This window comes from Pseudonocardia sp. (assembly GCF_025465255.1).
Classification (GTDB): domain Bacteria; phylum Actinomycetota; class Actinomycetes; order Mycobacteriales; family Pseudonocardiaceae; genus Pseudonocardia.
On sequence record NZ_JAODNI010000121.1, the window covers coordinates 1 to 57,671 of the forward strand.

The window sequence follows — 57,671 nt, forward strand, 5'->3', positions numbered from 1 at the left end:
AGGAGGCGCGGACCGCCGGGACGCTGGAGTTCACCCCGATCCCGAAGGCCGGCAGCCGGATCGTCCAGTCCAACACCGTGCACTTCGACGACGTGCGGGTCCCGGCCCACCGCGTCGTCGGCGAGCCCGGCGCGGGCTTCGCAGTGCTGTGGGACATCCTCAACCCGGAACGGATCCTCGCCTCGGCCAGCGCGGTCGGCGCCGCGGACCTCGCGTTGCGGATCGCCGTGGACTACGCCCGCGAGCGCGTCGTCTTCGACCGGCCGATCGGCGCCAACCAGGCCGTCGCGTACCCGTTGGCGCAGGTCAAGGCCCAGACGGAGCTGGCCCGGCTGATGGCGCGCAAGGCGGCGTGGCTGTGGGACCGCGGGGAGCCGTCCGGGCACGAGGCCAACGTCGCGAAGCTGACGGCGGCCAACGCCGCGTGGGACGCGGCGGACCGGGCGTTCCAGACGTTCGGCGGAATGGCCTACTCGGAGGAGTACCCGGTGGCGCGGCTGCACCGGGACGCGCGGATCGGGAAGAACATCCCCGTGGCCGAGGAGCTGGTGCTCGCGCACATCGCAACGCAGGGACTGGGGCTCCCCCGCAGCTACTGATCAGCGGTCAGCGCCGTGCCCGCGGCGTCCGGACCACCGCGGCTCGACCCGTTCCCACTCCCGGGTCCAGCTCCGGTCGTTCACCGACGCGGTGCACCGGACCATCACGGCCCACAGCATCCGCAGCACGCCGAGCCCGCAGAGCATCGCCAGGATGCCGGCGGGCCACCCCCCCAGCGCCGCCTCGCCGACGCCCACCGGGCGTCCGGCCGGCTCGCCGTCCTCGCCGGTCCAGAGCTCCACGGCGCTCCCGGCGCGGGCGGCCTCCGGCGCGGGGACGACGCCGGTGTGCTCGCGCCCGCTCGCCTCGGTCCAGCGCGCGGGAGCCGGGGCGCGCGCCGCGCCGGCCGGGCGGTCCGCCGAGACCGGGGGCGGTACCCGGTCAGCACCGCGGAAACGACGCTGCGGTGCGCGGCCTCGTATTCGACGCGCTCGACGAGCGCGCCGTGCGTTCCGACCCCGAGCACGAGGGACGCCACCACGCCGGGGCAGGCGGGCACCCCCGGACGGGTCGCGGCCCTTCGACGGGTCGCGGCGGGGCGGCTCGGCCTGGGTCACAGTCCTTGACCGTCAAGGGCACCCCGGCGCCGTCAAGGCCCGGCGGCGGCCGGCCCGGCAGGTGCCCCGAACGGCCGAACGCCGGGGCACCCGAAGGGGTGTCCCGGCGTCCGGTCGGGCGCGGGCGGTCAGCCGGTGACGGGCAGGCTGTACTCGGTCACGGCCGGCTTCGGCGCCTCCGGGTGACCGGTGGCGGGCTCCGGGATCCGAGCGTGCTCGGTCTCCTCGTCGGCCGGGCCGCAGGTCGCGGAGCCGACGGTGAGCGACAGCACGGAGCCGCCGGTCGGCAGGAGCGCCGTCAGGTCCTCGACCGTCTTCGCGTCGGCCAGCTGCGGCAGGTGCAGCGCCCCGGCGAGGTCCGGGAGCGCGTCCTGGGTCTTCTCGTCGAGCGCGGCCTTCGGGTCCTTGCCCGCGGTGACCAGGTCCAGCGTCAGCCCGGTGTAGGTCGTCGTGCCGTCGCGGTGCTCGTCGCGCTGGTTCAGCGTGAGCTCCAGCAGCGGCGACGCGGGGATGACGAGGCTCGGCGCGGGCGTCTCCGGCAGCGCGACGCCGAGCACCGACCCGTCGACGATCTGCAGGCCGCCGTCCCCGTCGTCGCACCAGGTGCGCAGGAGCTTGGCCTTGAGCAGGCCGCCGACGTTCAGGTCCGCCACGGAGCTCTCCGCGGAGTGCTCGTCCGCCTCCGCGGTCACGAGCCGGACGGAGAACGGGGCGCCCTTGAGGCTCCCGTCGGTGCCGACCAGCTCGTCGGACGCCTTCTCACCGTCGTACTCGACGTACGGCACGGCGGGGAGGCTCGCGACGGGGCTGTCCACCTTGATCCCGAACGCGTTCGACGGCCGGGGGCCGTCCGCTGCCGAGGCCGTTGCGGTCCCCAGGAGCAGCACCGCCGCGGTGGTCGCCGCGCCGACCGCGGCCGCTCCCGCACCCGCCCACTTCGAGGTCTTCACGCGACTGGTCTCCTTCATGCTTCGTCGATCCGGACGAGGGTGCCGAGCGGCACGCTCGTGAGGGTGGTGAGGGCGTCGGCCGGAACCCGGATGCAGCCGTCGCTCGTGGCGGTGCCGAACACGTCGTCGGTCGGCCAGGTGTGGATGGCGACGGTGCCGGGGCCGCCGCCGAAGGTGTCGTGCGTGGGGCTGTGCGTGCCCAGCGGCAGGATCACCGGGGAGTACTTCTGCTTCGCGTCGCTGAACGCGCCGAGCAGGAAGGTGCGTCCGGTCGGCGTGGGGGCCGAGGCCTTGCCGATGCCGACCGTCCACCGGTCGACCCGCTGCCCGTTGCGCAGCAGCTCGAGGGTCATCGACCCGAGGTGCACGTCGATCACGTAGGGCGAGACGGCGGTCTCGAGGTCCGCGGCCGGCAGCCACCCCGTCGACGAGCTGGGCCGCGACGGGAGCAGGACCTGCACCCAGCCGCTCTGCTCACCGACGACCGGCAGCCAGGTGTCGCCGATCTGTGTCGCGGGCATGCGGGCGATCGGGGTGCCGCCCGGGGCGTCGTGGACCACGGTGTCCGTCACCGGGTGCACGACCCGGCCGTCCGTGGCCGCACGCGGGGACGGGTCCGCCGGGGCACCGTCGATCGTAGTGAAGGTGGTGCTCTCCGGTAGCGACGCGACGTCGACGGTGGCGGCCGTGCCCGCCGACGGGCTGCTCGCCGGCGCCGGCGCCGGCGTCCCCCCGCCGGTCAGCAGGCCTGCACCGAGGACGAGCGCGAGGACCGCGGCAACCCCCGCTGCGGCCCAGCCGACGAGTGCCGCCCGCCCCCGTCGCGGGCGGCCCTCTTCTGCGTCGTGCGGCGGGGCCGGCCGCACCGTGGAATGGCTCGCCATCTACCGGCCCCCCGTTCGGAGGTCACCGGTTCGCGTCCGGAGGAAGATCGTGTGCACGTTCGGTAGAACGACGACCTCACGAACAGGTGACGCCAGGTAGACGGATGATCGCACCGCGTTGCGACGGGCGGATCGTCCAGAGCGCCGGACGGCCGAATCCACCGTCCGGCGATCGGAGGTCGGTCCGAGGCAACCACCCAAGGTGAGTGGGCCGGCAGATCAGTCCCCGACGACCACCCAGCCGTGCGGGCCGAGCCCGGCCTTCCCCTCGTGCAGGCCGCCGGGTCCGGCCAGCACCTCGACCGCGCCCGGGACCGGGAGCTCGGCCGGCTGGTCGTCGAGGTTGAGGGCCAGGCGCAGCCGCCGGGTGCCGTCGGCGCTGCGGCTCTCGAGCACGGCGCGGGTGTTCTGCAGCTCGACGGCGGTGGTGCGGGCCGTGTGCAGCCACGGGTGGCGGCGGCGCAGCCCGATCAGCTCCTGGTGCACGTGGAAGACGGGCATGCCGAGCTCGGAGAGCGACTCCGGCCCGTCGGTCGGGAACTCGGGGCGGATCTGGTCGTCCCCGCCGGCGCGTTCCTCCTTGACGCCGCGGTAGGCCTGCTCGTCCCCGTAGTAGACGGCCGGGGTGCCGGCGACGGTGAACAGCACCGCCAGCGCGTGCGGCAGCAGCTGCTCGGGCAGCGCGCTCGCGAGGCGGGTGACGTCGTGGTTCCCGACGAACGTCATCGGCACGAAGGTCTCGAGGAACTCGTTGTGCCGTTTCAGGTTCCAGTCCAGCTCGAAGAGGTTCCCCTCGGCGAGCGCGTTCCGGATCGACTTCCACAGCTCGTACTGGGTGACGGCGTCGACGCCGCTCGCCTCCACGAAGCCCGGGTAGTCGCCGTGGATCACCTCGCCGACGACGTAGACGTCCGGGTGCCTATCCCGTACCCGCGGCAGCACCCGCGCCCAGAACGCCTCGGGCACCGCGTAGGCCGCGTCGAGCCGCCAGCCGTCGGCGCCCGCGTCGAGCCAGTGGTTCATGACCTCGACCACGTGGTCCACCACGGCCGGTGAGTCGTGGTTGAGCGCGACGAGCTCGGAGTGGCCCTCGAAGTCCCCGTAGCCCGGCTCCGTCCCCGGGCCCGCGCCGTCCGGCCAGGTGAGCCGGAACCAGTCCGCCTCGGGCGCCGACGGCCCCTGTTCCAGCACCCGCCTGAAGGCCGGGAACGCCCGCCCGACGTGGTTGAACACTCCGTCGAGCAGCACCCTCAGACCACGCCCGTGCGCCGCCTCGACCAGGCGGGCGAACGAGTCCGCGTCGCCGAGGCGCGGGTCGATGCGCAGGTGGTCGACGGTGTCGTAGCCGTGGGTCTGCGAGGCGAAGATCGGCCCGAGCGCGATCCCGGAGGCGCCGAGCTCGACGGCGTAGTCCAGCCACTCGACGAGCCGGTCCAGTCGCTGCCGCACGGGCCCGTCGGGGTCACCCTGCTGCTCGGCCCCGGTGAAGCCGAGCGGATAGACCTGCCACCAGATCGCGTGCTGCACCCACTCCTCGCTACTCACGACCGAAGTCTCGCAGTAGCTCGGCGTGACCGCCGGGTGGCGGCGCTCGTGGGAACCACGGCCGTGAGGCCGGTACGGACCACGGCCGCAGGCCCGCGACGTGAGCCGCACGCGTGAGGGCCACGGCTGCAGGGGCTCCGTCTCACACCGCGGAGGGCAGAGACCACCCGCGCGAGGCCGCGCACCTCGTGCCTACGGGTCCCGGCGGGCGGCTCATCGGGCGACTCGGGGTTCGTCGGCCGTGGGAGACCCGCATGCCGCACAGGTCTACCCGAACACGGCGGCGGTTACCTGCCGACGGCGTAGCCCTGCATCCCCCGGGGGTTGGCACCGGCCGACAGGATCCTCGTCTCCGGGTCCCGCGCGACCGCGCTGATCCGGCCCTCGGACCAGGGGTCGCCGACCGTGACGTCGTGCCCGCGGCGGGTCAGCTCGTCGATCACGGCCTCCCCGATCCGCGACTCGACGACGACGCTGCCCGCGCTCATCGCGCGCGGGTAGAACGAGCTGGGGAAGCTCTCCGTGTGCCAGTTCGGGGCGTCGATCGCGCCCTGCAGGTCCGGCCCGCCCCGCACCGGCTCGCGCAGGGCGACGGCGAGCAGGAAGTGCACGGTCCACTGGTCCTGCTGGTCCCCGCCGGGCGTCCCGAACGCCATCACCGGCTCGCCGTCGCGGAGCGCGAGCGAGGGGCTGAGCGTGGTCCGCGGGCGCTTTTCGGGTGCCAGCGAGTTCGGCAGGCCGGGTTCCAGCCAGGACATCTGCAGCCGGGTCCCGAGCGGGAAGCCCAGCTCGGGGACGACCGGGTTGGACTGCAGCCAGCCCCCGCTCGGCGTCGCGGAGATCATGTTTCCCCACCGGTCGACGACGTCGACGTGGCAGGTGTCGCCCCGGGTGGCGCCGTCGCGGGCGACGGTCGGCTCCCCCGCTCCGGCGCCGGGCGCCACGGTGACCGCCCCGCTCGCCGCGGCGAGGGCCTGTTTGCTCAGCCGCGGTTCCCGCCCGTCCGGGCTGCCGGGCCGCAGCTCGTACGAGGCGTGCTCACCGATCAGGGCGCGGCGCGCCGCGCTGTAGGCGGGATCGAGCAGTGCGTCCAGCGGGACGGGGGCGTCGTCGCCGTACCAGGCCTCGCGGTCCGCCATCGCGAGCTTCGCCCCCTCGACCAGCGTGTGCACGTACTCCGGGGTCCCGTACTCCAGCCCGCCGGGCAGGAGCGCGAGCTGCTGCAGGAACACCGGGCCCTGGCTCCAGAGCCCGGGCTTCGCGATCGTCCAGCCGTTCCAGGTGAAGGTCGCCGGCTCCTCGTAGGTGGCTTCGAACCCCGCCATGTCGTCGACCGTGAGGGTGCCCGCATGTCGTTCCCCCGAGGTGTCCATGGTCGGCCGGGCCGCGGCCGCGGCGAGGTGCTCGGCGACGAACCCCTCCCGCCAGACCCGCCGGGCCGCGTCGATCTCGGCTTCCCGGGTTCCCCCCGCGGACTCCGCGAGGAGCCGGCGCCAGGTGGCCGCGAGGGCCGGGTTGCGCAGCAGCGCACCGGGCCTCGGCGGTGCGCCGCCCGGCAGGTAGACGGCGGCGGAGGTGGTCCACTCCGTCTCGAACAGCTCCTGCACGGCGGACACCGCCGCCCCGACCCGATCGACGGCCGGATGCCCGTCCTCGGCGTACCCGACGGCGTACTTCAGGACCTCGGCCAGGGACTTCGTGCCGTGGTCCCGCAGCAGGACCAGCCACGCCTCGACGGCGCCGGGCACGGCCGCCGCGAGCGGCCCGGTCCCGGGGACGAGATCCAGGCCCAGGCCCGTGTAGTGCGCGATCGTCGCGCCGGCCGGCGCCGGGCCCTGCCCGCAGAGGACCTGCACCCGGCCCCCGGCCGGCGCCAGGATGATCGGCAGGTCCCCGCCCGGCCCGTTCAGATGCGGTTCGACGACCTGCAGCACGAACCCCGCGGCCACTGCGGCGTCGAACGCGTTGCCGCCGTCCTCGAGGACCGCCATGGCCGTCGAGGAGGCGAGCCAGTGCGTCGACGCGGCCATGCCGAAGATGCCCTGCAGGGTGGGCCGGGTCGTGAACACGGGAGCAGCTCCTCCGGTCGTGAGGGCGAGGACACCCGATGATCCCCCACGTCCAGGACGCCCGCCGGACGCGGGTAACCCGGTGTCAGGGCTTGGCCTTGCTCCCGTCGGGGGCCACGGCGAACCAGGTGCCGTCGGTGCCGTTGCCCGCCGTGGTCGTCAGCGAGCCGTCGTCGGCGGCGTTGCGGTAGAGCGGCCAGCCCTTCAGCGTGAGCTGCGCGGACCCGTCCGCGCGCGTCGCCGTGCCGACCGCGGAGTCGTCGACGCCCATCAGGCCGGGGGTCTGCCCTGCCGGCAGCAGGACCGGAACCCAGGAGGCCGTGCAGGCGTCCGTGCAGGTGGACGTCGGTGGGGTCGCGCTGTCCGAGTCCGAGCGGAGCAGGACGTGCCCGCCGCCGTCGGTGACGACGGTGCCGAGCAGCCCGGTCTGCACGGCCCAGAGCTCGACGGACCCGCTCCCGCCGCCGTGGTGCATGCCCTCCATCCCCTGCATGCCCTCCATCCCCTGCATGCCGGCCATGTCGTGGACGGTGGCGGCGGGGGCCGCAGCCGGGGCGACGGGCTCGTTCGCGCACGCCGACAGCACGGTCAGGCCCGCGGCGGCCAGCAGCGCCGCCGCCCACGACCGGTTCCTGCGCGTCATCTCCGGACCGCTCCTCGCCTCGACTGTGGTGCACGAGGACGGTAGGCGGGCGGGCCCCGGAACCCGGCCAACCTGAGCAACCCCGGCCGCGGGACCCGCCCAACCGCCGTTCGACGGCGGCGAACGGGCCCGCGTTGCTCCGTCCGGTCCAGGCTCGACGTCCGGAAGCCGCGCCCGGTCCACAGGAACGCCCAGGGCGGCCCGCGCCTACCCTGGGGAGTCCACCGATCCCGCCAGGAGTGCCCGTGCCGCAGCGCCCCGACCGCTCGTCCCCGAAGAACCGCGGCCCGTCGGATCCGTTCTCGGCAGCCGCCGCGGCCCTGCCGACCGCCGCGACCCGCCCGACGGTCATCGTCGTGCTGCTCGCGATCGCGGCCGTCGTCCAGGCCGGGCTGGCGGTCACGACCTTCGGCGCCGGACCGGTGCCGGCCGTCCTCGCCGCGGTGATCGCATTGGCCGAGGTCGCGCTGGCCGTCATGATCGCGCGCAGGCACAGCCCCGGGCTGGTGCTCGGCGCCGCGGTCGTGGGGATGCTCGGGATCGCCTGCTTCGTGCTGGTCGCGGTGCTGTCGGTGTCCGGATCGGTCGCGACCGAGGGCTGGGTGGGGCCGTGGGGCATCGGCGCGGCGCTGGCGGACTCGATGGTGGTCCGGATCGCCGCGGTCGTGCTCCGCCGCCCGTCCGCCGCGTCCGGGACGAGCGCGACGAAGCGGACGTAGCGTCTCAGATCCGCAGGTCAGGGACTACGACGGTTTGTCGAAGTCCTCCGGCGACGCCTGGTCCAGGAACTTCCGGAACGCCTCGACCTCGTCCGGGTCGACGACCGGCTCCCCGGACTCGTCGACGGCGATCTCGTGCTCCTCCTCCTGGTCGTCCTCGACGTTCACCACCGTGAGCTCGGTGGCCCCCGCCGCGAGGACGTCCTCCTCCACGAGGATCGGCAGCTCCAGGTGCAGCGCCAGCGTGACCGCGTCGGTGAGCCGCGAGGACACGGTGACGCCGCCGTCGAGCCGCAGCTCGGCGTGGTAGATCCCGTCCCGGAGCTCGGTGATCCGCACCCCCTCGATCCGGTGACCCAGCGCCTCGACGACGTTGCAGATCAACGCGTGGGTCTGCGGGCGTTCAGGCCGGGCGCCGCTGCGTTCCAGCTCGACGGCCTGCGCCTCGGGGATGCCGACGGCGATCGGCAGCACCCGGCCCGGTCCGTCGGTCTCCTGCAGGACGAGCAGCGGCCGTGACCCCTGCGGGTCGACGCCCAGTGCCATGACGCGTACCTCGGGCACCGCCCACCCCCTTCGCGTTTGATCGCGCGGAGTGCCGGGCACACCACGCCATGCTCGAGTCGACACCTGACCACGAGTCCGCGTCCGGCGCATCTCGCGACCCCGACCAGGATCCCGCACAGAGTGACCTGGAGGACACCGTCGACGAGATGGAAGAACGGGTCCTCGGCCACACGGTGGACCAGGTCCGGGACGAGGACGACGCCGAGACCCCCGCCGAGGAGCAGGATCTCGACCCGGACGACGGCGGAACGGGCGCCGGCCGGGGCCCGGGCGCCGAACCCGCCTGACGGCTCGTGCGCGGTGGGTGGTGCCGGGGCACGGCCCACCGCGCACGACCGACGTCAGCTGCTACCGGTGACCTGCAGATCCAGCTCCCCCTCCCGCACGTCGACGTGCACCGCGCCGCCGTTCTCGATCTCACCCGAGAGCATGAGCGAGGCCAGCCGGTTGTCCAGCTCGCGGCGGATCGTGCGGCGCAGCGGGCGGGCCCCGAACTCCGGCTGGTAGCCGCGCTCGGACAGCAGCGAGATCGCGTCCGGGGTGATGTCCAGCTCGATGTCCCGCTCGGCGAGCCGGGCGCGCACCTCGTCCAGCAGCAGCTCGGTGATCGTGCTCAGCTGCTCGGGCTCCAGGCGCCGGAAGACGATCGTCTCGTCGATCCGGTTGAGGAACTCGGGCCGGAACACGTCGCGCAGCCGCGGCAACAGGCGTTCCCGCAGCACCGCGTCCTCGCGGGAGCCCTCGTCGGACTGTCGCTCGGCCGTCGAGCCGAAGCCGAGCGTCGCGCCGCGGCTGGTGATCAGCTCGGACCCGACGTTGGACGTCATGATGATCACGGTGTTGCGGAAGTCCACGGTGCGGCCCTGGCCGTCGGTGAGCCGCCCGTCGTCGAGGACCTGCAGCAACGTGTTGAACACGTCCGGGTGGGCCTTCTCGATCTCATCGAGCAGCAGCACCGAGTACGGCCGGCGGCGGACGGCCTCGGTCAGCTCGCCGGACTCGCCGTAGCCGACGTAGCCGGGCGGGGACCCGACCATCCGCGCGACGGTGTGCCGCTCCCCGTACTCGCTCATGTCGAGGCGGACCATCCGGTCCTCCTCGCCGAACAGCGCCACGGCGAGCGCCTTGGCGAGCTCGGTCTTGCCGACGCCCGTCGGGCCGAGGAAGAGGAAGCTGCCGACGGGCCGGTCAGGATCCGCCAGCCCCGTCCGGGACAGCCGGATCGCCTCGGCGACGGCGTGCACCGCCTCGTCCTGCCCGACGATCCGCTTGTGCAGCTCGTCCTCCAGGCGCAGCAGGCGTTCGCGCTCGGTCTCGGTCAGCTGCGAGACGGGGATGCCGGTGGAGCGGGCCACGACGTCCGCGATCTCCTCGACACCCACCTCCGGCACGCTCCCGGGACCCCCGCGCGTCGCCGCCAGCTCGGCCCGGACCTGCGCGATCTCGTCCCGCAGCTCCACCGCGCGCTCGAACTGCTCGTCCGCGACCGCCTGGTCCTTGTCCCGGATCAGCTGTTCGAGGCGCTGTTCGAGGCCGCGGCGGTCCGTCGACGGCGTGCGCGTGCGCAGCCGCACCCGGGCCCCGGCCTGGTCGACGAGGTCGATGGCCTTGTCCGGCAGGAACCGCTCGGTGATGTACCGGTCGGACATCTCGGCCGCCGCCCGGAGGGCGTCCTCGGTGTAGCGGACCTGGTGGTGGGCCTCGTAGCGGTCGCGCAGGCCGCCGAGGATCGCGATCGTGTCCTCGACGCTCGGCTCCGGCACCAGGACGGGCTGGAAGCGACGGGCCAGCGCGGCGTCGGACTCGATGTGGCGGCGGTACTCGTCGAGCGTCGTGGCGCCGATGACGTGCAGCTCGCCGCGGGCGAGGGCGGGCTTGAGCATGTTGCCCGCGTCCATGCCACCGCCACCGCCACCGCCGTCGCCACCGCCGCCGCCGGCGCCGGCGCGGACCATGGTGTGCAGCTCGTCGATGAAGACGATGAGCTCCGCCGAGTGCGCGCGGACCTCCTCGATGACGGAGCGCATGCGCTCCTCGAAGTCGCCCCGGTACCGCGTTCCGGCGACGACACCGGAGAGGTCGAGCTGGACGACGCGACGGTCCTTGAGGGTGTCCGGCACCTCGCCGTCGGCGATGCGCTGGGCGATGCCCTCGACCACTGCGGTCTTGCCGACACCCGCCTCGCCGACCAGCACGGGGTTGTTCTTGGTGCGCCGGGACAGTACCTCGATCGTCTGCTCGATCTCGTCCTCGCGGCCGATGACGGGGTCGAGACTGCCGCCGCGGGCGGCGGCCGTGAGGTCCTGGCCGTACTGGTCCAGGGTCGGCGTGCTGCTCGGTCCCTGCTGTTCGGCGGCCTGCAGGGGCTGGCCCCGCGTGGCCGCCGCGGGGGTGAACCGCGCCTCGGCCAGCAGCCGTCCGGCCGCGGACTCGTCGTTCGAGGCCAGGGCGAGCAGCAGGTGCTCGGGGCCGATGTAGGTGGCGCCGAGCGAGCGCGAGATCTGGTGTCCGTCGAGCAGCGCGCGCTTCGCGGCGGGCGTCAGGACGGGGGGCCGGCCACGGGACCGGCCGCGCGGCAGGCCCTCCTCGAGGGCCTTGATCAGGGTGTCGGGGTCCGTCCCCGCCCTGGTCAGCCACTGCCGGGTGGGTTCGAGCCGGGCCGCGGCGAGCAGCATGTGCGTCGCGTCCAGATCGGCGTCACCGCGTTCTATCGCCTCGCGCGCGGCGGCCGCCATGATCTCGCGGGACCCCGCGCTCATCAGGCGGGTCAGGTCGATCCGGTGCGCCGGGCCGCGGGGGTCGCCGGGACCCATGTGCGGGAACTGGTCCCCGGGGTCCGGAGGGCCTCCCGGCCCGAAGAAGCCGGTCACGTGAGTACTCCTCTCACCTCGTGCGCGGGCACCGCCGCCGGGGCGACGGCGCCCGCGCACGAGGTTCAGCTCGTCGCGCCCTCGTCGTGCATCTCGTGCGTACCCTCGGCGAACTCCTCGACGACCTTCGCGCAGAACGCGGGCAGGTCGTCCGGGTTGCGGCTGGAGACGAGTCCCTTGTCGGTGACGACCTCCTCGTCCACCACGGTGCCGCCCGCGTTGCGGATGTCCGTGCGCAGGCTGGGGAACGACGTCAGGGTGCGCCCCCGAACGAGGTCCGCCTCCACGAGCGTCCACGGCCCGTGGCAGATGACGCCGACGGGCTTGCCCGCCGCGAACACGTCCTTGACGAAGGTGAGCACGTCCGCGTCCATGCGGAGCCGGTCCGCGTTGACGGTGCCGCCCGGCATGAGCAGCGCGTCGTAGTCGTCGGCCGAGACCTTCGACGCGACCTTGTCCACCGGGTAGGTGCCCGCGGGGACGATGTCGCTGTTCATGGCCTGGATCGCGTCGTCGGAGATGGACACGATCTCCGTCGTGGCGCCCGCGTCCTCCACCGCCTTCCGCGGCCGGGTCAGCTCGACCTCCTCGACACCGTCCGTCGCCAGGATCGCGACGCGCCTTCCGGTCAGCGTGCTCATGCGTTCTCCTCTCGTGGGTCGTGGGGGTGTACCCCGCTCAGCGCCCGCTACGCAGGCCGATCGCCGGCTCCTTGGCCTCGCCGAACTCCTCCCGCAGCGCGGGCAGCAGCTCGTCGCGGGCGAAGTCGCAGAACGCGGGCTGGGTCTCCCCACCCACCTGGGCGAGGGCGACGTGGGTGAACCCCGCGTCGACGAACGGCCGGACCGCCTCGACGTGCGCGGACACGTCCGGCCCACACGGGAACGCCTGCGCGACGTCCTCCCTCCGCACGAACGAGGTCGCGGCGGCGAACCCGGCGGTGCCCGGAAGCTCCGCGTTGACCTTCCAGCCGCCCGCGAACCACCGGAACAGCTCGTGCGCCCGCTCCACCGCGGTGTCCCGGTCCGGGTCCCAGCTGATCGGCTGCTGGCCGATCTTGGGCAGCTCGGCCCCGGCAGCCCGGTCGAAACCCTGCACCAGCGCGGGTTCGGGCTCCACCGCGACCATCGCGTCGCTCACCGGGGCGAAGTGCTCGATCGACTGCGTGCCGGACACCGCGACGGCGATCGGCACGCCGCCGTCCGGGACGTCCCAGAGCTTCGCCGAGTCCACCCGGTAGTGCTTGCCGACGAAGTTGACGTAGCCGCCCCCGAAGAGCTCGCGGATGATCACCACGGCCTCGTCGAGCATCTCGTGCCGGACGTTCGCCGGGGGCCAGCCCTGCCCGACGACGTGCTCGTTCAGGTTCTCCCCCGCGCCCAGCCCGAGGGTGAAGCGGCCCTCGGCGAGCAGGGCGACCGTCGCCGCCTTCTGCGCCACGACAGCCGGGTGGTACCGGATCGTCGGGCACGTCACGTAGGTCATCAGCCCGACCCGCTCGGTGGCCGTGGCGACCGCGCCGAGCACGCTCCAGGCGTACGGCGCGTGCCCCATGGAGTCCAGCCAGGGGAAGTAGTGGTCGCTGATGACCTCGAAGTCGAAGCCGGCCCGTTCCGCGGCGACCGCGTCCGAGACCAGCTCGCGAGGGCCACGCTGCTCGCAGAGAAGGGTGTATCCGAAAGCCGTCATGGCGGGGGCGGTACCCGCGGCCCCGGCTCCCGTAACGTCCGGCCATGGCCACCCCACCGCTTCCCGGCCCGATGCTCGAGCTCCTGCGCCGGGCCAGCCCCTGCTACCTCGCGACCGTCATGCCGGACGGCTCCCCGCAGCTCACCCAGACCTGGGTGGACACGGACGGCACGCACATCCTGATCAACTCCGTCCGTGGCCACCAGAAGGTCCGCAACATCGAGCGGGACCCGCGGGTGGCGGTGAACGTGTCCGATCCGGACGACCCCGCCCGGTACTTCGGGATACGCGGCCGGGTCGTCGACGTCACCACCGAGGGCGCGGTCGAGCACATCGAGTCCTTGGCGCAGCGCTACCTCGGCGGCCCCTACCCCTGGTACGGCGGCCGGAACGAGACGCGGCTGCTCCTGCGGATCGAGGCGGACTCGGTCCTCGCGATGTAGCCGTGCCGGGGTGGCACCCGGGCCAGGAGCGCCTACCGGGCAGACTGGCGCCATGCTGCTGGCCGACGAGCGGGCGTCGATCGTCGGGTACTGCCGCCGGATGGACGCCGACGGGCTCACGGTCGGGACGTCGGGGAACCTCAGCGTGCGGGTCGGCGACCTGGTGGTGGTGACGCCCAGCGGCGTCGACTACGCGACGCTCACCCCGGGGGACGTGTGCGTGCTCGACCTCGACGGCGGCCCGGTCGACGCGCGGTGCGAGCCCTCGTCGGAGGTGCCCATGCACCTGGCGGTGTACCGGGGGACGGACGCCCGGGCCGTCGTCCACACACATCCGCTCCACGCCACGGCGCTGTCCACGCTGCTCGACGAGCTGCCGCCGATCCACTACCTCGTCGGGCTGCTCGGCGGGCCGGTGCGGGTGGCGCCCTACGCCACCTACGGTTCCGCCGAGCTGGCCGAGGCGAGCGTGCGCGCGCTCGAGGGCCGGTCCGCGGTGCTGCTGCGCAACCACGGCGCGACGACGTACGGCGCCACGCTTGCGGAGGCGTACACCCGTACGACCTACCTGGAGTGGCTCTGCCGGCTCCACCACCAGGCGTCGCTCCTCGGGACGCCGAGCCTGATCCCGCCCGACGAGCTCGAACGCGTCACCGCGAAGCTCCGGACCTACGGGCGGCATCCGGGCACGCGTCCGCCAGAATCCGCGGGATGACCACCACCTTCGTCCTCGTGCCCGGGGCCGGCTGCACGTCCGCGGTGTGGGCCCCGACGGTCCGCGAGCTCACCCTGCGCGGGCACCGCGCGCTCGCCGTCGACCTTCCCGGGCACGGGTTCGGCGCCACCTACGTCCGGCCCACCGACGACTCGGCGCTGCCGCTCGCCGTCCAGGACTGATGATCGCCGAGGGCGACGCGCTCACCCGGAGAACCCGTTCGACGTGCACTCCCTGGCGAGCTCGCACGTCCGCTTCCAGCTGCACCCGGACGTGTTCGTGACGATCCTCGACGGGCTCGCGCACTAGTTCCTGCAGGTCAGCCGGGCGACGCCAGACCCTCGACCGCCCCGACGACGACCTCCGCCCCGGGCAGCTCCGCGGCCTCGTCGGCGAGGATCCGGGCGGCCCCGGCGAAGGCGGGTTCGCGCAGCACCCGCAGCGTCGCGGCGCCGATCTCCGCGGGCGTCGCCGTCAGGGGGTCGAGGACGAGCCCGGTCCCCAGGTCCGCGACCCGGCCGGCGTTGCGGTCCTGGTCCGCGCCCAGCGGCAGCACCACCACCGGGACGCCGTGGGCGAGCGCGCCGATCACCGTCCCCGAGCCGCCGTGCGACACCACCGCCGCGCAGTGCGGCAGCACCCCGGCCTGCGGGACGAACGACGCGACGTGGACGTGCGGCGGCCGCGGCCCGACCTCCGACGGGCGGACGTGCCGGCCCACGGTGAGCAGGACGTTCACCGGGAGCGCGCCGAGCCCCGCGGCGAGCCGGGAGAAGAGGTCTCCGGACTCGGTGTCGAAGATCGTGCCGAGGGTGGCGTAGACGATCGGGGCGCCGGGCCGGGCGACCGGCCAGGGCGGCGGGGCCCTGCCGCCCGCCCTTGCGGGGCACACGCCCGGCGGGCGGATCGACACGGCGGTCGGCGGCAGCGGGTGCCCCGGGTCCCGGAACCCCGGCGGGAACGGTGCGACGACGAGGTCCCGCGCCGGCATCGCCAGCCCCGGGTCCGGCGGCAGCCCGGACTCGCGCCGCAGCGCGTCGAGGGCCGGGGCAACCACCTCCGGCCGCACGAACGATCCCGCGGCCGTGACCAGCACCGTCGCGGCCCGGACCCCGAACCGCTCCGCCGCGACCATCGCGCCGAAGTCGATCTCGTCGCAGACCAGGACGTCCGGCACCCAGTAGCGGCACAGCGCGAACACGTCCGTGGCCCGGCGACGGGCGGTGCGGCCGGCGAACCCGCGGCGCAGCGAGTCGTCCTCCCGGTCCGTGTCGTACGCGAGCAGCGGGAAGCGCTTCCCGGTGTCCCCCAGGTCCTCGCCGGTGGCGAGGAAGGGGAACCCGGCGTCGAGCACCGCCTGCCCCATCGACGGCTGCCCGGTCACCAGCAGCGAGTGCCCGGCCGTCTCGAGCGCACGCGCGACCGGCAGCAGCGGCTCCAGATGGCCACGACCGCCGACGAAGGACACGAGCACCCGCACATGCCGATCATGTCGCGGATCGCGAACCCGCGGGGCGAAGACGCTCCTCCCGCAGCGCGCTCCGCCGGTCTCACTGGTCAGCGCCGGTGTCGGGGTCGGGCTGGTGCTCGACCCGGCCGACGAGCTGGCGGTGCCGGGGGTGGTGCTGCGGCCGCTGACGAGCGAGCACGTTGTGCCGCTGGGGCTCGCGTGGCGCACGGACAACCCGAACCCCGTCCTCCCCTCCCTGCTCGCTGCCGCCCAGGCGCTGTGAGATCGGCCCGGTGGTCAGAGACCGACGAAGTCCCCCAGGGCACGCAGCAGGCGGTCGACGTCGTCGTCGTTCGTGTAGGGGGCCAGGCCGATCCGCAGGGAGCCCGTGTCCCCCAGCCCGAGCCGGCGCGAGGCCTCCAGCGCGTAGAACGAGCCCGCCGGGGCGTTGACGTTGCGCTGGGCCAGGTAGCGGTAGGCCTTCTGCGGGTCCCCGTCCGGGAACTCGACGAGCAGGGTCGGCGTCCGGTGCGCCGCCCGGGACCGGACGACGACGCCCGGCAGCTGCGCGAGCCCCGCCTCGATCCGGGCGAGCAGCGGCGTCTCGTGCTCCTCGACCGCCGTCATGCCGGCCACGATCCGCTCCCGGCGCGGGGCGTCCTCACTGCCCTTGCCGCTCAGGTCCGCGAGGAAGCCGACGGCCGCGGTCGTCCCCGCGAGCAGCTCGTAGGGCAGGGTGCCCAGCTCGAAGCGCTCCGGGACGTCGTCCGTGGACGGCGCGAGCTTGGCCGGTCGCAGCCCCTCGAGCAGCTCCGGATGGGCGGCGAGGACCCCGCAGTGAGGGCCGAGGAACTTGTAGGGCGAGCAGGCGAAGAAGTCCGCGCCCAGCTCCGCGACGTCGACGGGCACGTGCGCGGTCAGGTGTACGCCGTCGACGAACGCCAGCGCCCCGGCCGCGCGCGCCAGCCGGGTGATCTCCGCGACCGGGGGCCGCGTCCCCAGGATGTTCGACGACCCGGTGACGGCCACCAGCTTCGTGCGCGACGACAGCACGGCGGCGACGTGGTCCGCCGTGAGCTCCGCGGTCTCCGGATCGAACTCGGCCCAGCGGACGGTCGCACCGGAGATCTCCGCGGCGAGCAGCCAGGGCCGGATGTTGGCGTCGTGGTCCAGGCTCGTGACGACGACCTCGTCCCCCGGCCCCCAGGTCGCGGCGAGGGCCCGGGCGAGGTCGTAGGTCAGCTGGGTCATGCTGCGGCCGAACACGATCCCGCGGGAGTCCGCGTTCAGCAGGTCCCCCATGGCGGCGCGGGCCCGTAGCACGATCCCGTCCGCGTGCCGCTCCGCCGCCGTGACGCGGCCCCGGTTGGCCAGCGGGGACAGCAGCGTCGTCGCCACGGCCTCGGCGACGGCGACCGGCACCTGGGACCCGCCGGGGCCGTCGAAGTGGGCCGCCCCCGCGGCGAGGGCGGGGAACCGGGACCGGAGCGTCGCGACGTCGTAGCTCATGTGCCCATAGTGGGGCGTCGCCGCTCGTGCGCGGAAGTCGTCGCCCTGGCAACGAGATCCGCGCACGGGCGCGTCAGCGCAGGACGATGCCCTTCGTCTCCGGCAGGGTGAGGATCGTCAGGAACGCGATGACCGCCCCGCCCGCGACGTACCAGAAGAACGCCTGCGACGCCCCGGCCTCGGACAACGCCTGGATGACCAGCGGTGCCGTGCCGCCGAACACCGCGACCGTGAGGTTGTACCAGGCCCCGATGCCCAGCCCGCGCAGCTCGGTCGGGAAGAGCTCGCTCATGATCGCCGGGGCGATGGACGTCATGGCCGTGTAGAGCGCGAGCCCGACGCCGAACACCACGAGCAGGTTGCCGAACCCGGGGCCGATCAGCGAGGAGAGCGGCACGATCAGGACCGCGGTCGCCGCGGACCAGACCAGCAGCTGCGGCTTGCGGCCGATCCGGTCCGAGAGCAGGCCCATCGGGTACTGCAGGAGCACGAACAGCGCGGTCGCGATCGACAGCGCCAGGAACACCTCGCCCGCGTCCGCCCCCCGGGACTTCACCGCGAACGGCGTCAGCGCGGAGAAGAACGTGTAGTAGCAGAGCGTGGAGAGCAGCGTGAACCCGACGAGCTGCGCGACGGCCTTGGGGTGCTCGCGCAAGGTCGTGAGCAGCGGGTTCTTCAGCTCCTGGGCCTTGCGCTTGTTCTCCTCGAACTGCTCGGTCTCGGGGATGGTCCGGCGCAGCCACATGCCGAAGAAGCCCAGCAGCCCGCCGACCAGGAACGGGATCCGCCAGCCCCACGACGCGAGCTGGCCGTGGTCGAGGACCCCGGTCAGCAGCGCGCCCAGCAGCGAGGCGAGCAGCACCGCCGTGCCTGTCGAGATGTAGAAGAACGACGAGTAGCGCCCGCGCATCGCCGGCGGCGCGACCTCGCCGAGGTAGGCCGACGCGTTCGAGACCTCGCCGCCCAGCGACATGCCCTGCGCGATCCGGGCCAGCACCAGCAGGATCGGCGCGAGCCAGCCGACCATCCCGAACGTCGGCAGGATCGCGATCACCAGCGAGCCACCGGCCATCAGCAGGATGGTCACGAACATCGCCGTCCGGCGACCGCGCAGGTCGGCGAACCGGCCGAGCAGGTAACCGCCGAGCGGACGGAAGAAGAACGCCAGCGCGTACGTGGCGAACGTGCTCAGCAGGGCGAGCGCCTCGTTGCCGGCCGGGAAGATCTGGGTCGCGAAGTAGATCGAGAACGTCGCGTAGATCGTCCAGTCGTACCACTCGATAGCGTTGCCGATGGAGGCCGCGACGAGCGTCCGCACCGGCAACCGGTGCTTCTTCCCGCCGGTCGTGGTCGTCTTCGCCGACTGTTCGGTCATACCTGCTCCCCCGCGACGGCAACCGGATTCCCGGGAGGTTAGACGCGAACCACCGCCTCGTCACCCGGAAGGATGACCGGCTCCTGCGGCGCGGCCCCGGTCGGGAGCCGGACCGTGAACAGCGTCCGCCCGGGCGCACTGCACACTGTGATCGACCCGCCGTGCGCCGCCGTCACCGCCTCGACGATCGCCAGCCCGAGCCCGCTGCTCGCGGTCTCGTTCGCGGCGCGCGCCCGGGACGCCTCGCCCCGCGCGAACCGCTCGAAGACGTGTGGGAGCAGGTCCGCGGGGATGCCGGGCCCGGTGTCCGCGACGGTCAGCCGCACCTCGCGCCCACGGAAGGCCAGGCCCGCGGTGACCTCCGTGCCCTCCGGGGTGTGGGTACGGGCGTTGGCCAGCAGGTTCGTCAGGACCTGGGTCAGCCGGGCCCCGTCGCCGACGACCATCACCGGTTCGTCCGGCACCGTCAGCCGCCAGCGGTGCCGCGGGCCGGCCGCGCTCGCGTCGGACACCGCGTCGACGACGATCCGGGTGAGGTCGACGGGGAGCCGCTCCAGCGGGCGGCCGGCGTCGAGCCGGGCGAGCAGCAGCAGGTCCTCCACCAGCGCACTCATTCTCAACGACTGCGAGGAGATGCGCTGCAATGAGTACGCGGCCCCCGGGGGCAGCGCCGGGTCGCGGCCGCTCAGCTCGGCGTACCCGCGGATCGCGGCGAGCGGGGTGCGCAGCTCGTGGCTCGCGTCCGCGACGAACTGCCGCAGCTGCGTCTCGCTCGCGTGCCGGGCCTCCAGGGCGGCCGCGACGTTGTCCAGCATCCGGTTGAGCGCCACACCGACCTGCCCGACCTCGGTCCGCGGGTCCGTGTCGAGGGCCGGCACCCGCTCGACGAGCTCGACGTCCCCGCTGTCCAGCCGCAGGTCCGACACCCGCGCCGCGGTTGCCGCAACCCGCTCCAGCGGCCGCAGCTCGCGGCGCACCGCGACGGCCCCGGCGACGCCGGCGACGAGCAGCGCCACCCCGATCACCACGCCCTCCGCGAGCACCAGCAGCCCGAGCAGGTGATCGACCCCCGCCTGCGGCAGGCCGATGACCAGCACCGATCCGTCCCGGTCCAGAGTCGCGACGAGGCGGTAGGCGCCGAGGTCGCCGAGGTCCGCGCTGACCGGGTGCGCGCCCGGCAGGACCGCCGCGAGGGTCGCGTGCAGGTCGCCGGGGACGGTCGAGGTGGCACCGCCGCGGTCGCTCACCACGGCGTCGGTGACGCTCCCCGCCACGACGACGGCGCCGACCGTCCGCGGCGCCTGGGCCGGACCGAGGAAGTCCGTACCGCCGTCCGGCTGCTCCCCGTGCGCGAGCCCGAGCGGAGGCGCCGAGCCGTGGTCCTGCTGCATGCCGACGAAGCGGCCGCGCGCGGAGGCGAGGTCGTCGTCGAGCTGGTCGAGCAGGAAGTGCCGCAGGGCGACGGCGGTCGCGATGCCGACCACGGCGCACACGGCGGCGAGCAGCAGCAGCACGGACGCGACGAGCCGCGCGTGCAGGGACCGCGGGCCCCTGTCCGCGACCGTCCTCGCCCGCCGTCCGCCCGTCACGGGTCGAGGGTGCGCCCCTGGGTTGTGGGCGATCTGGGACGTCCCTGTGAGTCGGCTGTCAGCGCCCCGGCGTGGCACGGTGATCACCGTGCCCGCACCTCGCTCGCGCCTCCTGCTCGAGACCGTCCTCGACGACGGTTCGTTCCGCTCCTGGGACAGCACGCCCGCGCCCGTCCCGCTGATCTCGGACACGCCCGCCTACCGGGCCGAGCTCGCCGCCGCGCACGAGCGCAGCGGCGTCGACGAGGCGGTGGTGACGGGCGAGGGCCGGATCGACGGCCGCCGGGTCGCGGTGGTGTGCAGCGAGTTCGCGTTCCTCGCGGGCTCGATCGGCGTCGCGACGGCCGAGCGGCTGATCGGCGCCATCGAGCGGGCCACCGCGGAGCGCCTGCCGCTGCTCGCCGCCACGGCGTCCGGGGGGACCCGGATGCAGGAGGGTGCGCTCGCGTTCCTGCGGATGGCGGCGATCTCGGCTGCGGTCACCGCGCACCGCGCCTCGGGCCTCGCCTATCTCGTCTACCTGCGGCATCCGACGACGGGCGGGGTCTTCGCCTCCTGGGGCTCGCTCGGCCACGTCACCGTCGCCGAGCCCGGCGCGCTCGTCGGCTTCCTCGGGCCGAAGGTCTACTCGGCGCTGCACGGCGAAGCCTTCCCGGACGGCGTGCAGACCGCGGAGAACCTGCACCGGCACGGTCTCGTCGACGCGGTGCTGCCCGCGGACCGGCTCGCGGGCGTCGCGGCGCGGGTGCTGGCCATGCTCGACCCGGTCGACCCGATGGTGCCGCCGCCCGGTCCCCCGTCCCGCACCGAACCCGCGGACCCGGAGGCGGACGCCTGGACGTCGATCACGATCTCCCGGCGACCGGAGCGGCCCGGCGTGCGGGACCTGCTGCGCCTCGCGGCCACGGACGTCATCCCCCTGGCGGGGACCGGCGAGGGCGAGGCCGGGACGGGGCTGCTGCTGGCGCTGGTGCGGTTCGGCAGCGTCGCCTGCGTGCTGATCGGCCAGGACCGCCGCGCCCAGGCCCGCTCCCCGCTCGGGCCCGGCGCGCTGCGGACGGCGCGGCGCGGGATGCGGCTGGCCGGGGAGCTGGGCCTGCCGCTCGTCTCGGTGATCGACACGACGGGTGCGTCCCTGTCCGTCGAGGCGGAGGAGGGCGGGCTGGCCGGGGAGATCGCCCGCTGCCTCGGCGACCTCACCGAGCTCTCGGTGCCGACGGTCTCGGTGCTGCTCGGGCAGGGCACCGGCGGGGCAGCGCTGGCCCTGCTGCCGACGGACCGGGTCGTCGCCGCGCGGCACGGCTGGCTCACCCCGCTCCCGCCGGAGGGCGCCAGCACGATCGTCCACGGCACGCCGGACCAGGCGGCGGACGTCGCGGCGTCCCAGCACGTCCGCAGCGTCGACCTGTTCCGGGCGGGGGCGGTGGACACGATCGTCGACGAGCTCCCGGACGCCGCGGACGAGCCGGAGGCCTTCACCGGGCGAGTGGCCGCGACGATCGAGACGGAGCTGCGGGCGCTGCTCCCGCTGTCCCCGATGGACCGCCTGGTGCGACGACGGCGGCGCTATCGGACCCTCGGCCTGCGCTGACGGCCCGCCCCTGATCCGCGGCTCAGCGCTCGTCGGCGTCCAGCGCCGCCGCGATCGCGATCGTCTCCGGGCCCGGTTCGGCCCACCGGGCGAGCACGCTGCCGCCGGCGTCGCGGAGCTCCCGCACCCACTGCACCCCGCGCAGGGCGTTCGTCAGGAACGCCCCGTCCGCCCCGGCCAGCTCCCCGAGCGTGACGACGGCGGGTCGCGCGTCCGGCCGCTCGTCCAGCACGGCCTGGCGTGCGGTCCCGGGCAGGATCCGGCCGTCCAGCGGCGGCGTCCGGACCAGCCCGTCCCGCACCGTGAACACGGACGAGCGGGTGGACTCGAGGACCGGGCCGGCGTCGTCGACGAGCAGGGGTGTCTCCCCGGCGCCAACCGCGGCCTCGTGCGCGTCCAGCCAGGCCCGGTCGACGAGCTTGTGCCGCTCACCTGCGGTCTCCGTACACACCCGCAGCACCAGGCCGGGCTGCGCGGCGAGCGGGACGGGCTCGAAGGGAGCCACGGCCACGCGCACACGGTCCGGCGAGCCCGGGTGGGCGACGACCCGCATCCGAGCGGCGGTCCTCGTGGGCTCCGCCGCCAGGGCAAGGGCCACCGCCGCCTCGACGTCCGCGCTGAGCCGCACTCCGTAGGCCTCCCAGTACGAGCGCCGCAGCCGCCCGACGTGGTCCGCCAGCCGCCGCACCCGGCCGCCGCGGAGCAGGATCGTCTCGAAGATCCCCCCGGCCGGATCCGCCACGCGTGCCGTCGGGGCCGCGGGAACGGCCGCGCCGAGGACCTCCAGGACGGGGGCCGCCTTGGTGAGGCACTCCGCCCACTCCTCGGCGGGCGTCGAGTCGACCGTGACCCCGCCGCCGACGCCGAGCCGGGCCCGGCCGTCCGGGGTGAGCTCCAGCGTCCGGATCGCCACCGCCAGCTCCAGGCCGGCCAGCGGGCTCAGGTACCCCAGCGCCCCGGTGAAGAGCCCGCGCGGTGCCGCCTCCAGCTCCTCGATGAGCTCGACCGCCCGGATCTTCGGCGTCCCCGTCACCGAGCCGGGCGGGAAGGCCGCGCGCAGCAGATCCGCGTCGTCCCGGCCGGCGGCGAGGGTGCCGCGGACCTCCGAGACGAGATGCCAGACCCCCGCATGCGGTTCGACGGCGAGCAGCCGCGGCACCGTGACCGTGCCCGTCGCGCAGACCCGGGCGAGGTCGTTGCGCATCAGGTCGACGATCATCACGTTCTCCGCGGCGTCCTTCGCCGACGCCGCCAGGCGGGCGCGTTCGTGCTGGTCCGCAGCCCCGGTGCGGGGGCGGGTGCCCTTGATCGGCGCCGTCCGGACCACCCGGCCCTCCCGATGCAGGAACAGCTCCGGGCTCGCGCTCACCGCCGTCCCGGCCGGGTCCGCGACGAATCCCGCCCGGGCCGGCCCGTGCGCCTCGACCAGCCGGGCCCAGGCGTCGTGTGCCGAGCCGGTGAACCGCGCGTCGAGCTGCGTGGCGATGTTGACCTGGTAGATCTCGCCGCGGCGGATGGCGCGCACGGCCTCCTCGACGGCGACGACGTGCGCGGTCCGGCCCGCGGGCCCGATCCCCTCGGGCCCGATGCCGCGGAGCCGGGCCGGGACCGGCGACGACGGCCGGTGCAGGTCCGCGACGACCGCGGCACGGCGCTCGGCGGCCCTCTCGGCCGAGATCCCGTACGGGCCGGGCCCGAGCAGGGCCTCGTACCACCAGGCGGCGCCGTCGAACCGGAGGACGTCCGGGTACCAGGCGAGGCTGCGCCGCGGGAACGGTGCCGCCCGCCCCGGGAAGGACAGGTAGCCGAACCACCCCCCGCCCACCAGCGCGTCGCCGGGCTCGGGCGCCGGGACCGCCGGCAGGAACGGGTCCGCGGGCCCGGCGAGCGGAGCCGGGTCGCATGTCACGAGCCCGCCCCGGGACCACGCCCCGGACCACGCCGTCACCCGCTCCCGCCCCGCCAGCCGGCGGACCGCCTCGGCCACCCCGACCTCCGCGGGCACGTCGAGCGGGATCGCGCAGGTCCGGAGCGCGGAGGTCGGCACTTCGGAGACAGGGAGCCCGGAGGCGGGGGCCGCGGTCACCCGGACATCATCCCCGCCGACGACGAGCAGGCCTTCAGGGGTGTCAGGTGCTCCGTTCGGTCTATATCTCTGTCCGCCGGACGGGCGGATCATGGAGTCGTTAGTGAATCGAGACCGGAGGAGCGAAACACGGCGCGACGTGCACCGATAGTCGCGGTGAGTGACACATGACAAGAGGGGGAAGCGTGCAGTCCGTGCACACGAGCGTGCTCCGGCGGGTCCTCGCCGGGGCGGTCGCGCTGGGGACGGTGGCGGCGTTGGCCGTCGGCTGTGCGACGGCCTCGGCCCGCTCCCCGCGGGACTCCGCCGCCGCGGGGACGCAGCAGGCCGCGCCCGCCCCGGAGGCGATCATCCCCGTCGTCAGCGTCCAGCCCGCCGCGGACACGGCGGACTTCGGCCCGGCCTCGTCGGTCAGCGCGTCCACCACGGCCGGTACGCTGCGTGACGTCGCCCTCACATCCTCGAGGGGCACGTCGGTCGCCGGGACGCTCTCGGCGGACGGCCGGCAGTGGACCGCAACGGAGCCGCTGGGCTACGGCACGGACTACACCTGGAGCGGCTCCGCGGTCGCCCCGGACGGCAGCGCCACCCCGCTGACCGGCTCGTTCTCCACCGTGAGTCCGACGAGGACCGTCCGCGCGTGGACGAACATCGCCGACGGCGCCACGGTCGGCGTCGCGGCCCCGATCGAGATCAGCTTCAGCCGGGACCTGTCCGACGAGGCCAAGGCCGAGGTCGAGCGCACCCTGGCGGTGACGACGTCGGTGCCGGTCGAGGGCGCCTGGGCCTGGTTGCCCGACGGCCCGGACGGTTCCCGCGTGCACTACCGACCCAAGGAGTACTGGCCGGCGAACACCCAGGTCGGCGTGAGCGCGAAGATCTACGGGCACGACCTCGGCGCCGCCGGGTTCGGCAAGGCGGACGTCGCCAGCACCTTCACGATCGGCCGCAGCCAGATCGTGAAGGCGGCGGAGGACAGCCACCACATCGTCGTCGTCCGGGACGGCCTGCAGGTGATGGACCTGCCCGCCAGCTACGGCATGGAGTCGGACCCGAACCGCGTCACCCGCAACGGCGTGCACATCGTGATGGCGAAGTCCGAGAAGGTCCTCATGTCCAACCCGGCCTACGGGTACGAGAACGTGCCGGAGTACTGGGCGGTCCGGATCTCCAACAACGGCGAGTTCATCCACGCCAACCCCGCGTCGACCTCGGCGCAGGGCAGGCGCAACATCTCGCACGGCTGCATCAACCTGTCCACCGCGAACGCGAAGGCCTACTTCGACACCGCGCTGTACGGGGACCCGGTGGAGGTCACCGGGAGCAGCGTGCCGCTCTCCGCCGAGGACGGCGACGTCTACGACTGGACCATCCCCTGGGACCGGTGGAAGGCGATGTCGAAGCTCGCCGCCTGATCCTCCCCACCGGATCTCTACTGGATCCGGCGTTCGACCCCCGCCCAGGCCTTGTCCCGGAGCACGAACTTCTGGATCTTGCCGGTGGAGGTCTTGGGGAGCTCGCCGAACGTGACCGTCTTGGGCGCCTTGAACCGCGCCAGCCGGCCCTTCACGTGTTCGACGATCTCCTCCTCGGTCACGCTCGCGCCCTCCTGCAGGGTCACGTACGCGGCCGGGACCTCCCCCCACCGCTCGTCCGGGACGGCGATCACCGCCGCCTCCAGCACGGCGGGGTGGTCCATGATCGCCTGCTCCACCTCCACCGAGGCGATGTTCTCCCCACCCGAGATGATCACGTCCTTGGTGCGGTCGCGGAGCTCCACATAGCCGTCCGGGTGCACGACACCGATATCCCCGGTCCGGAACCAGCCGTCCGGCGCGGCCGCGGCCGTCGCCTCCGGGTCCTTGAGGTAGCCGAGCATGACGTTGTTGCCCCGCAGCGCGATCTGCCCGGTCGTCGCGCCGTCCGCGGGGACGTCCGCGCCGTCCTCGCCGATCACCCGCGGCGTGAACGCGATCATGTTCCCGACGCCCTGCCGCGCCTTGAGCCGCGACTGCGCGTCCTGGTCCAGGCCGTTCCACTCCGGCTTCCAGTCGCAGATCATCGCCGGGCCGAACGTCTCGGTCAGCCCGTAGAGATGCGTGACGTCGAACCCGAGCTCGTCCATCCGCCGCAGGATGGCGGGCGAGGGCGGCGCCCCGCCCGTGGCAATCCGCACGACGTGGCCGTCGGGCAGCGGCGAGGCCTCCTTCGCGTACGCCAGCATGCTCAGCACCGTCGGCGCGCCGTTGAGGTGCGTGACGCCCTCGTCGCGGATCAGCCGCCACACCTCCTTCGGATCGACCTTCGGCAGGCACACGTGCGTCGCGGCCGCCGCCGTCACCGCCCAGGGGAAGCACCAGCCGTTGCAGTGGAACATCGGCAACGTCCAGAGGTGGACCGCCGACGGCGAGAGCCCGGTGTGTCCGACCATCGCCAGGGCCTGCAGGTAGGCGCCGCGGTGGTGGTACATCACGCCCTTGGGACGGCCGGTGGTCCCGGACGTGTAGTTGATCGAGAGCAGCGACCGCTCGTCCGCCGGGGTGATCGCCGCCGGCTCGGCGCCCGCGATCAGCGCCTCGTACTCCGCTCCGCCTCGGATCCGCACCGGCGGGCGGCCGAGCTGCGCGTACGCGGTGTCCACCAGCTCGTCGAAGGCCGGGTCGTGGACCAGCACGGCCGCCTCGGAGTGCTCGAGGATGTAGGCGACCTCCCCCGCGGAGAGCCGCGTGTTCACCGCGACGAGCGGGACGCCCGCCCACGGGACGCCGTAGTTCGCCTCCAGCAGGACGTGCGTGTTCGGCGCCAGCACCGCCACCGGCCGGCCCTGAGCCAACGGTTCGAGGGCCCCCGCCAGGCGCCGGCACCGGTCGCGCAGCTCCGCGTAGGTCCAGCGCTCGGCGCCGTCGATCACCGCCGTCCGGTCCCCGTGCGCGGCCGCGGCGCGGTCCAGGTACGAGACCGGCGTCAGCGGCTCGAACGACAGGGCGGACAGGAGATCGGTGGCGTCGGTGCTCACGTCCGCAGCTTCCCGGTGCCGCACCGGTACCGCAACGGGTGGGGCGCCGGGAGTGCCACCTCACGATCCGCCCGACTTTTAATGCGACTGCACTACTGTCGCCAGCACATGCATCGGGTGCAGGATGGGCCCGGAGCTCAGGAGCGCGACGACAGCGGAGGTGCGGACACGATGGCGTGGGACTTCTCCACCGAACCGGAGTTCGAGAAGCAGTTGCAGTGGATGCAGGAGTTCGTCCGCGAGGAGATCTTCCCGCTGGAGACCCTGGACATCGACCGTGAGACGTTCGGGCGGATCACCGCCCCGCTCAAGGAGAAGGTCAAGGAGAAGGGCCTGTGGGCCTCGCACCTGCCTCCGGAGCTCGGCGGCGGCGGGTTCGGGCAGGTCAAGCTCGGCCTGATGCACGAGATCCTCGGACAATGCCGGTACGCGCCGGGCATCTTCGGCAACCAGGCGCCGGACTCTGGCAACGCCGAGCTGCTGGCGATCGGCGGCTCGCCGGAGCAGAAGGAGCAGTGGATGCACCCGCTGCTGCGCGGCGAGCTGCGCAGCTGCTTCTCCATGACCGAGCCCGGCGCCGGCGCCGACCCGACCCTGCTGACCACGCGCGCCGTCCTCGAGGGCGACGAGTACGTCATCAACGGGCACAAGTGGTTCTCGTCCAACGCCTCGGCAGCGGACTTCCTCATCGTCATGGCGGTGACGGATCCCGACGTCTCGCCGTACCAGGGCTCGTCGATGATCATCGTTCCGGTGGACACACCCGGCGTGGACATCGTCAGGGACATCCCGGTGATGGAGCACTCGTTCGTGCAGCCCCGCCTCGAGGGCGGGCACGCGGAGATCCTCTACCGCGATGTGCGGGTGCCGAGGAGCAACCTCGTCGGCAACCCGGGCGACGGCTTCAAGCTCGCCCAACAGCGCCTCGGCCCGGGCCGCATCCACCACGCGATGCGCTGGCTCGGCCAGTCGAAGCGCGCCTTCGACATGCTCTGCGAGCGGGCCGTCAGCCGGCACACGCACGGCTCGGTGCTGGCCGACAAGCAGATGATCCAGGAAATGGTCGCGATGTCGGCGGCGGAGATGAAGGCCGCGCGGCTGCTCACCCTGCAGGCCGCCTGGACGATGGACCAGGTCGGCGCGTCGAACGCCCGGGTCGAGATCGGCATGATCAAGTACTGGGGCGCGAAGGTGCTCCACGACGTGATCGACCGCGCGATCCAGGTGCACGGCTCGCTGGGTTTCTCCGGCGACCTGCCGCTCGAGTCGATGTACCGCGCCGCCCGCGCCGCCCGGATCTACGACGGCCCGGACGAGGTGCACAAGGCCACGGTCGCGAAGCGGATCCTGCGCGGCTACACGCCGACCGAGGTCCCGACGGAGCACGTCCCGACCCGCACCGCGGCGGCCCAGAAGAAGTTCGCCCAGTACCTGGAGCTGGCGACCGCCAACGCGTAGCCCCCGTCATGGAGCCACAACGCGCGTTTTCGGGCCAGGAAACCGCGTTGTGGCTCCATGACGCCGATTTCCGGTGGGCGCGTTACGACTGTCCGGTGTTCGTTTCGGCGGCGCGTTCATGGAGGCGGGAGCGGATCTCGTCCGGGGTGTAGGCGCGGCGCCGCCGCTCGCCCCGGGCCGCCACCACGCCCGTCGCCGCGACGCCGGCCAGGCCGGCGAGGCCCAGCGCCTTCCAGAGGGTGATCCGCACCGCCCTAGGCTAGCGGCCGTGCCCCGCACCACGATCACGCTGGACCAGGCGCTCGACCTGACCCGCACGGGCGACGTCTGGCTCTTCCGCGGTCGCAGCGGTGCTGACCGCGCGATCCGCAGTCTGACGAACGCGCCGGTCAACCATGTCGGCATGGCGATCGTGGTCGACGACCTCCCGCCGCTGATGTGGCACGCGGAGCTCGGCCGGGCCCTGCCGGACCTCTGGGCGGGCCGCCACCACCGCGGCGTGCAGCTGCACGACCTGCGCCACGCCGTCATGCAGTGGGGTCACCGCTACGGCCAGCGCGCCTGGCTGCGCCAGCTCGAGGGCGAGGTCACCCGCGAGATGGAGGACGCCGCGCTCCGCACGGTCGCCCGCCTCGACGGCACGCCGTTCCCCTCCACCGCGCGCCTCGCCGGACGCTGGCTGCGCGGCCGGGCGCCGCAGGCCCAGGACACGCTCACGCGGTTCCGCCGGAGCGGCGGCACGGTCCTGGGGAAGGTGCGCGGTCTCGTCGGCGGGGAGCGGGAGTTCCGGGAGACACCCGGCACCGGGACCGGCGCGGGCGAGGCCTTCTCTGCGCTGTCGACCGCGTACTGCGCGGAGGTCGTCGCCGTCACGTACGAGGAGATGCGGCTGCTGCCCGCCGGTAACCGGCCCAACTGGTACGACCCGGGCAGGTTCTGGAGCGGCGACGAGCTGGTCCTCGCCCCCGGCTACTCCCTCGGCGGGGAGATCGCGGTCGCACTCCCGCCACCGCGTCCACAGGCGTGACCGGGAGACGGCCCCGGCCCGCCTCCGGGGATGCCCCGGACGAGTTCCTGTTCGGACTCGCGGTGCCGGCCGAGCATCTCCGTCGTCCCGGCCAGGAACCGCAGGACGACGTCCAGTTCGGCGTCGGAGAAACCGGTGAGCATCGCGTCCATCCGGTCCCCGAGCGGGCCGAAGAACTGCCGGCCGATCGCCGCCGCCGTGTCCCTGTACCGCAGAGCGACGCGTCGGCGGTCCGAGTCCTCCCGGGTGCGCAGGACGTGCCCGAGCCGTTCCAGCCGGTCGACGACGGCGGTGGTCGCGCCCGAGGAGAGGCCCAGCTGCGCGCCGAGCCGGCCCGGGGTCAGCGGCGAACCCTCGAGGTCCGCCTGCAGCACCGCGAGCATCGCGTTCAGGTCCGTGGGATGCAGCCCGTGCCGCTCGGCGAAGACCTGCCCCACGAGGACCGACTCCGACGCGTACCCCTGCAGCAGCCGCACCAGCTCGTCCCGGCGGCCGCCCCGGGCCGGCTCGTCCCCCATGATCGGAGCCTAACTCCGGTCCCGCTCAACGGCCCGACCAGCGCGGCGGCCGCTTCTGCAGGAACGCGTCGACGCCCTCCTGCCGGTCCGTGGACGCCATGATCGCCTCGGTCGCCGTGGCCGTCGCGGCCCAGCCCCGCTCGTCCGGCTCGCCGACCACGGCCTCCAGCGCCCGCAGCGAGGCGGACACCGCGACCGGCGCGTTGGCGCACACCTGCTCGGCCAGCGCGACCGCCGCGGCCTCGGCCTCGCCGGCGTCGACCAGCTCGTTGACCAGCCCGAGGCCGTACGCGCGCTCGGCGCCCAGGGGCTGCCCGGTCAGCAGCATCTGCTTGGCTACGTTGAGCGGCAGCGGCCGCGGGGTCCGGAACAGCGCGCCGCAGTTGGCGATCAGCCCGCGGGCGACCTCCGGCAGCGCGAACCGCGCGTCCCGGCCCGCGACGACGAGGTCGCAGGCCAGCACGATCTCGAACCCGCCGCCGTAGGCGACGCCCTCGACCGCCGCGATCAACGGAGTGGCGCGCTCCCGGCGGACGACGCCGTAGTTGCCGCCGCGCTCGGTCGGGGTGCCGGCGCCGTTCGCGAGGTCCGTCCCGGCGCAGAACGCGGCCGGGCCGCCGGTGAGGACGCCGCACCAGAGGTCCGGGTCGTCGTCGAGCTCGTTGAGGGCCGCGTCGAGACCGGCGGTCATGGCGGCGTCGACGGCATTGCGCTTGTCGGCGCGGTCCATGTGGATCAGCAGGACGCGCCCGCGGCGCTCGGTGGTGACCCGCGGCGGCGTCACGGGCGCGGAGAGGGAGGTGCTCACAGGGCCACCGTAAGGTCCGGAGCGTGACTGACACAGGTGACACGATCGTCAAATTCAGTCTGCCGCCGATCGGCGTGTGGACCGGGGCGCTGGACACGGTCCCCGCCTCACGGGCCCGCGAGCTGGCCGCCGAGCTGGAGTCCCTGGGTTACGGCGCGCTCTGGATCCCCGAGGTCGCCGGCCGGGACCCCTTCGTCCACCTGTCGTTCCTGCTCTCCGCCACCGAGCGGCTGATCGGGGCCACGGGCATCGCGAACATCTGGGCGCGCGACGCCGTCGCCACCTCCTGCGCGACGAAGGCGCTCACCGAGGCGTTCCCCGAACGGGTGCTGATCGGCCTGGGCGTGAGCCACCAGAACCTGGTCGGCGGGCTGCGCGGGCACGACTACGCCAAACCGCTGACCGCGATGCGCGAGTACCTCGACGGGATCGAGGGTGCGCCGTACACCGCGCAGCGCCCGGCCACCCCGGCCCGCTACGTGCTCGCCGCGCTGCGCCCCAAGATGCTCGGCCTCGCCGGCGAACGGACCCAGGGCGCCCACCCGTACTTCGTGACGCCCGAGCACACGGCCCGCGCGCGGGAGACCCTCGGCACCGGCCCGCTGCTGTGCCCGGAGCAGGCCGTGGTGCTGGAGACGGACCCGGAGAAGGCACGCGTTATCGGCCGCGTCTACACCAGGACGTACCTGGCGCAGCCGAACTACGTGAACAACATCAGGACCCTCGGGTTCACCGAGGAGGACCTCGCGCCCGAGGGTGGTTCGGACGCCTTCGTCGACGCGCTGGTGGCGTGGGGCGACGTGGACACCGTCGTCGCCCGGGTCAAGGAGCACCTGGACGCGGGCGCCGACCACGTCGCGGTGCAGGCGCTGCCCGCCGAGAAGCGCGCGCTGCCGGACGCCCAGTGGCGCGAGCTGGCCGCGCCCCTCGCCGCCCTCCGCCGCTGACGCCGGACTCTAGGCTCCCCCTCGTGCCCGCCCGCCCGATCGCCCGCTCCCTCCTCACCGCCGGGGCCCTCGCGGGGGCGACGGTCCTGGGCCGGGCGGCGCGCGGCCTTCCCACAGCCCTCGGCGCCGGATCGACCGCCCTGCTCGCGGCGGCCGCCCGCTCCCCGCACGCCCGGGACGGGGTGTTCACCAACACCGAGCCCGGGTCCGTCCTCGTCGAGGCGAGCCCGTGGACGATCCTGGGCCTCCTGCTCACCCGCGGGAGATCCGGACGCCCGTCCGACCCGGTGCCGCTGGCGCCCGCCCTGCCGCACGACGCGGACGCGGCCGAGCTGGCGGTGACCTGGTTCGGCCACTCGAGCGTCCTGCTCGAGATCGACGGCTGTCGCGTGCTGGCGGACCCCGTCTGGGGCGAGCGCGTCTCCCCCTCCCCCGTCTTCGGGCCGAAGCGCCTGCACCCGGCGCCGGCGCCGCTGGAGCGGCTGCCGCCCGTCGACGTCCTGCTGATCTCGCACGACCACTACGACCATCTCGACCTGCCGACGGTCACCGCGATCGCCGCGGACCCGAAGCATTCGGCGGCGCGGTTCGTCGTCCCGCTGGGGATCGGCGCCCACCTGCGTTCCTGGGGCGTCCCGGACGAGCGGATCACCGAGCTGGACTGGGGCGGCGCGACGCGCGTGGCCGGACTGACCCTGACCTGCGCCGAGGCGCGGCACTTCTCCGGGCGGAGCCTGCGCCGCAACACGACGCAGTGGTCGTCCTGGGCGATCGCCGGCCCGCGGCATCGCGTGTACTTCGGCGGGGACACCGGCTACACGGCGGCCTTCGCCCGTGCGGGTGAACGACTCGGACCGTTCGACCTCACGGTCCTGCCGATCGGCGCCTACGCCGAGGTCTGGCCCGACGTCCACATGAATCCCGAGGAATCGGTCGCCGCACACCGGGATCTGCGGGGCGGGGTACTGCTGCCGGTGCACTGGGCCACGTTCAATCTCGGTTTCCACGCCTGGGCCGAACCCGTCGACCGGTTGCGTCTCGCCGCAGGAAAGGCGGGAATCCCGCTCGCGCTGCCCCTTCCCGGCCAGCGAATCGACCTCGCCGATCCTCCCGAGGTCCACGACTGGTGGTCACCGGTGGCCTGATCGACGCGTTCGCGGCTGCCGCACGGCGCGTTTCCCCTCATTCCCGCCCGTTTCCCCAGGTCGAAGGCCGCGTCCCGGCGACTTGCGGAGTGTGGGCCGAACAACACCCCGGGAACCTGCCACCCCCAATCGACATTCGCGGCACTCGTCGTTTATTCTCTGGACGGAAAGCACGAACCCAGGATTGAGTCAACGCAGCATCACGATCTCACCGCGAACAGTCCCCACCGGTCTCGGCCGGGGTTCCGGCGTACCCGGATCGACGAACACGTATCGAGAGGCGACGGAAGTGGCGAAGCAGACGACGGTGACCCTGATCGACGACCTCGACGGTGGCGAGGCGGACGAGCAGATCGAATTCTCCGTCAACGGCAAGGCGTACGAGCTCGACCTGTCCGCGAAGAACGCCGAGGCCCTGCGCGACGCGCTCGCCCCGTACATTTCCGCGGCCCGGCGCGCCGCGGGCGGCAGCCGCCGCGGCGCCGCTTCCACCTCCGCGCCCGCGAGCCGGCCGGTTTCCGACCGCGAGCAGAATCAGGCGATTCGGGAATGGGCCGTCGCCCAGGGGATGAAGATCTCCGAGCGCGGCCGTATCCCGTCGAATGTGCTCCGGTCCTACCACGCCGCGCACTGATCGCGGAATCGCCGGCCCGCGGCCCCGCCGCGGTCGGCACAACGCGGCCCGGATTGCGATCATCGGACGATCCCGGTGGATCCCGAAAACGTGACCGCCGGGAATCGAGACCGGTTCGCGACAAAGGCTCGCGCAGGCCCGGCAATGCAGCGCGAGCCGGAATGGCGCGGGCCCGCTCGGGAATCGGCGTGAACCGCCCCGTTCCCCGCTTGCCGCAGCCGGCCGACCACCCGGCGTCATCAAATCGGTGTCGACACGCCCTTACGCGACGAACGGCCCCTCCGGTCCGGTGAGAATCGTCGCACTCCTCCGTGGGACCCGGACACGGAGCGCACGCACTACCGTGGCGCGCTCCACCGGTGGTGGTTCCTCCCGGAACCGCCGCCGATCCCCGAGTGGAAGGCACGCCCCCTTGACCGACGCACCACGGCAGCAGGACCCGCGGCCCCCCACCCGCGCGGCCCACCCGCAGTACGGCACCTGCTCGTACTGCCACCGGCTCAAGCACGTCACCCCGGACGGACTCGTCCGGCTGCACAACCGCTACGAGGCCCACGGCACCGTCGTCACCACGTTGCGCTGCGCCGGATCCGGCGCGCCCTACGCCGAGATCCCGCAGCAGCGCCCCGCCTGAGCCCCGCCCGGGCCGTGGCCGGGTGGGCGGTCAAGGTCACCTCCGCCCACGTGGGGCCCGGTGGCAGGATCGGTCGTGGCCCGCCCGCAGACGAGAGGACCCCGATGTTCCCCGGCACGCACGCCGCGACGACCCCGGACAAACCCGCAGTGGTGATGGCGGGCTCCGGTGAGACGCTGACGTTCCGCGAGCTGGAGGACGGTTCGGTCCGGCTCGCCCGGTACCTGCACGACGCCGGCCTGCGCCGCGGGGACGTCGTCGCGCTCGTCGCGGACAACTCCCCCCGCGTCTTCGAGGTCTACTGGGCCGCGCAGCGCTCAGGCCTCTACATCACCGCCGTCAACCACCACCTGTCCGCGCCCGAGGCCGCCTACATCGTGCGGGACTGCGGCGCCGAGGCGCTGATCGTGTCCGCCGGCGTGGCCGGGCTGGCCGCGGCGGTCGGGGACCAGGTCGAGGTGCCGGTCCGGCTGTCCTACGGCGGCGAGATCCCCGGGTCGGCGGCCTACACGGATTACGACACCGCCCTGGCGGGCCTTCCCGCCGAGCCGCTCGCGGGCCAGCCGCGCGGCGCGGACATGCTGTACTCCTCCGGCACCACCGGCCGTCCGAAGGGCATCAAGCCGCCCCTGCCCGAGCGGCGGATCGATGAGCCCGGCGACACCTACATCGCGCTGTTCGGCCCGATGTACGGCTTCGACGACGACTCCGTCTACCTCTCCCCCGCCCCGCTCTACCACGCGGCCCCGCTGCGGTTCAGCGCCACCGTGCAGGCTCTGGGCGGCACCGCGGTGATCATGGAGCGCTTCGATCCGGAGGGAGCCCTCGCCGCGATCGAGAAGTTCCGGGTCACGCACAGCCAGTGGGTGCCGACCATGTTCGTCCGCCTGCTCAAGCTGCCCGAGGCCGTGCGCAGCCGGTACGACGTGTCGTCGCTGAAGGTCGCGATCCACGCCGCCGCGCCGTGCCCGCCCGAGGTCAAGCAGGCGATGATCGACTGGTGGGGCCCGGTGCTGCACGAGTACTACTCGTCGACCGAGGCCAACGGCATCACCTTCATCGACTCCGCGCAGTGGCTGGACCGGCCCGGCTCGGTGGGGCGCGCCGGGCTCGGCGTCCTGCACGTCACGGACGACGAGGGCAAGGAGCTCGCGACCGGCGACGTCGGCACCGTGTACTTCGAGCGCGACGAGCGGCCGTTCGAATACCACAACGACCCGGACCGGACGGCCGCCGCGCAGCACCCCGAGCACGAGAACTGGACCACCACCGGTGACCTGGGCTTCGTGGACGGCGACGGCTACCTCTTCCTCACCGACCGCAAGGCCTTCACGATCATCTCCGGCGGGGTGAACATCTACCCGCGCGAGATCGAGGACGTGCTGGTGGGCCACCCGTCGGTGCTCGACGTCGCGGTCATCGGCGTGCCGGACGACGAGATGGGCGAGGCCGTCAAGGCGGTCGTGCAGCCGGCGCCCGGGGTCGAGGGCGGACCGGCGCTGGAGAAGGAGCTCATCGAGTACGTCCGGGGGCAGATCGCGCACTACAAGGCGCCCCGGACCGTGGACTTCACGGACTTCCTGCCCAGGACCCCGACCGGCAAGCTCGTCAAGCAGCAGCTACGGGACCGCTACCCCCACTGACCCCCGGGGTCACTCCGCCCACCCGCGTCATGGAGCCACAACGCGCTTTCCGGGCCCGCTCAGGCGCATTGTGGCTCCACAACGCCGGTTCCGGGGCGGTTCAGCTCTCGCGGGCGCGGGCGTACCCGCGGCGGGCGAGCACCGCCGCGACCACCAGCGGGACCGAGATCGCCAGCGCCGCCCGGAAGACGGTCTCGAACTCGCCGCCGTCGGCGAACGGCGCGGCCACCCCCGTGCCGATCGCGCTGCCCAGGAACAGCACCCCGGCGAACAGCGCCACGGCGGACGCCCGTGCCGCCGGCACGACCTCGGTGGCCCACGTCTGCAGGGTCGAGTGCAGGAACGCCCACGTCGCGCCGAGCAGCAGGCCCGCCACGAGGATCGTCGGCAGGCTCACGCCGAACGACGGGACCGCCCATCCGGCCACGAGGCAGGCACCCCCGATCGCGGCCAGCCCGGACGGCGGAATCCGGCCCACGAGCGGCCGCACCACCCGGCTGACCAGCACCGTCCCCACCCCGTAGGCCCCGGACACGACGCCGGCGACCGTCGCCGAGTACCCCAGCGCTTGCAGCGCGGGCGACAGGTAGGTCAGGGTGCCGAGCACGATCGCGCCCTCGACGAGCGCGAGGAGCATCACGATGCGCGCCCAGCGGTCGGCCAGCACGGTCCCGAGGGGGCGGACGAGCTCGAGGAGCCAGCCCCCGACGCGTCCGAGCACCCCGACCCCGCCGCCGCCGGACCCCGACCCGCCGGGCTCTTGCGCGGGCAGGGTCGGTTCGGGGAGACGGCGCAGCGCAAACCAGAGGACCGCCCCGACGGCCGCGGTCACCGCGAAGACGATCCGCCAGCCGACGAGGTCCGCGAGCACCCCCGCGCCGGCCGTCGCGGTGGCCGTGCCGAGCGCGGACGCGGCCAGGACGTCGGAGAGCGGGCGCTGCCGGATCGCCGCGGGCCAGGTGTCCCCCACGTACACCAGCGACGCCGGGATCAGTGCCGCCACGAAGCCACCGGTGATCACCCGCGCGACCGTGAGCAGCGGCAACGTGGGCGCGAGCGCCGACACGACCCCGGCGATCGCGGCCCCGACCAGGGCCACCCGCATCACGCGGACCCGGCCGAGCCGGTCACTCACCATCCCCCACACCGGCTGCATGACCCCGTAGGCGAGGAAGTAGGCGCCGGCCATCCCGGCCGCGGCGGCGAGGGAGACGTGCAGGTCCGCGGCGATCAGCACCAGCAGCGGCGCGATCGCGAACCTGTCGATCGTGCTCGTCAATGCGACGAGCTGGAGCAGGCGTAGCCGCCGGGCCCCGTCGGGTACTGCAGTCGCCTCGGTCACCACCCCGAGAACCTTGCTCGACCCGTCCGGTCGGCGCACCACCGACCCCTGTGACGACACCCACTCGACCAGCGGCCGGCGCACCGGTCGCCAGCGGGAACCAGGTCTTGATTCACGTGCATCAGCCCGCGAGCATGGTGCCTATGACGACGGAGTCGGGCACGAACGCCATCACCGGCCGCGGGATGACCATGAGCGACATCCTCGCGCGTTTCGCCCGCGTGACACCGGACACCCCGGCCTTCGTCGACGCCGGGACCGGCGAGCGCCGCAGCTACGGCGAGGCGGACGACCGCGTGACCCGGCTTGCCAACGCGCTCGCGGCGGGTGGCGTGCGCGAGGGCGACCGGGTGGCCGTCCTCGGGCTGAACAGCATCCCGCTGATCGAGGCCTACATCGCCACGCTGCGCGCCGGCGCCCTCTGCGTGCCGGTCAACTTCCGCCTCGTCGCGGACGAGATCGCCTACGCCCTGACCGACAGCGGCGCGGTGGCCGTCGTCGTCGACCAGGCGCTGGCGCCGCAGCTGGAGAAGGCCCGCGCGCAGGCACCGGCCGTCGAGCAGGTCGTCACCATCGGCGGGGACCTCGAGGACGTGCTGGCGGCGGCCTCGCCGGGCTACGCCGAGCTGCCCGTCCCGGACGAGGCGACGGCCTACATCATGTACACCTCCGGCACCACCGGCCGGCCCAAGGGCGCGATGCTCAGCCACCGCAACCTGTTCCTGCACGCGTTCTCCAGCACCGCGCACCTCGGCTCCTCCGGCAGCGGCGGCGTCTGGATGTCCGGGGCGCCGCTCTTCCACATCGCGGGCCTCGCGGGGATGCTGCCGTCGCTGCTCACCGGCGGCACGACGATCATCCCGCCGTCCGGCGGGTTCGACCCGGCCGGGACGGTCGCGACGCTCGAGCGCGAGCGCGTCGCGTCCTGCTTCTTCATCCCGGCGCAGTGGGCGGCGATCGTCGCGGTGCCGGACATCGCGGAGCGGGACCTGTCGTCGCTGACCAGGCTGTCCTGGGGGGCCGCGCCGGCGTCGACGACCCTCCTGCGCAAGATGATCGAGACGTTCCCGCACGCGGACGTCGTCACGTCGTTCGGGCAGACCGAGTGCAGCCCGGTCACCACGACCCTGAAGGGCGAGGACTCGATCCGCAAGATCGGCTCGGCCGGCACGCCGATGATCAACGTCGAGTGCCGGGTCGTGGACGACGAGATGAACGACGTCCCCCGCGGTGAGGTCGGCGAGATCGTCTACCGCGGCCCGCTCGTGATGAGCGGCTACTGGAACAAGCCGAAGGAGACCGCCGAGGCGTTCCGGGGCGGCTGGTTCCACTCCGGCGACCTGGTCCGGCAGGACGCCGACGGCTACTACTACGTCGTCGACCGCAAGAAGGACATGATCATCTCGGGCGGGGAGAACATCTACTGCGCCGAGGTGGAGAACGTCCTGGCCGCGCACCCGGAGATCGGGGACGTCGCCCTGATCGGCGTGCCGGACGAGCAGTGGGGCGAGACGCCGCTCGCGGTGATCGTCCCCGCGGACCCGGCGAACCCGCCCACCGCGGCGTCGATCGAGGCCCACTGCCGGGAGCACCTGGCGGCGTACAAGCGGCCGCGGCGGCTGTCGATCGTGGACGCGCTGCCCCGCAACCCGAGCGGCAAGGTGCTGAAGACCCAGCTCCGGGAGGAGAACCAGGCGGGCTCGCTGGTCTCTCAACCCGCCGTCTGACCCCCGCGAGTCGGCGTTTCCGGTCGACCGAGTCCGCGATCCCGGACGCACGTCGGGGTGCGTCCGGGATCGCAGTACCGTCGCCCTCGTGCCTGATCTCGATCCCGACGAGTTCCGCCGGCTCGGCCACCAGCTCGTCGACTGGGTGGCGGAGCATCGCGCCTCGCTCGCCTCGCTGCCCGTCCGACCCGAGGTGACGCCCGGCTCGATCCGTGCGCAGCTTCCGGCGTCGTTGCCCGACAAGCCCGCGGACGACGTCGGTGCCACGCTGACCTCGCTCCTCGACGATGTGGTCGTCCCCGGCTCCCTGCACTGGCAGCACCCGGGCTTCTTCGGCTACTTCCCGGCGAACGCGTCGCTGCTCTCGCTGCTCGGTGACCTCGCCTCCGGCGGGCTCGGTGGGCAGGGCATGCTCTGGTCGACCGCGCCCGCCGGGACGGAGGTCGAGCAGGTCCTGATGGACGCGTTCGCCGAGGCGCTCGGCCTCGGGCCGGAGTTCACGTTCGACGGCGGGGGCGGCGGCTCGCTGCAGGACTCCGCCTCGTCGGGGGCGCTCGTCGCGCTCCTGGCGGCGCTGCACCGCTCCTCGCCGGACTGGCGGGAGTCCGGGGTGGACGGCCGCGAGCGGGTCTACGTCACCGCCGAGACGCACTCGTCGCTGGCGAAGGCGGTGCGGGTCGCCGGGCTCGGCGCGCAGGCGCTGCGGATCGTCCCCTTCTCCCCCGGCACGTTCGCCATGTCGCCGGAGGAGCTGACCGGGATGCTCGCCGACGACGTCGCCGCCGGTCTGCGGCCCGTGCTCGTCTGCCCGACGGTCGGGACCACCGGGACCGGCGCCGTCGACCCCGTCCGGGCGGTGGCCCTCGCGGCCCGCGAGCACGGAGCCTGGGTGCACGTGGACGCGGCGTGGGCCGGGGTCGCGGCGCTCTGCCCGGAGTTCCGGTACGTGCTCGACGGCGTCGAGCTCGTCGACTCGTTCTGCACGGACGCGCACAAGTGGCTCTACACGGCGTTCGACGCGTCGTTCCTCTGGGTGCGGGACGGCCGGGCGCTGCCGGACGCGCTGTCCATCACGCCGGAGTACCTGCGGAACGCGGCGACGGAGTCCGGCGCGGTCGTCGACTACCGGGACTGGCAGGTGCCGCTCGGCCGCCGTTTCCGCGCGCTGAAGCTGTGGGCCGTCGTGCAGGGCACCGGGCTCGACGGGCTGCGCGAGCACATCCGCGGCCACGTCGCGCTGGCGTCCGAATTCGCCGAGAGGGTGCGGGCCGAACCGCGGTTCGCCCTGGCCGTGGAGCCGTCGCTGGCGCTGGTGTGCCTGTACGTCCTCGGCCCGGACGGTTCGCCGGACGACGAGGCCACTCGCGCGACCCTGGAACGCGTCAACGCCGGTGGGAGGTCGTTCCTCACCCACACCGGCATCGACGGCCACTACGCGATCCGGGTCGCGATCGGCTCGCTCACCACCACCGCGTCCGACGTCGACGTCCTCTGGCGCTCCCTCACCTCCGCCTGATCGTCCCGAGGCGGGGTCAGTCCGGGACGGCGGCGGTGTCCGGCACGACGACGCCGAAGAGGTCCGCGATAGCGGCGAGGCTCGCGGCCTGCATGGCCGGGGCCGGGACGTCCGCTCCGCCGGGGCCGGGCAGGGTGCGCGTCGCCGTGGCCCCGGCGACGACCGTCGGCGCGTAGCCCAGGCTGAACGCGCCGCGGGCCGTGGAGTTCACGCACATGTGGGTCATGAAGCCGGCGAGCAGCAGCGGACGGCCCGGGTTCGTCTTCAGCAGCGTGTCGAGCTCGGTCCGGACGAACGAGTTCGGGTAGTTCTTGACGACCGTCGGCTCGTCGCCGCGGGGTGCGACCCGGTCCACGATCGCGCCGATCTCGTCCCGGACGTCGTAGGGCGAGCCCGCGCCGCCGTCGTGCTGGACGTGGATGATCGGGATGCCCGCGCTCCGGGCCCGGTCGAGCAACTCCTCGGCCTGGTCCAGCGCGGCCTGGACGCCGTCGAGCTCCATGACGCCGCGGGTGTAGGTGTTCTGACAGTCGATCATGACCAGGGTCGCGTCCCCGAGCGACGGCGGGGCGTCGGGGAGGCCGCTGATCGTCCGCAGGGTGGTGGGGTCGCTCATGAAGGGTCTCCTCGCACGGCGTCGGGCGTGGGTGGCGTGTCCGACCGTATCCACCCCCGGGCGCCGGGAGAAGGTCCGCGGCCGCGGGCCCCTCCCGGAGCCGAGCAGGACGCGGGTCCCGACTCGCGGGTCAGGGGGTGACGGGGTGGGAGGTGAGGTATCCGCCCATCCGAGTGAAGTACTCCTGCGCGCCGAGCTCGCGGCCGTCGTCGGTGCGGACGGTCTCGATCAGCAGGCCCTTGTTGCGGCCCTTCCGCGCGTCCGCGCCCGCGACGATCACCACGCCGCCGCCCTGCCGGATGAAGATGCGGCCCGGGGTGCCGCCGAAGGGCGTGTCGGTGACGCGGGCGCGCACGATCCGCAGGCGCTCGGCGCCGTGGTAGCAGTAGGCGTTCGGGTACGGGTCGACCTGGGCGCGGACGAGGTTGAAGAGGTCGCGCGCCGGCCAGGTCCAGTCGATGCGGTTCTCCTCGTCGGTGCGGCGGTGGAAGTAGGAGGCGGCGCGGCGGTCCTGCGGGGTCCGGTCCGTCCGGCCGGCGGCGATCAGCTCGAGCGCGTCCACCGTGATCGGGCCGAACATCGCGAGCGTCCGGTCGAAGAGGTCGACGACCGTGTCCTCGTCGGCGATCGCGGTGGACCACTGCAGGACGACGTCCCCGGCGTCGAACTCCGCGTTCATCATGTGCGCGGTGACGCCGACCTCGGGCTCGTCGTTGATCAGCGCCCAGTTCAGCGGGGCGAAGCCGGCGTAGGCCGGCAGGAGCGCGTCGTGCACGTTGAGCGTGCCGAGCCGCGGGCGGGAGAAGACCTCCGGGGAGAGCCAGGTCCGCCAGTTGGACACGACCATGACGTCCGCGTCCGCGTCCCGGACCGCGGCCTTCACCTCGTCGTCGTCCGCACGTCTGCGGACCAGCACGGGGATGTCCCGGTCCCGGGCCAGCTCGGACACCGACTCGTTGAAGATCTTCTCGTACGGGTTGTCGCTGTCCGCGTGGGTCACGATCAGCGGGACCTCGTGGCCCGCGTCGAGCACCGCCTTGATCGTCCGACGGCCCCAGGTCATGTATCCGAACGCGACGACCCGCATCCGACCTCCTCGCTCGTGTGTCCGGGCTCGCCCCGGCAAACCAGGTAAGGATAGCCTCACAGAATGACCCCGCAAGTGATCACCGGCCGGGCCGTACTGCTCGACTCGATCCGGCACCACCGGCGGCAGCTGATCACCGCGGCGGTCCTGCTGTGCGGCCACCAGGGCGGCGAGGCGCTCGTGCCCGTGCTGGTCGGCGTCGTGATCGACCGCGCCGTCGGGACCGGCGACGCCGGGTCGTTGCTGTTCTGGCTCGCCGTGCTCGGCCTCGACTTCCTGGTGCTCTCGTTCTCCTATCGTTTCGGCGCCCGCCGCGCCTGGCTCGCCGACGTCCGCGCGGACCAGCGCATGCGCCATGCCGTCGCGGACCGGGTCCTGCATCCGGCGGGCGGCGCGGAGACGGGCCGCCTGCCCGGCGCCCTGACCAGCGTCGCGGTCGCCGACGCGAAGCGGGTCGGCGTGCTGAACTTCGCGCTCCCGCTCGGCCTGGCCGCCTTCGCCGCCCTCGTCGTCGCGACGGTCTCGCTGCTGCGGATCTCGCTCCCGCTCGGCCTGCTGATCCTGCTGGGCACGCCTCCCCTGCTCTACGCCGTGCACCTGCTCGGCAAGCCCCTGGAGCGGCGCAGCGGCCCGGAGCAGGAACGGGCGGCGCAGGCGTCCGGCGTGGCGGCGGACCTCGTCGCGGGGGTGCGGGTGCTCAAGGGCATCGGCGTGGAGCCCGCTGCCGTCCGCCGCTACACCACCACCAGCCGCGCCGCCCTGGCCGCGACGCTGCGGGCCAACGGCGCGCAGGCCTGGTACTCCGGTGCCGTGCTGGCGGTCAACGGGCTGCTCCTAGCGCTCGTCGCCCTGGTCGGCGGCCGGCTCGCCGCCGAGGGCGCCATCACGATCGGCGGCCTGGTCTCGGCCGTCGGGCTGGCTCAGTTCCTGCTCGGCCCGCTGGAGATCTTCGGCTGGGTCAACGGCCGGTTCGCCCAGGCCAGAGCCTCGGCGGCGCGGATCGCCGAGGTCCGCTCCGCGGCGCCGGCGGTGTCCGGCGGGGCTGCGGCCGTCGGCGACGGCCCGGGCGACCTGCGGATCCGCGGCCTGCGGACCCCCGGCCTGACCGTCGGCCTGGACCTCGACGTCGCCGCGGGCGAGACCGTGGGGCTGGTCGTCCCGGACCCGGCGGTCGCGGCCGCGCTGCTGCAGGTGCTGGGCCGCGAGCAGGACCCGCAGGCCGGTTCCGTGGAGCTCGACAGCGTGGACCTGGCGCTGGTCCCGCCCGCGGCGGCCCGGGCCGCGGTGATCGTCGCGGCGCACGATGCGCGGCTCTTCGCGGGGACCGTGCTGGAGAACGTCCTCGCCGGCCGGAGCGCCGGGCCCGGTGTCGACCCCGGCGTCGACAGGGCGATGCGCGCCGCCCAGGCGGACCAGGTCGCGGACGCCCTGCCGGACGGCCGGGACACCGAGATCGCCGAGCAGGGCAGCTCGCTGTCCGGCGGGCAGCGACAACGGGTGGCCCTCGCCAGGGCTCTCGCCGCGCAGGCGCGCGTCCTCGTGCTGCACGACCCGACGACGGCCGTCGACGCCGTCACCGAGGCCCGGATCGCCGCCGGCCTCCGCGAGGTCCGGGCGGGCCGGACCACCCTGGTCCTCACCACCAGCCCCGCGCTGCTCGCGGCGGCGGACCGCGTCGTCGTCCTCGACGGCGCGCGCCGCGCGGAGGGCCCACACGCCGAACTCCTGCACACGGACGCCGCGTACCGGGAGCTGGTGCTGCCATGAGCCGGAACCGGGATCTGCTCCCCGTCGCCACCGGCCCCCGGATCCGCGGCGCCCTCGCCGGGCTCCTGGGTCCCCACCGGGGCCGGGCGGTCGTCGCGGTGCTCGCGCTCGTGGCCGGGGCCGCAACCGGGCTGCTCACCGCCCCGCTGCTGGGGCGCATCGTGGACATCGTCGCCAACCGGCAGGGCGCGTCCGCCGTGACGACGCCGGTGCTGCTGCTCGTCGCGGTCGCCGTGGCGCAGGGGCTGCTGGCGGTGCTCGGCGTGGCCCTGGTGGCCCGGGTGGGCGAGGGGATGCTCGCCGAGCTGCGCGAACGGTTCGTCGCCCGGGTCCTCGGGTTGCCGCTCGACCGCATCGAGGAGGCGGGGGCCGGGGACCTGACCTCGCGGGTCACCGCGGACGTGGCGCTGGTCGGCGAGGCGGTGCGCGAGGCCGTCCCGGAGTTCGCCCGCGCCGCGCTGGTGATCGCCCTGACCCTCGTCGGGCTGGCCGTCCTGGACTGGCGCTTCCTGCTCGCCGCCCTGCTCGCGGTGCCCGTCCAGGTGCTCACCGCGCGGTGGTACCTGCGGCGCTCCGGACCGATCTACGCCGAGCAGCGCCGGGTCGGCGGCGCCCAGCAGCAGCAGCTCCTGGACACCGTCGGCGGGGCGACGACCGTGCGCGCGTTCGGGCTCGCGGACGCCCACGCGGCCAAGGTCCGCTCCCGGTCCGAGGACGTCGTGCGGCTCGCGCTGGACGTCGTCCGGTTCCAGACCCGGTTCTTCGGCCGGCTGAACGGGGCCGAGTTCGTCGGGGTCGCGGCGGTGCTCGCCGTCGGGTTCTGGCTCGTCCGGGACGGGTCGGCGTCGATCGGCGCGGCGAGTGCGGCGGCGCTGTACTTCATCAACCTGTTCGGGCCGATCAACCAGGTGCTCTTCCTGCTGGACACCGCCCAGTCCGCCACGGCGAGCCTCGCCCGGATCGTCGGCGTCGCGGACCTTCCGCCGCAGGAACGCCCGGCCGCTCCGGTCCGGCCGGTCGACGCGGGGGTGAGCACCAAGGGCGTCGGGCACAGCTACGTCGAGGGCCACCCCGTGCTCGACGGCGTCGACCTCGATCTCGAGCCCGGCTCCCGGGTCGCGCTGGTCGGCGCCAGCGGCGCGGGCAAGACGACGCTGGCGAAGCTGGTGGCCGGGGTGCACCTGCCCACGGCCGGGATCGTCCGGATCGGCGGCGCCACGCTCGAGGAGCAGGGCCCGGACGTCGTCCGCGAGACCGTCGCGTTGATCACTCAGGAGGTGCACGTCTTCGCCGGCCCGCTGGCCGAGGACCTGCGCCTGGCCCGCCCGGACGCGACGGACGCCCAGCTGCGGACCGCGCTCGACGCCGTCGACGCGCTGGGCTGGGTGGAGGCCCTGCCGGAGGGGCTGGACACCGTGGTGGGCAGCGGCGGCCAGGGGCTGACCGTCGTGCAGGCCCAGCAGGTCGCCCTGGCCCGGCTGGTGCTCGCCGACCGGCCGGTCGCCGTGCTCGACGAGGCCACCGCCGAGGCGGGGAGCGCGGGCTCGCGGGTGCTCGAGCGCGCCGCGGCCCGGGCGCTCGACGGCCGGACCGGGCTGATGGTCGCCCATCGGCTGACCCAGGCGGCCACGGCGGACCGGATCGTGGTGCTGGACGCGGGCCGGGTCGTCGAGCAGGGGACGCACGCCGAGCTCGTCGCCGCGGACGGTCGGTACGCCCGGTTGTGGGCCGCCTGGTCGGACGAACGGGACGAAAGACCGTGACGTTCCCGTTACTTGACGGGCAGTGTTCGGGTAGGCGAACCTAACTTCATCCGGTGATCGTCACCCGACCGGAGTACCTGAACCACGTCCAGGAGGACCCCGCATGGCTCGCCCGAGCTCCCCATCCGCCCGCCCGAGACGAGCCGGGTTCCTGCGAACCCTCGCCGCGGGGGCGCTCGCCCTCGTTGCCGTCGCCGGGTGTGGCAGCAGCGAGCAGGCCTCGACGGCCACCCCGCAGCCCGGGGCCCCGGCCACCGCCGGTGCGGCGGAGTTCCCCGTGACGCTCAAGCACCAGTTCGGCGAGACGACGATCCCGGCGCAGCCGACGCGCGTCGTGACCGTCGGCTACAACGAGGGCGACTTCCCGCTGGCCCTCGGCGTCGTCCCGCTCGGCGAGCGGGAGTTCTCCGGCGGCTTCGCCTGGCAGGACCGGCCGTGGGCGCAGGCCGCCAAGGGCGGCGCGCAGCCGGAGGTCGTCGGCGGCGACGAGATCCAGTTCGAGAAGATCGCCGCATTGGCGCCGGACCTGATCCTCGGCGTGTACTCGTTCATGGACCAGGCCACCTACGACACCCTGGCCAAGATCGCGCCGACCGTCGGCCCGCCCGGTGACGGCACGAAGGCCGCCACGTGGCAGGAGCAGACCCGGATCACGGGCCAGGCGCTCGGGCTGACCGCCAAGGCCGAGCAGGTCGTGGCGGACACCGAGACGAAGCTGGCGCAGGTCAAGGCCGCCCACCCGGCGCTGGACGGCAAGAACCTGGCGCTGGACTTCGACGTCGAGGGTGTCCCGTACAGGCTCGGCACCGACGACCTGCGGTCCCAGCTGTTCGCGGGCCTCGGCCTGAAGGTCGGGGACACCACCGAGACGCTCACCGCCGAGACCCTGCAACCGCTGGACCAGCAGGCCCTGATCGTCATGGGCGTGACGCAGCAGCAGCTCGCCGGGAACCAGCTCTTCCAGAGCCTGAACGTCGTGAAGAACGGCAAGACGCTCTACCTGGGCGACTACACGACGTCGTTCGCCGGAGCGCTCGGCTACAGCAGCCCGCTGAGCCTGCCCTACGCCGCGGACCTCGTCGCCCCGCAGCTGCAGACGGCCCTCGCCGGCTGACCCGCTCCCCCGACGAAGGCCCCCTGCCGCGCTCCGGCAGGGGGCCTTCGGGTCAGCCCGTGACCGACCGAAGCAGCGCGACGAGCTCCTGCGCCAGCGCCGCCGCCGTCTCCCGGTCGTACGCGGCGAGCCGGTGGGTGAGCTCCACCGGCACCGCGGCGCCGCCGGAGGTCTCGAAGAACCCGACGGTCAGGTCCGCGGTGGACCCGCCCACGTCGACGGCGTCGAGCGCGCCGAGCACGGACCGTTCGGCCCCGAGGTCCGCCTGCTCGTGGTGCACGAGCAGCACCGGCGGCCTGCGCAGCCCGGTCGCGTCCGCGACGTCGGAGAACCCGGTCTCCTGGTGGTCCAGGGCGGCGAGGTTCGCGGTGCGGACCCGGCCGAGGAGCGCGTCGAACCCGTCGCCTTCCACCCGCACGGGCAGCACCAGCACGTTCGCCACACAGCCGACGACGTCGACGAGCGACGCCTCGGTCCGGCCCGCCGCGAACGACCCCACGGGCACCACCGGGCCCGCGCCGCGCCGGGCGAGGACCGTGGCCAGACCCGCCTGCAGGACCATGAACATGCTGGTCCGCGTCCTGCGGGCGAGCACATCGACCCCCGCGCGGAGCTCGGTGTCCAGTTCGAACGCGACCGTCGCCGCGGTCTCGTCCCCTCCCGGATCCGTAAGGGGTGCGCCGTCGAGGGCCTCCCGCCAGAACGCGAGCGCCCGGGCGTGTCGGCTCTCCGGGTTCGCGGGGTCGCCCCCGAGGGCTCCGGCCCAGCGGGCGTAGTCCGAGTACCCGACGGGCAGCGGCGCCCGGTCCGGCGCCCGGCCGTCCCGCCGGGCCTCGTACGCCGTCGCGAGGTCCCGCAGCAGCGGGACGACTGACCACTCGTCGACGCCCAGGTAGTGCAGGACGAGGAGCAACTCACCGCCGGCGAGGACCGCCCGGAACGGGGGTTCGGCGGTGAGGTCGAACGGCTCCCGGGCCAGCTCGGCAAGCGGGCGGTCCGAGCGGGCGAGGCCGGGCCCGCGGCCCTGAACGTGGCGCCGTCCCTCCGGGGAGAACACCGTGCGCAGCGGCTCGTGCCGGGCGACGAGGTCGTCGACCGCCGCGGCCAGGGCCGCCTCGTCGTAGGGCTCGTCCGGGCGCAGGACCAGCGCGTGGTCCGGCCGCGGGGCCATCCGGTGGCGCTCCCAGCGCCACCGCTGCGCCGGGGCCGGCGGTTCGGACTCCTCCGGCGGCCCGGACGGGGTCAGCGCGGGCCGGGTCGACGGCCGCTGCGCCAGCACCTCGACGAGCCCGGCGACGGTCGGCGCGTCGAACACGTCCCGCACGCCCAGGTCCGCCCCGAACCGCGTACGCACCCGTCCGATCAGCCGCATCGCCGCCATCGAGTGCCCGCCCAGGGCGAAGAAGTCGTCGTGCACCCCGACCTCGGGCAGCCCCAGGACCTCGGCGAACACCGCGGCTAGCCATTCCTCCTCGGGCGTGCACGGGGCGCCGTCACCGGTGAGCCCCGACCGGTCCGGGGCGGGCAGGGCGCGGCGGTCCAGCTTGCCGTTCGGGGTGAGCGGCACCGGCCCGTCGAGCACGACGACGATCGCCGGGACCATGTACTCCGGCAGCCGCCGCGCGGCCGCGGCCCGGACCTCCGCCGGGTCGAGCGGCCCATCCTCCGGCACCACGTAGCCGACGATCCGGGTCATGTCCCCGGACCCGTCGGCGACGGCGACGGCCTGCCGGATCCCTGCGTGCCCGGTCAGCGCGGACGCGACCTCGCCGAGCTCGACGCGGAAGCCGCGGACCTTGACCTGGTCGTCGTCGCGGCCGAGGAAGTCGACGTTCCCGTCCCGGCGCCAGCGCGCCCGGTCGCCGGTGCGGTACAGCCGGGTCCCGTGCGGCCCGAACGGGTCCGCGACGAACCTCTCCGCCGTCAGGCCCGGCCGCCCGAGGTAGCCGCGGGCCAGCCCGCGCCCGCCCACGTAGAGGTCCCCGACGACCCCCGGCGGCACCGGCCGCAGCCGCGAGTCCAGCACGAAGCAGGTGGTGTTGGGGTCCGGAACGCCGATCGGCACCGCGGCCGCCCAGCCCGGTTCGGCCTGCCACAGCGTGGAGTTCACGGTCGCCTCGGTGAGCCCGTACGCCGCGATGAGGTTCAGCCGCTCCGCCCACCGGCCGATCAGGTCCGGCGGCACCGTCTCGGTCCCGACCAGCACCGTCAGGCCCGCCGGCAGCTGCTGGTCCGGCGGCAGGGCCGCGACCAGCGACGGCGGCAGGATCCCGTGCGTCACGCCGTGTTCGGCGAGGAAGCCGGTGAGCGGCGGGCCGGCCACCCGGGCGTCGTCCGGGCAGATCACCAGCCGCGCACCCAGGCCGAGCGCCATCGTCAGCTCGAACACGACGACGTCGAAGCCGACGGAGGCGAACTGGAGCACAGTGGCGTCGGACGTGACGCCCATCCGGTCCTCGGCGGTGGCCGCGAGGCTGGTGATGCCGTCGTGCGGGACGACGACGCCCTTCGGCCGTCCCGTGGAGCCGGACGTGTAGATGACGTAGGCGGCGAGGTCCGTGCCCCATGGCCGCTCCCGTTTGCGGGGTGCAGCGGGCGCTGCGCCCTCGTCCGGCACGACGAGCCGCTCCGGGCCGCCGACGACCAGCCCCAGCTGCGCCGCGGTGCCGACCAGCAGCCGGGCCCGGGAGTCCGCGAGCAGGTGGCCGATCCGCTCCGGCGGGTGCTTGAGGTCCAGCGGGAGCCAGGCCGCGCCCAGCTTCAGCAGCCCCAGCACGGTCGCGACCATCGCGGCCGAGCGCGGCATGGCTACGCCCACGACGTCCTCCGGCCCGATCCCCCGTGCGGCCAGCAGCCGAGCGGCGCCCTCGGCCCGGCCGTCGAGCTCGGCGTAGGTGAGCGTGCCGCGCCCGTCCGTGACGGCCGGGGCGTGGGGGCGCTCCCGGACCTGCCGCTCGACCATGTCGATCAACGTCTCGGCCGGGACGTCACGCACGTCCCGGCGCCCGGCGAACCGCTCGAGGACGAGCTCGCGCTCTCCCACGACGGCGACGTCCAGCTCGGCGACGCCGATCCGCGGGTTCGCCGCGACCGCCGCTGCCACCCGGGCGAACCGCTCCCCCAGCCGCGCGACGGTGTCCCGCTCGAACAGCTCCGCCGAGTACTCGAGGTGCAGCGTCGCCGCCCTGTCCCGTTCAACGCCGTCCGGCTCGGCGAACGCGAAGACGAGGTCGAACTTCGCCGTCGCCTCCTCGACGGGCTCCTCGACCGCCTCCACGCCCGGCAGCGCGAGCAGGTCCCCGCGGCGGGCATGGTGGGCCACCATCACCTGGAACAGCGGGTTCCGGGACAGCGTCCGGGACGGGTTGAGCCGCTCGACGACCGCCTCGAACGGCACGTCGGCGTGGGAGAACGCGGCCAGCCCGGCGTCGCGGACGCGCGCGGCGAGCGTCGCGAAGTCCGGGTCGCCGGAGACGTCCGCGCGCAGGACGACGGTGTTGACGAAGAACCCGACGAGGTCGTCGAGCCGCGCGTCGGTCCGGCCGGTGACCGGGGTGCCGAGCGGGACGTCGTCCCCGGCGCCGAGTCGGTGCAGCAGCGCCGCGACTGCCGCGTGCAGCACGAGCAGCAGGCTGGCGCCGGTGTCGTCGGCGATCCGGCGGAGCCCGGCGAGCGTCTCCGGGGCGAGCGGGACGTCGACGACCCCGCCGGCGGAGGTCGGCCGCGCGGGCCGCGGCCGGTCCGTCGGGAGCGTCAGCTCGTCCGGGGCGCCGTCGAGCGTGCGGGCCCAGAAGTCGAGCTGCCGGGCGGCGAGGCTCGTCGGCTCGGCCGGGTCGCCGAGCCGCGCGGCGTGCCAGAGCGCGTAGTCCGCGTACTGCACCGGCAGCGGCGCCCACTCCGGTGCCCGGCCCTCGCGCCGAGCCGCGTAGGCGGCGGCGAGATCGTCCAAGAACGGGCGATCGGACCACTCATCGGTCGTGATGTGGTGCAGCAGCAGGACGAGGACGTGTTCGGCGCCGTCCTGGATCAGCGCGGCCCGGATCGGGAGCTCGGCCGTCAGGTCGAACGGCCGCGCGAGCTCCGCGGCCACGTCGTTCACCTGCGCGAACGGCACCCGGAGATCGTCGCGGACCTCCTGGTACGGCGTCCCGTCGACGACGGTGAAGACGGTCCGCAACGCCTCGTGCCGGACCGCGACGTCCTGCAGCGCGGCGTCCAGCGCGGCTCCGTCCACGTCCCCGCGCAGCCGCAGCACGATCGGGAAGTGGTACGCCGCGCCGCCTCCGGCGCCGCCGAGCTGCTGGACCAGCCAGAGCCGTTGCTGCGCCGCGGAGAGGGGCAGCAGCGCCGGGCGCTCGAGCGACCCCAGCTCGGGCCCGACCACCGCCTCGCGCTCGGCCGCCCGCAGGGCGAGTTCCGCGGGGGTCGGCGCCTCGAAGAGGTCCCGGAGCGTGAGGTCCGCGGCGAGGGCTGTCCGGGCTCGGCTGAGTAGCCGGGTGGCGACCAGCGAGTGCCCGCCGAGATCGAAGAAGTCGTCCTCGGGCCCCACCGCGTCCAGGCCCAGGACCTGCGCGAACAGCCCGCACAGCTGCTCCTCGGCGCGGCTGCGCGGCGGCCGCCCGGCCCCGGCGGTGACCGGCTCCGGTCGGGGCAGCGCGCCGACGTCGAGCTTGCCGTTGACCGTGAGCGGCAGCTCCGGGACCGGCACGAGGACGGCCGGGACCATGTGGTCCGGCAGCCGGTCCCGCAGCGCCGCTCGGACCTCCGCGAGATCGTGCGTCGTCACCGAAGGCACCACGTACCCGACGAGCCGTGCGAGACCCCCGGGCCCGGACCGGTCCGCGACGACCGCCGCCCGAGCGACCGCGGGGTGCGCGGTGAGCGCCGCGGCCAGCTCGCCCGGCTCCACCCGGTAGCCGCGGATCTTCACCTGGTCGTCCGTGCGGCCGAGGAAGTCCAGGATGCCGACCGGTCGGCGGCGCACCAGGTCGCCGGTGCGGTACATCCGGCCGCCCGGTACGGCCGGGTCGGCCACGAACCGCTCCGCGGTCAGCGCGTACCGGCCGAGGTAGCCGCGCGCGAGGCCGTCACCGGCGATGTACAGCTCGCCCGGGACGCCGTCCGGCACCGGTCGCAGCCACGGGTCGAGGACGTGCGCGCGGGTGTTGGTGATCGGTCGGCCGACCGCGGGGGTCGGGCTGTCGTCCGTGCCCGCGCCGAGCGCGTTGATCGTGTACTCGGTGGGGCCGTAGAGGTTGTAGCCCAGCGTGCCGGGGGTGTCCCGCAGCGTCGTCCACACGTCGTCGGACACGGCCTCGCCGCCGAGCAGAACCAGCGGTGGTGTGTGCCCGGCGAGCAGGCCCGTCTCGAACAGGGCGGCCGCGTAGGTCGGTGTCACGTTGACGACGTCGACCTCGTGCTCCGCGCAGTACGCGACGAGCGCGGTCGCGTCGCGGCGCAGCTCCTCGTCGCACACGTGCACCTCGTGTCCCTCGACGAGCCAGAGCAGCTCCTCCCAGGACATGTCGAAGGCGAACGAGACGGTGTGCGCGATCCGCAACCGCCGCCCACCCGCCGTAGCGACAACCGGTTCGAAGATCTCCGCACGGTGGTTGAGCTGCATGTTCGTCAGCCCGCGGTACGGCGTGACGACGCCCTTGGGCCTCCCGGTCGAGCCGGACGTGTAGATCACGTAGGCGGGCAGGTCGAGCCGGTCCGGATTCGTGCGGGCGAAGTTGCCCGACCCCGCATCGGCCAGCTCGGCGTCCGTCAGCGGCCCGGGATCGAGGGCCGCGCGCTCGGCGGCGGTCCCCGGCTCGTCGAGCACGACGGCGGGCACGCCGGCCGCAGCCAGCGGGCCGGCGACCCGCTCGACCGTGAGCAGGCAGACCGGTGCCGCGTCCGCCATCGTGGACACCAGTCGCTCGGTCGGGTGGTCGAGCTCCAGCGGCAGGTAGGCCGCGCCGGTGCGCAGCACCGCGAACAGCGCGACGACGGTCTCGACGGACCTGGGCACGGCCAGCGCGACGACGCGTTCCGGCCCGGCCCCGCGGGCTCTCAGCAGCCGCGCGGTGCGGTTCACCGCGGCGTCCAGCTCGGCGTAGGTCAGCCGCTCCGGGCCCGAGACGAGGGCGATCTCGTCCGGGACCAGGGCGGCGCGCTCGCCGAGCAGGTCCGCGATCGTGTCCGTCCCGACGTCGACGGCCCGGCCGTCCCGGGCCGCGAGGACCGCCTCGCGCTCCGCGGGCAGCAGCGCGTCGAACGCCGCGACGGGCGCGTCCGGTGTCGCCAGGACCTGGTCGAGCAGCGCGACGAGCCGCGGCAGGTAGCTCTCACCGGCGTCGCCGAGGGTGTGGGCCAGGGTCAGCCGCATCCGCGCGCCCGGCGTCACGATCAGGTTCAGCGGGTAGTGCGTCGCGTCCGCGTTGGCCATCGCGGTGATCCCGTGCCGTGCGCCCAGCTCCGCGACCCGCTCCTCGCCGCCCTCGGGGCGGTAGACGAACAGGGTGTCGAACAGGGTGCGGTGCCCGGACAGGCGCTGGATCTCGCCGAGACCGGTGGGCTCGTGCGGTTCCAGGGCCATCCGCTCGTCCTGGACCCGGCGCAGTAGCGCGGCCAGCGGCTCGCCGGGGCGGAAGGTCATCCGGGCGGGCACGGTGTTCAGGAACAGCCCGATCGCGGACTCGACGTCCGGGACCGCGGTCGGGCGCCCGGCGACGGACGTGCCGAACACGACGTCCGTGCGTCCGGTCGCGGCCCCGAGCACGAGGCCCCAGACGGTGCTGAGCACGGTGTTCACCGTGACGCCCAGCTCGCGGGCCAGGTCGCGGACCCGCGCGGTGGTGTCCGCGGACAGCTCGACCTCCCGCTCCCGAGGCGCGCCGGTCCGGGTTGCGTCACCCGAGCCCGGGCCGATCAGCGTGGGTTCGTCGAGCCCGGCCAGCGCGGTCCGCCAAGCCTCCGCGCTCTCGGGCCCGTCCCGCGACGCGAGCCACGCCAGGTGGTCCCGGTAGGAGCCGGCCGGCGCGAGCGGCTCCCCGACGTAGGCTGCAAACAGCCGCTCGACGAACAGCCACGCGGACCAGCCGTCCCACAGCAGCAGGTGCCGGCCGATCACCAGCCGGTCCCGCCGGCCGTCTCCATCACCCAGCCGGATCAGCAGCAGCCGGAACAGGGGCGGGTGGTCCAGGGCGAAGTGGGTGGCGCGGTCCGCGGCCATGACCTCGTCGAGCCGCCGGGCCTGCTCGTCCGCGGGCAGGTCCGAGAGGTCGACCTCGGTCACGGGCGGGGCGAGCGCGCCGGGGACGAACTGCACCGGCCCGTCGAGGCCCTCCCCGGTGAACCCGGCGCGGATCGCGTCCGTCCCGGCCATGACGGCGGCGCACGCGGCGCGGAGCCGGTCGAGGTCGAGCCGGTGGTCGAGGTCGATCGACTCCTGGACCGTGTAGACGTCGGCCTCGACGCCGTCGAGCGTCGCGTGGAAGTAGAGCCCCTCCTGCAACGGCGACAGCGGCCAGACCTCGGCGACGGGCGCCGGGCTGATCCGGTTCACCTGCGCGAGGACCGCCGGGTCCGCGGCCGGGAGCGGTGTGATCCCCTCCGGTCCGGTGCGGCCGGCGAGCGCCGCCAGGCCGGCCGGGGTGCGGGCGGCGAAGACCTCCCGCGGCCCGACGTCCAGGCCCGCCCGCCGGGCGCGCGAGGACACCGAGATCGACGAGATGCTATCCCCGCCGAGGGCGAAGAAGTCGTCGTCCGCGTACACGGACTCCCGGCCCAGCACCTCGGCGAACACCGCGCAGAACAGCCGCTCCGCGTCGGTCCCGGGCTCGCGCCGTCGCACGCCGATCGTCGCGACGGGCGCCGGGAGGGCCTTCCGGTCGAGCTTGCCGCTGGGGCTCAGCGGGAGCTCCTCGAGCAGCACCACCGCGGAGGGGACCATCGCCGCGGGCAGCCGCTCGGCCAGCATCGCGAGCAGCGCGGGACCGGTGATCGCCGCCTGTGGTACCTCCCGGCCCCCGGTGACCGGGATGTACCGCGGGTCGGGATCATGGGGCGCCGGCACCACGTACGCGACGAGTGTGTGTCCCGCCCCCTCCCGCCGCGCCGCGACCGCGGCCCGCGCGACCTCCGGCAGCCCGGTCAGCGCGGCCTCGATCTCGCCGTGCTCCACCCGGTTCCCGCGGATCTTGACCTGGAAGTCGGTGCGGCCCAGGTACTCGAGCTCCCCCGTGCGGGAGCGCCGGACCACGTCACCGGTGCGGTACATCCGCGCCCCCGGCGTGCCGAAGGGGTTCGCGACGAAGCGGTCCGCGGTCAGGCCGGGCCGGGCGTGGTAGCCCCGCGCGAGCTGCGCCCCCGCGAGGTACAGCTCCCCCGCGACGCCGTCCGGGACCGGCCGCAGGCAGCCGTCGAGCACGTGCAACCGGGTGTTCCAGACCGGACGTCCGAGGGGGACGGACGAACCGTCCGCCGTCGAGTACGGGTGGTACGTGACGTCGACGGCGGCCTCGGTCGGTCCGTAGAGGTTGTGGATCGGGACGCCCGTCAGCGCCGTCCACCGCGCGGCCGCGGATCCGGGCAGCGCCTCACCTGACGCGAACACCCGCCGCAGCGGGGCCGCCCAGGACGGGTCCGCGGTCACGGCGTCGGAGGCGAGGAACCCCTCCAGCATCGCCGGGACGAAGTGCAACGTCGTGATCCGCTCGGCGCGCACGAGCCCGGCCAGGTACTCCGGGTCCCGGTGCCCGTCCGGCCTCGCGAGGACCACGGCGGCGCCCTGGCAGAGCGCCCAGAAGAACTCCCACACCGAGACGTCGAAGCTCGCCGGGGTCTTCTGCAGCACCCGGTCGTCCGCGGCCAGGCCGTACTCCGCCTGCATCCACGCGAGCCGGTTGACGATCGCGCGGTGGCTCACCACCACGCCCTTCGGCCGCCCGGTGGAACCCGAGGTGTAGATCAGGTACGCGGCGTCGTCGGGGTCCGTGGCCGGGGCGTCCGCCGGGCCGGTCTCGTCCGTGACCAGCAGCGATTCCGGACCGGCGGGCACCCGCCCGGCGGCCTCCGCGGTGGTGACCACCGTGTCCACACCCGCGTCGGCGATCATGAACGCGAGCCGCTCGGCGGGATAGTCCAGGTCCAGCGGCAGGTAGGCGGCCCCGGAGCGGAGCACGCCGAGCAGGGCGACCATCAGCTCCGCGGAGCGCGGCACCGCCACCCCGACGACGGACCCGGGGCCGGCCCCCCGTTCCCGCAGCCGACGGGCGAGGGCTCCGGCGCGGCCGTCGAGCTCGGCGTAGGTGAGGGAGCGCCCCTCGGCCACGACCGCGGTGGCGTCCGGGGTACCGGCGACCTGGGCGGCGATCCGCGCGGTCAAGGTCGTGGCCGGTACTAGGTGCTCGGTGTCCCCGGCCGGCTCCGGCGCGTCCCGCAGCCGGATCGACGCGACCGGCGCCGCGAGGTCGTCGGCGAGTGCCGTCAGGGTGCGCCGCAGTTGTGCGACGACGATCCCCGCCGCCTCGGCGGACACCCGCGCGGCGTCGTGCTTGAGCGTGAACTCCAGCTCCCGGCCGGTCGAGGCGATCAGCGCGATCGGATAGTGGACCGCGTCGACCACGTCGATCCGCACGCCGGACGGACGGCGGTAGTTCTCCACGACCAGCAGCGAGTCGAACAGCTCCGGCAGCCCGGTGGCGCGCTGGACGTCGCCGAGCTGGACCTGCTGATGGTCGAGCAGCGCCGCCCGGGTGTCCTGGGTGCGGCGCAGGACCGTGGCCAGGGACTCCCCCGGCGCCCACCGCATCCGGGTGGGCAGGGTCGCGATGAAGAGGCCGACCGCGTCCTCCAGGCCGGCGACCGCCGCGTCGCGGCCGGACACGGTGCTGCCGAACACGACGTCCGGGCTGCCGGTGAGCCCGCCGAGCAGCAGGCCCCACGCCCCGTGCAGCACGGTGCCGAGGGTCAGGCCGCGCTCCCGGGCACTCGCGAGCAGCGCCGAGGTGGTGCGCTCGTCGAGGGTGAACCGGACCTGTCGGTGCGGCCGGAACCCCGGTTCGGCGATCGGGGACGGCGCCGCGAAGGCGTCCGCGAGCCGGGTCGGCTCGTCCAGCCCGGCGAGCTCGGCGCGCCACACCTCCTGCGCGGCCGCCTCGTCGCGCCGGGCGAGCGCGGTGAACCAGGCGCGGTGCCGCGCCAGGGCGTCGCCGCCCCGCGAGGTGCCGCCGAGGATCTCGTCCACGAGGAGGGCGACGGACCAGCCGTCGAGGACGATGTGCTGGAAGGTGAGGACCAGCCGGGCCCGGTCGGGGCCGAGCCGCAGCAGAGCCACGCGCAGCAGCGGCGGCCGGGCGAGATCGAACGGCGCGGCCCGCTGCGCGGCGATCGCCGCGTCGACCTCGGCCGCGTCGTCCAGGGAGGGGGCCACGTCCAGCACGGTCCACGGCAACTCGGCGTGCGTCGCGACGGCCTGCACCACGGTCCCGTCGGCCCGCTGCGCGAACCCGGTACGCAGCTGCGGGTGCCGGTCCAGCACCGCCTGCGCCGACGCCCGCAACGCGGCCGGATCGACCGGTCCGCGCAGGTCCAGGACCTCCTGAAGGGTGTAGACGTCCGCGGCGCCCTCGCCGAGGGCGGAGTGGAAGAAGAAGCCCTCCTGCAGCGGCGACACCGGCCAGACGTCCGCGATCTCCCCGACCGCGGCCAGGGCGTCCCGCGCGGTGGCGTCCAGCTCGGCCAGCGGGCCGTCCGGGACCTCCACCACCGTCTCGTGCAGCGTCACCACCGGGGCCAGCTCGGCCGCGGTCCGGTGCGTGAACAGCTGCCGCGGCGTGACGACCAGCCCCGCGGCGCGCGCCCGGACGACGAGCCGGATCGAGATGATGCTGTCCCCGCCGAGGGCGAAGAAGTCGTCGTCGACGCCGATCCCCGGCACCTCCAGGACCTCGGCGAACAGCGTGCACAGCAGCTCCTCGCGCGGGGTGCGCGGCGGCCGCCCGCCGACCTGCGCCGCGAGGTCCGGGACGGGCAGGGCGTTGCGGTCGATCTTGCCGTTGGGCATCACCG

At 74.3% G+C, this 57,671-nt stretch carries 43 protein-coding genes and 1 pseudogene (1 of these 44 running past the window's edge); 21 read left to right on the top strand and 23 right to left on the bottom strand.

The window, feature by feature from the left end:
* Nucleotides 1–599: acyl-CoA dehydrogenase (locus JWP64_RS14355; RefSeq protein WP_297496573.1), on the top strand; the 599-nt coding region annotated here is incomplete at its 5' end.
* Here JWP64_RS14355 and JWP64_RS14360 read toward each other — a convergent pair.
* The 6 genes from JWP64_RS14360 to JWP64_RS14385 all read right to left on the bottom strand — a co-directional run bounded on the left by JWP64_RS14360 (nt 600) and on the right by JWP64_RS14385 (nt 7,248).
* Nucleotides 600–842 carry a hypothetical protein gene (locus tag JWP64_RS14360; RefSeq protein ID WP_297496575.1) on the bottom strand — a complete coding sequence of 81 codons (243 nt, stop codon included), beginning with the start codon at nt 840–842 and terminating at the stop codon, nt 600–602.
* A gap of 443 nt (nt 843–1,285) precedes the next feature.
* Entirely contained in the window at nt 1,286–2,107 is an 822-nt protein-coding gene (locus JWP64_RS14365; protein ID WP_297496577.1) for a hypothetical protein, read from the bottom strand.
* A 14-nt stretch (nt 2,108–2,121) separates the two neighbouring features.
* Nucleotides 2,122–2,991 carry a L,D-transpeptidase gene (locus tag JWP64_RS14370; protein WP_297496579.1) on the bottom strand — a complete coding sequence of 290 codons (870 nt, stop codon included), beginning with the start codon at nt 2,989–2,991 and terminating at the stop codon, nt 2,122–2,124.
* Nucleotides 2,992–3,210: 219 nt separating this feature from the next.
* Nucleotides 3,211–4,536 (bottom strand): alpha-amylase family glycosyl hydrolase, encoded by a 1,326-nt coding sequence (locus tag JWP64_RS14375; RefSeq protein WP_297496580.1) that lies wholly within the window; start codon nt 4,534–4,536, stop codon nt 3,211–3,213.
* 287 nt (nt 4,537–4,823) lie between these two features.
* Nucleotides 4,824–6,605, bottom strand: a complete 1,782-nt coding sequence (locus JWP64_RS14380; protein ID WP_297496583.1) for a gamma-glutamyltransferase — start codon at nt 6,603–6,605, stop codon at nt 4,824–4,826.
* Between the two features lie 85 nt (nt 6,606–6,690).
* Complete coding sequence (locus JWP64_RS14385; RefSeq protein ID WP_297496585.1) at nt 6,691–7,248, bottom strand: hypothetical protein; 558 nt, start codon at nt 7,246–7,248, stop codon at nt 6,691–6,693.
* Nucleotides 7,249–7,493: 245 nt separating this feature from the next.
* Between JWP64_RS14385 and JWP64_RS14390 the strand changes: the two genes are divergently transcribed.
* Nucleotides 7,494–7,967 (top strand): hypothetical protein, encoded by a 474-nt coding sequence (locus tag JWP64_RS14390; protein ID WP_297496587.1) that lies wholly within the window; start codon nt 7,494–7,496, stop codon nt 7,965–7,967.
* A gap of 24 nt (nt 7,968–7,991) precedes the next feature.
* Here JWP64_RS14390 and JWP64_RS14395 read toward each other — a convergent pair whose 3' ends face one another.
* On the bottom strand, nt 7,992–8,513 hold the full coding sequence (locus JWP64_RS14395; protein ID WP_297496589.1) for a bifunctional nuclease family protein: 522 nt from the start codon (nt 8,511–8,513) through the stop codon (nt 7,992–7,994).
* A gap of 167 nt (nt 8,514–8,680) precedes the next feature.
* Between JWP64_RS14395 and JWP64_RS14400 the strand changes: the two genes are divergently transcribed.
* Nucleotides 8,681–8,821 carry a hypothetical protein gene (locus JWP64_RS14400; protein WP_297496591.1) on the top strand — a complete coding sequence of 47 codons (141 nt, stop codon included), beginning with the start codon at nt 8,681–8,683 and terminating at the stop codon, nt 8,819–8,821.
* Nucleotides 8,822–8,875: 54 nt separating this feature from the next.
* On the opposite strand, the gene JWP64_RS14405 is transcribed toward JWP64_RS14400, so the two are convergent.
* The 3 genes from JWP64_RS14405 to JWP64_RS14415 form a co-directional block, all read right to left on the bottom strand.
* Nucleotides 8,876–11,347 carry an ATP-dependent Clp protease ATP-binding subunit gene (locus JWP64_RS14405; RefSeq protein ID WP_297496838.1) on the bottom strand — a complete coding sequence of 824 codons (2,472 nt, stop codon included), beginning with the start codon at nt 11,345–11,347 and terminating at the stop codon, nt 8,876–8,878.
* 122 nt (nt 11,348–11,469) lie between these two features.
* Entirely contained in the window at nt 11,470–12,045 is a 576-nt protein-coding gene (locus JWP64_RS14410; RefSeq protein WP_297496593.1) for a type 1 glutamine amidotransferase domain-containing protein, read from the bottom strand.
* Nucleotides 12,046–12,082: 37 nt separating this feature from the next.
* Nucleotides 12,083–13,093, bottom strand: a complete 1,011-nt coding sequence (locus tag JWP64_RS14415; RefSeq protein ID WP_297496595.1) for an LLM class F420-dependent oxidoreductase — start codon at nt 13,091–13,093, stop codon at nt 12,083–12,085.
* A 44-nt stretch (nt 13,094–13,137) separates the two neighbouring features.
* Here JWP64_RS14415 and JWP64_RS14420 point away from each other — a divergent pair, with 44 nt between their 5' ends.
* The 3 genes and pseudogenes from JWP64_RS14420 to JWP64_RS14430 all read left to right on the top strand — a co-directional run.
* Nucleotides 13,138–13,536: a PPOX class F420-dependent oxidoreductase gene (locus JWP64_RS14420; RefSeq protein WP_297496597.1), complete on the top strand. Its 399-nt coding sequence runs from the start codon at nt 13,138–13,140 to the stop codon at nt 13,534–13,536.
* A 52-nt stretch (nt 13,537–13,588) separates the two neighbouring features.
* Nucleotides 13,589–14,251 (top strand): class II aldolase/adducin family protein, encoded by a 663-nt coding sequence (locus tag JWP64_RS14425; RefSeq protein WP_297496599.1) that lies wholly within the window; start codon nt 13,589–13,591, stop codon nt 14,249–14,251.
* Nucleotides 14,248–14,385 (top strand): annotated as a pseudogene (locus JWP64_RS14430) (alpha/beta fold hydrolase); the annotation flags it as partial. The gene JWP64_RS14425 and the pseudogene JWP64_RS14430, both read left to right, overlap by 4 nt.
* Nucleotides 14,386–14,570: 185 nt before the next feature.
* Here the strand turns inward: JWP64_RS14430 and JWP64_RS14435 are convergent.
* Nucleotides 14,571–15,731 carry a glycosyltransferase gene (locus JWP64_RS14435; RefSeq protein WP_297496601.1) on the bottom strand — a complete coding sequence of 387 codons (1,161 nt, stop codon included), beginning with the start codon at nt 15,729–15,731 and terminating at the stop codon, nt 14,571–14,573.
* Between the two features lie 103 nt (nt 15,732–15,834).
* On the opposite strand from JWP64_RS14435, the gene JWP64_RS14440 reads away from it, so the two are divergent.
* A complete protein-coding gene (locus JWP64_RS14440) occupies nt 15,835–15,984 on the top strand; it encodes a hypothetical protein (protein ID WP_297496603.1) in 150 nt (49 codons plus the stop codon).
* Nucleotides 15,985–15,998: 14 nt separating this feature from the next.
* On the opposite strand, the gene JWP64_RS14445 is transcribed toward JWP64_RS14440, so the two are convergent.
* The 3 genes from JWP64_RS14445 to JWP64_RS14455 all read right to left on the bottom strand — a co-directional run bounded on the left by JWP64_RS14445 (nt 15,999) and on the right by JWP64_RS14455 (nt 20,174).
* Nucleotides 15,999–17,210, bottom strand: a complete 1,212-nt coding sequence (locus JWP64_RS14445; RefSeq protein WP_297496604.1) for a cysteine desulfurase-like protein — start codon at nt 17,208–17,210, stop codon at nt 15,999–16,001.
* A 73-nt stretch (nt 17,211–17,283) separates the two neighbouring features.
* Nucleotides 17,284–18,585, bottom strand: a complete 1,302-nt coding sequence (locus tag JWP64_RS14450) for an MFS transporter (RefSeq protein ID WP_297496606.1) — start codon at nt 18,583–18,585, stop codon at nt 17,284–17,286.
* A gap of 38 nt (nt 18,586–18,623) precedes the next feature.
* Nucleotides 18,624–20,174 carry a HAMP domain-containing sensor histidine kinase gene (locus JWP64_RS14455; protein ID WP_297496608.1) on the bottom strand — a complete coding sequence of 517 codons (1,551 nt, stop codon included), beginning with the start codon at nt 20,172–20,174 and terminating at the stop codon, nt 18,624–18,626.
* 88 nt (nt 20,175–20,262) lie between these two features.
* Between JWP64_RS14455 and JWP64_RS14460 the strand changes: the two genes are divergently transcribed.
* Nucleotides 20,263–21,765: a carboxyl transferase domain-containing protein gene (locus JWP64_RS14460; RefSeq protein ID WP_297496610.1), complete on the top strand. Its 1,503-nt coding sequence runs from the start codon at nt 20,263–20,265 to the stop codon at nt 21,763–21,765.
* A gap of 22 nt (nt 21,766–21,787) precedes the next feature.
* Here the strand turns inward: JWP64_RS14460 and JWP64_RS14465 are convergent, their stop codons facing one another.
* Entirely contained in the window at nt 21,788–23,851 is a 2,064-nt protein-coding gene (locus tag JWP64_RS14465) for an aminodeoxychorismate synthase component I (protein ID WP_297496612.1), read from the bottom strand.
* Between the two features lie 185 nt (nt 23,852–24,036).
* Here JWP64_RS14465 and JWP64_RS14470 point away from each other — a divergent pair, with 185 nt between their 5' ends.
* Nucleotides 24,037–25,266, top strand: coding sequence for an Ig-like domain-containing protein (locus tag JWP64_RS14470; RefSeq protein ID WP_297496614.1), 1,230 nt, complete (start codon nt 24,037–24,039; stop codon nt 25,264–25,266).
* A 17-nt stretch (nt 25,267–25,283) separates the two neighbouring features.
* On the opposite strand, the gene JWP64_RS14475 is transcribed toward JWP64_RS14470, so the two are convergent.
* Nucleotides 25,284–26,843 carry an acyl--CoA ligase family protein gene (locus tag JWP64_RS14475; protein ID WP_297496841.1) on the bottom strand — a complete coding sequence of 520 codons (1,560 nt, stop codon included), beginning with the start codon at nt 26,841–26,843 and terminating at the stop codon, nt 25,284–25,286.
* Between the two features lie 195 nt (nt 26,844–27,038).
* On the opposite strand from JWP64_RS14475, the gene JWP64_RS14480 reads away from it, so the two are divergent.
* On the top strand, nt 27,039–28,325 hold the full coding sequence (locus JWP64_RS14480) for an acyl-CoA dehydrogenase family protein (RefSeq protein WP_297496616.1): 1,287 nt from the start codon (nt 27,039–27,041) through the stop codon (nt 28,323–28,325).
* An 82-nt stretch (nt 28,326–28,407) separates the two neighbouring features.
* Here JWP64_RS14480 and JWP64_RS14485 read toward each other — a convergent pair whose 3' ends face one another.
* On the bottom strand, nt 28,408–28,575 hold the full coding sequence (locus JWP64_RS14485; RefSeq protein ID WP_297496618.1) for a hypothetical protein: 168 nt from the start codon (nt 28,573–28,575) through the stop codon (nt 28,408–28,410).
* A gap of 18 nt (nt 28,576–28,593) precedes the next feature.
* Here JWP64_RS14485 and JWP64_RS14490 point away from each other — a divergent pair, with 18 nt between their 5' ends.
* Nucleotides 28,594–29,352, top strand: a complete 759-nt coding sequence (locus JWP64_RS14490) for a hypothetical protein (protein ID WP_297496620.1) — start codon at nt 28,594–28,596, stop codon at nt 29,350–29,352.
* On the opposite strand, the gene JWP64_RS14495 is transcribed toward JWP64_RS14490, so the two are convergent.
* Nucleotides 29,295–29,870, bottom strand: coding sequence for a MarR family transcriptional regulator (locus JWP64_RS14495; RefSeq protein WP_297496622.1), 576 nt, complete (start codon nt 29,868–29,870; stop codon nt 29,295–29,297). The genes JWP64_RS14490 and JWP64_RS14495 overlap by 58 nt on opposite strands.
* A gap of 25 nt (nt 29,871–29,895) precedes the next feature.
* Nucleotides 29,896–30,678, bottom strand: coding sequence for an enoyl-CoA hydratase-related protein (locus JWP64_RS14500; RefSeq protein ID WP_297496624.1), 783 nt, complete (start codon nt 30,676–30,678; stop codon nt 29,896–29,898).
* 23 nt (nt 30,679–30,701) lie between these two features.
* On the opposite strand from JWP64_RS14500, the gene JWP64_RS14505 reads away from it, so the two are divergent.
* The 5 genes from JWP64_RS14505 to JWP64_RS14525 all read left to right on the top strand — a co-directional run bounded on the left by JWP64_RS14505 (nt 30,702) and on the right by JWP64_RS14525 (nt 35,681).
* Nucleotides 30,702–31,625 (top strand): LLM class F420-dependent oxidoreductase, encoded by a 924-nt coding sequence (locus tag JWP64_RS14505; protein WP_297496626.1) that lies wholly within the window; start codon nt 30,702–30,704, stop codon nt 31,623–31,625.
* A gap of 23 nt (nt 31,626–31,648) precedes the next feature.
* Nucleotides 31,649–32,770 carry an MBL fold metallo-hydrolase gene (locus JWP64_RS14510; protein WP_297496628.1) on the top strand — a complete coding sequence of 374 codons (1,122 nt, stop codon included), beginning with the start codon at nt 31,649–31,651 and terminating at the stop codon, nt 32,768–32,770.
* Between the two features lie 289 nt (nt 32,771–33,059).
* A complete protein-coding gene (locus JWP64_RS14515) occupies nt 33,060–33,404 on the top strand; it encodes an Lsr2 family protein (RefSeq protein WP_297496630.1) in 345 nt (114 codons plus the stop codon).
* Between the two features lie 412 nt (nt 33,405–33,816).
* Entirely contained in the window at nt 33,817–34,038 is a 222-nt protein-coding gene (locus JWP64_RS14520; RefSeq protein WP_297496632.1) for a hypothetical protein, read from the top strand.
* 104 nt (nt 34,039–34,142) lie between these two features.
* The gene (locus tag JWP64_RS14525; RefSeq protein WP_297496634.1) at nt 34,143–35,681 is read left to right on the top strand and encodes an acyl-CoA synthetase; all 1,539 of its coding nucleotides are present in this window, start codon (nt 34,143–34,145) and stop codon (nt 35,679–35,681) included.
* Between the two features lie 100 nt (nt 35,682–35,781).
* Here JWP64_RS14525 and JWP64_RS14530 read toward each other — a convergent pair whose 3' ends face one another.
* Nucleotides 35,782–37,023: an MFS transporter gene (locus tag JWP64_RS14530; protein WP_297496636.1), complete on the bottom strand. Its 1,242-nt coding sequence runs from the start codon at nt 37,021–37,023 to the stop codon at nt 35,782–35,784.
* Nucleotides 37,024–37,166: 143 nt separating this feature from the next.
* On the opposite strand from JWP64_RS14530, the gene JWP64_RS14535 reads away from it, so the two are divergent.
* Nucleotides 37,167–38,750, top strand: coding sequence for a long-chain-fatty-acid--CoA ligase (locus JWP64_RS14535; protein WP_297496638.1), 1,584 nt, complete (start codon nt 37,167–37,169; stop codon nt 38,748–38,750).
* A gap of 88 nt (nt 38,751–38,838) precedes the next feature.
* Complete coding sequence (locus JWP64_RS14540; RefSeq protein ID WP_297496640.1) at nt 38,839–40,266, top strand: pyridoxal-dependent decarboxylase; 1,428 nt, start codon at nt 38,839–38,841, stop codon at nt 40,264–40,266.
* Nucleotides 40,267–40,282: 16 nt separating this feature from the next.
* Here JWP64_RS14540 and JWP64_RS14545 read toward each other — a convergent pair whose 3' ends face one another.
* Nucleotides 40,283–40,882: a cysteine hydrolase family protein gene (locus JWP64_RS14545; protein WP_297496642.1), complete on the bottom strand. Its 600-nt coding sequence runs from the start codon at nt 40,880–40,882 to the stop codon at nt 40,283–40,285.
* 130 nt (nt 40,883–41,012) lie between these two features.
* The gene (locus tag JWP64_RS14550) at nt 41,013–41,969 is read right to left on the bottom strand and encodes a methionyl-tRNA formyltransferase (RefSeq protein WP_297496644.1); all 957 of its coding nucleotides are present in this window, start codon (nt 41,967–41,969) and stop codon (nt 41,013–41,015) included.
* 63 nt (nt 41,970–42,032) lie between these two features.
* On the opposite strand from JWP64_RS14550, the gene JWP64_RS14555 reads away from it, so the two are divergent.
* The 3 genes from JWP64_RS14555 to JWP64_RS14565 all read left to right on the top strand — a co-directional run bounded on the left by JWP64_RS14555 (nt 42,033) and on the right by JWP64_RS14565 (nt 46,613).
* Nucleotides 42,033–43,736, top strand: coding sequence for an ABC transporter ATP-binding protein (locus JWP64_RS14555; protein WP_297496646.1), 1,704 nt, complete (start codon nt 42,033–42,035; stop codon nt 43,734–43,736).
* Nucleotides 43,733–45,499 (top strand): ABC transporter ATP-binding protein, encoded by a 1,767-nt coding sequence (locus JWP64_RS14560; protein ID WP_297496648.1) that lies wholly within the window; start codon nt 43,733–43,735, stop codon nt 45,497–45,499. Before JWP64_RS14555 ends, JWP64_RS14560 begins: the two co-directional genes overlap by 4 nt.
* Nucleotides 45,500–45,602: 103 nt before the next feature.
* Nucleotides 45,603–46,613 carry an ABC transporter substrate-binding protein gene (locus JWP64_RS14565; RefSeq protein ID WP_297496650.1) on the top strand — a complete coding sequence of 337 codons (1,011 nt, stop codon included), beginning with the start codon at nt 45,603–45,605 and terminating at the stop codon, nt 46,611–46,613.
* A 52-nt stretch (nt 46,614–46,665) separates the two neighbouring features.
* Here the strand turns inward: JWP64_RS14565 and JWP64_RS14570 are convergent, their stop codons facing one another.
* Nucleotides 46,666–57,671, bottom strand: the 3' portion of a protein-coding gene (locus JWP64_RS14570) for a non-ribosomal peptide synthetase (protein WP_297496652.1). It continues 2,665 nt past the right edge of the window; only the last 11,006 of its 13,671 coding nucleotides appear in the window; the start codon falls outside the window, past its right edge — the gene reads right to left on this strand; its stop codon occupies nt 46,666–46,668.

Coding starts and splice junctions, on each gene's coding strand:
- JWP64_RS14370 (WP_297496579.1), bottom strand. CDS start 2,991: ATGGCGAGCCATTCCACGGTGCGGCCGGCCCCGCCGCACGACGCAGAA.
- JWP64_RS14385 (WP_297496585.1), bottom strand. CDS start 7,248: ATGACGCGCAGGAACCGGTCGTGGGCGGCGGCGCTGCTGGCCGCCGCG.
- JWP64_RS14395 (WP_297496589.1), bottom strand. CDS start 8,513: ATGGCACTGGGCGTCGACCCGCAGGGGTCACGGCCGCTGCTCGTCCTG.
- JWP64_RS14400 (WP_297496591.1), top strand. CDS start 8,681: ATGGAAGAACGGGTCCTCGGCCACACGGTGGACCAGGTCCGGGACGAG.
- JWP64_RS14405 (WP_297496838.1), bottom strand. CDS start 11,347: ATGGGTCCCGGCGACCCCCGCGGCCCGGCGCACCGGATCGACCTGACC.
- JWP64_RS14410 (WP_297496593.1), bottom strand. CDS start 12,045: ATGAGCACGCTGACCGGAAGGCGCGTCGCGATCCTGGCGACGGACGGT.
- JWP64_RS14415 (WP_297496595.1), bottom strand. CDS start 13,093: ATGACGGCTTTCGGATACACCCTTCTCTGCGAGCAGCGTGGCCCTCGC.
- JWP64_RS14420 (WP_297496597.1), top strand. CDS start 13,138: ATGGCCACCCCACCGCTTCCCGGCCCGATGCTCGAGCTCCTGCGCCGG.
- JWP64_RS14425 (WP_297496599.1), top strand. CDS start 13,589: ATGCTGCTGGCCGACGAGCGGGCGTCGATCGTCGGGTACTGCCGCCGG.
- JWP64_RS14445 (WP_297496604.1), bottom strand. CDS start 17,210: ATGAGCTACGACGTCGCGACGCTCCGGTCCCGGTTCCCCGCCCTCGCC.
- JWP64_RS14450 (WP_297496606.1), bottom strand. CDS start 18,585: ATGACCGAACAGTCGGCGAAGACGACCACGACCGGCGGGAAGAAGCAC.
- JWP64_RS14480 (WP_297496616.1), top strand. CDS start 27,039: ATGGCGTGGGACTTCTCCACCGAACCGGAGTTCGAGAAGCAGTTGCAG.
- JWP64_RS14495 (WP_297496622.1), bottom strand. CDS start 29,870: ATGGGGGACGAGCCGGCCCGGGGCGGCCGCCGGGACGAGCTGGTGCGG.
- JWP64_RS14525 (WP_297496634.1), top strand. CDS start 34,143: ATGTTCCCCGGCACGCACGCCGCGACGACCCCGGACAAACCCGCAGTG.
- JWP64_RS14535 (WP_297496638.1), top strand. CDS start 37,167: ATGACGACGGAGTCGGGCACGAACGCCATCACCGGCCGCGGGATGACC.
- JWP64_RS14545 (WP_297496642.1), bottom strand. CDS start 40,882: ATGAGCGACCCCACCACCCTGCGGACGATCAGCGGCCTCCCCGACGCC.
- JWP64_RS14550 (WP_297496644.1), bottom strand. CDS start 41,969: ATGCGGGTCGTCGCGTTCGGATACATGACCTGGGGCCGTCGGACGATC.
- JWP64_RS14555 (WP_297496646.1), top strand. CDS start 42,033: ATGACCCCGCAAGTGATCACCGGCCGGGCCGTACTGCTCGACTCGATC.
- JWP64_RS14560 (WP_297496648.1), top strand. CDS start 43,733: ATGAGCCGGAACCGGGATCTGCTCCCCGTCGCCACCGGCCCCCGGATC.
- JWP64_RS14565 (WP_297496650.1), top strand. CDS start 45,603: ATGGCTCGCCCGAGCTCCCCATCCGCCCGCCCGAGACGAGCCGGGTTC.